The organism is Streptomyces sp. NPDC003393 (assembly GCF_053589015.1).
Window position 1 is genome coordinate 1 of sequence record NZ_JBSFRB010000051.1, and the last position, 54,970, is coordinate 54,970.

At 72.2% G+C, this 54,970-nt stretch carries 49 protein-coding genes and 2 pseudogenes; 28 read left to right on the forward strand and 23 right to left on the reverse strand.

Annotated elements, in window-relative coordinates; translation table 11 throughout:
• Nucleotides 1-186 precede the first annotated feature (186 nt).
• The 4 genes from ACWDUZ_RS33580 (at nt 187) to ACWDUZ_RS33595 (ending at nt 5,420) form a co-directional block, all read left to right on the forward strand.
• Nucleotides 187-681 carry a MarR family winged helix-turn-helix transcriptional regulator gene (locus tag ACWDUZ_RS33580; RefSeq protein WP_451635595.1) on the forward strand — a complete coding sequence of 165 codons (495 nt, stop codon included), beginning with the start codon at nt 187-189 and terminating at the stop codon, nt 679-681.
• Entirely contained in the window at nt 678-3,098 is a 2,421-nt protein-coding gene (locus tag ACWDUZ_RS33585; protein WP_451635596.1) for an MFS transporter, read from the forward strand. The genes ACWDUZ_RS33580 and ACWDUZ_RS33585 overlap by 4 nt, the downstream gene beginning before the upstream one ends.
• Nucleotides 3,099-3,269: 171 nt before the next feature.
• Entirely contained in the window at nt 3,270-4,172 is a 903-nt protein-coding gene (locus tag ACWDUZ_RS33590; protein ID WP_451635641.1) for a serine hydrolase, read from the forward strand.
• A gap of 219 nt (nt 4,173-4,391) precedes the next feature.
• Nucleotides 4,392-5,420: a LacI family DNA-binding transcriptional regulator gene (locus ACWDUZ_RS33595; protein WP_451635597.1), complete on the forward strand. Its 1,029-nt coding sequence runs from the start codon at nt 4,392-4,394 to the stop codon at nt 5,418-5,420.
• Between the two features lie 167 nt (nt 5,421-5,587).
• Here ACWDUZ_RS33595 and ACWDUZ_RS33600 read toward each other — a convergent pair.
• A pseudogene (locus ACWDUZ_RS33600) lies at nt 5,588-5,914 on the reverse strand (cellulose binding domain-containing protein); the annotation flags it as partial.
• Between the two features lie 111 nt (nt 5,915-6,025).
• Nucleotides 6,026-7,159, reverse strand: a complete 1,134-nt coding sequence (locus tag ACWDUZ_RS33605; protein WP_451635598.1) for a lytic polysaccharide monooxygenase — start codon at nt 7,157-7,159, stop codon at nt 6,026-6,028.
• Between the two features lie 186 nt (nt 7,160-7,345).
• Here ACWDUZ_RS33605 and proP point away from each other — a divergent pair, with 186 nt between their 5' ends.
• Both proP and ACWDUZ_RS33615 read left to right on the forward strand, forming a co-directional pair.
• Entirely contained in the window at nt 7,346-8,854 is a 1,509-nt protein-coding gene (gene proP, locus ACWDUZ_RS33610) for a glycine betaine/L-proline transporter ProP (protein ID WP_451635599.1), read from the forward strand.
• Nucleotides 8,855-9,143: 289 nt separating this feature from the next.
• The gene (locus tag ACWDUZ_RS33615; protein ID WP_451635600.1) at nt 9,144-10,595 is read left to right on the forward strand and encodes a WGR domain-containing protein; all 1,452 of its coding nucleotides are present in this window, start codon (nt 9,144-9,146) and stop codon (nt 10,593-10,595) included.
• Nucleotides 10,596-10,608: 13 nt separating this feature from the next.
• On the opposite strand, the gene ACWDUZ_RS33620 is transcribed toward ACWDUZ_RS33615, so the two are convergent.
• Nucleotides 10,609-11,823 carry an MFS transporter gene (locus ACWDUZ_RS33620; RefSeq protein ID WP_451635601.1) on the reverse strand — a complete coding sequence of 405 codons (1,215 nt, stop codon included), beginning with the start codon at nt 11,821-11,823 and terminating at the stop codon, nt 10,609-10,611.
• Nucleotides 11,824-11,892: 69 nt separating this feature from the next.
• Nucleotides 11,893-13,371 carry a glutamate-cysteine ligase family protein gene (locus tag ACWDUZ_RS33625; RefSeq protein ID WP_451635602.1) on the reverse strand — a complete coding sequence of 493 codons (1,479 nt, stop codon included), beginning with the start codon at nt 13,369-13,371 and terminating at the stop codon, nt 11,893-11,895.
• A 199-nt stretch (nt 13,372-13,570) separates the two neighbouring features.
• Between ACWDUZ_RS33625 and ACWDUZ_RS33630 the strand changes: the two genes are divergently transcribed.
• Both ACWDUZ_RS33630 and ACWDUZ_RS33635 read left to right on the forward strand, forming a co-directional pair.
• Entirely contained in the window at nt 13,571-14,425 is an 855-nt protein-coding gene (locus ACWDUZ_RS33630) for a DMT family transporter (protein WP_451635603.1), read from the forward strand.
• A gap of 121 nt (nt 14,426-14,546) precedes the next feature.
• Entirely contained in the window at nt 14,547-15,734 is a 1,188-nt protein-coding gene (locus ACWDUZ_RS33635) for a PP2C family protein-serine/threonine phosphatase (protein WP_451635604.1), read from the forward strand.
• 88 nt (nt 15,735-15,822) lie between these two features.
• Here ACWDUZ_RS33635 and ACWDUZ_RS33640 read toward each other — a convergent pair whose 3' ends face one another.
• Nucleotides 15,823-16,305, reverse strand: coding sequence for an N-acetyltransferase family protein (locus ACWDUZ_RS33640; RefSeq protein ID WP_451635605.1), 483 nt, complete (start codon nt 16,303-16,305; stop codon nt 15,823-15,825).
• A 140-nt stretch (nt 16,306-16,445) separates the two neighbouring features.
• On the opposite strand from ACWDUZ_RS33640, the gene ACWDUZ_RS33645 reads away from it, so the two are divergent.
• The gene (locus ACWDUZ_RS33645; RefSeq protein WP_451635606.1) at nt 16,446-17,420 is read left to right on the forward strand and encodes a phage baseplate protein; all 975 of its coding nucleotides are present in this window, start codon (nt 16,446-16,448) and stop codon (nt 17,418-17,420) included.
• A gap of 161 nt (nt 17,421-17,581) precedes the next feature.
• On the opposite strand, the gene ACWDUZ_RS33650 is transcribed toward ACWDUZ_RS33645, so the two are convergent.
• Nucleotides 17,582-18,466, reverse strand: a complete 885-nt coding sequence (locus ACWDUZ_RS33650; RefSeq protein ID WP_451635607.1) for an endonuclease/exonuclease/phosphatase family protein — start codon at nt 18,464-18,466, stop codon at nt 17,582-17,584.
• A 152-nt stretch (nt 18,467-18,618) separates the two neighbouring features.
• On the opposite strand from ACWDUZ_RS33650, the gene ACWDUZ_RS33655 reads away from it, so the two are divergent.
• The gene (locus tag ACWDUZ_RS33655) at nt 18,619-19,437 is read left to right on the forward strand and encodes an SAM-dependent methyltransferase (protein WP_451635608.1); all 819 of its coding nucleotides are present in this window, start codon (nt 18,619-18,621) and stop codon (nt 19,435-19,437) included.
• Nucleotides 19,438-19,499: 62 nt separating this feature from the next.
• On the opposite strand, the gene ACWDUZ_RS33660 is transcribed toward ACWDUZ_RS33655, so the two are convergent.
• Together ACWDUZ_RS33660 and ACWDUZ_RS33665 are read right to left on the reverse strand one after the other, a co-directional pair.
• Entirely contained in the window at nt 19,500-20,126 is a 627-nt protein-coding gene (locus ACWDUZ_RS33660) for a TetR/AcrR family transcriptional regulator (RefSeq protein ID WP_451635609.1), read from the reverse strand.
• A gap of 188 nt (nt 20,127-20,314) precedes the next feature.
• Nucleotides 20,315-22,252, reverse strand: coding sequence for an AfsR/SARP family transcriptional regulator (locus tag ACWDUZ_RS33665; RefSeq protein ID WP_451635610.1), 1,938 nt, complete (start codon nt 22,250-22,252; stop codon nt 20,315-20,317).
• Between the two features lie 111 nt (nt 22,253-22,363).
• Here ACWDUZ_RS33665 and ACWDUZ_RS33670 point away from each other — a divergent pair, with 111 nt between their 5' ends.
• Nucleotides 22,364-23,284: an alpha/beta fold hydrolase gene (locus tag ACWDUZ_RS33670; protein WP_451635611.1), complete on the forward strand. Its 921-nt coding sequence runs from the start codon at nt 22,364-22,366 to the stop codon at nt 23,282-23,284.
• Between the two features lie 496 nt (nt 23,285-23,780).
• A pseudogene (locus ACWDUZ_RS33675) lies at nt 23,781-24,452 on the forward strand (PP2C family protein-serine/threonine phosphatase); the annotation flags it as partial.
• Nucleotides 24,453-24,513: 61 nt separating this feature from the next.
• On the opposite strand, the gene ACWDUZ_RS33680 reads toward ACWDUZ_RS33675, so the two are convergent.
• Nucleotides 24,514-24,915, reverse strand: coding sequence for a hypothetical protein (locus ACWDUZ_RS33680; RefSeq protein ID WP_451635643.1), 402 nt, complete (start codon nt 24,913-24,915; stop codon nt 24,514-24,516).
• Between the two features lie 308 nt (nt 24,916-25,223).
• Between ACWDUZ_RS33680 and nadE the strand changes: the two genes are divergently transcribed.
• The gene (gene nadE, locus ACWDUZ_RS33685; RefSeq protein ID WP_451635612.1) at nt 25,224-26,054 is read left to right on the forward strand and encodes an ammonia-dependent NAD(+) synthetase; all 831 of its coding nucleotides are present in this window, start codon (nt 25,224-25,226) and stop codon (nt 26,052-26,054) included.
• A gap of 220 nt (nt 26,055-26,274) precedes the next feature.
• Here the strand turns inward: nadE and ACWDUZ_RS33690 are convergent, their stop codons facing one another.
• From ACWDUZ_RS33690 to ACWDUZ_RS33700, 3 genes are all read right to left on the reverse strand, one after another.
• Nucleotides 26,275-26,949 (reverse strand): hypothetical protein, encoded by a 675-nt coding sequence (locus tag ACWDUZ_RS33690; protein WP_451635613.1) that lies wholly within the window; start codon nt 26,947-26,949, stop codon nt 26,275-26,277.
• 791 nt (nt 26,950-27,740) lie between these two features.
• The gene (locus tag ACWDUZ_RS33695; protein WP_451635614.1) at nt 27,741-27,983 is read right to left on the reverse strand and encodes a hypothetical protein; all 243 of its coding nucleotides are present in this window, start codon (nt 27,981-27,983) and stop codon (nt 27,741-27,743) included.
• A 424-nt stretch (nt 27,984-28,407) separates the two neighbouring features.
• The gene (locus ACWDUZ_RS33700) at nt 28,408-29,229 is read right to left on the reverse strand and encodes a hypothetical protein (RefSeq protein WP_451635615.1); all 822 of its coding nucleotides are present in this window, start codon (nt 29,227-29,229) and stop codon (nt 28,408-28,410) included.
• Between the two features lie 18 nt (nt 29,230-29,247).
• Between ACWDUZ_RS33700 and ACWDUZ_RS33705 the strand changes: the two genes are divergently transcribed.
• Both ACWDUZ_RS33705 and ACWDUZ_RS33710 read left to right on the forward strand, forming a co-directional pair.
• On the forward strand, nt 29,248-29,376 hold the full coding sequence (locus tag ACWDUZ_RS33705) for an MYXO-CTERM sorting domain-containing protein (protein ID WP_451635616.1): 129 nt from the start codon (nt 29,248-29,250) through the stop codon (nt 29,374-29,376).
• Between the two features lie 127 nt (nt 29,377-29,503).
• Complete coding sequence (locus ACWDUZ_RS33710; protein WP_451635617.1) at nt 29,504-30,283, forward strand: class F sortase; 780 nt, start codon at nt 29,504-29,506, stop codon at nt 30,281-30,283.
• A gap of 12 nt (nt 30,284-30,295) precedes the next feature.
• Here ACWDUZ_RS33710 and ACWDUZ_RS33715 read toward each other — a convergent pair whose 3' ends face one another.
• Both ACWDUZ_RS33715 and ACWDUZ_RS33720 read right to left on the reverse strand, forming a co-directional pair.
• The gene (locus tag ACWDUZ_RS33715) at nt 30,296-30,715 is read right to left on the reverse strand and encodes a DUF2267 domain-containing protein (RefSeq protein WP_451635618.1); all 420 of its coding nucleotides are present in this window, start codon (nt 30,713-30,715) and stop codon (nt 30,296-30,298) included.
• A gap of 172 nt (nt 30,716-30,887) precedes the next feature.
• Complete coding sequence (locus ACWDUZ_RS33720; protein WP_451635619.1) at nt 30,888-31,631, reverse strand: type 1 glutamine amidotransferase; 744 nt, start codon at nt 31,629-31,631, stop codon at nt 30,888-30,890.
• A 221-nt stretch (nt 31,632-31,852) separates the two neighbouring features.
• On the opposite strand from ACWDUZ_RS33720, the gene ACWDUZ_RS33725 reads away from it, so the two are divergent.
• Complete coding sequence (locus ACWDUZ_RS33725; protein ID WP_451635620.1) at nt 31,853-33,016, forward strand: CapA family protein; 1,164 nt, start codon at nt 31,853-31,855, stop codon at nt 33,014-33,016.
• Between the two features lie 24 nt (nt 33,017-33,040).
• Here the strand turns inward: ACWDUZ_RS33725 and ACWDUZ_RS33730 are convergent, their stop codons facing one another.
• A complete protein-coding gene (locus tag ACWDUZ_RS33730) occupies nt 33,041-33,472 on the reverse strand; it encodes a hypothetical protein (RefSeq protein WP_451635621.1) in 432 nt (143 codons plus the stop codon).
• A 127-nt stretch (nt 33,473-33,599) separates the two neighbouring features.
• Between ACWDUZ_RS33730 and ACWDUZ_RS33735 the strand changes: the two genes are divergently transcribed.
• The gene (locus ACWDUZ_RS33735; RefSeq protein WP_451635622.1) at nt 33,600-34,031 is read left to right on the forward strand and encodes an SRPBCC family protein; all 432 of its coding nucleotides are present in this window, start codon (nt 33,600-33,602) and stop codon (nt 34,029-34,031) included.
• A gap of 37 nt (nt 34,032-34,068) precedes the next feature.
• A complete protein-coding gene (locus ACWDUZ_RS33740) occupies nt 34,069-34,524 on the forward strand; it encodes an archease (protein ID WP_451635623.1) in 456 nt (151 codons plus the stop codon).
• Nucleotides 34,525-34,558: 34 nt separating this feature from the next.
• Here ACWDUZ_RS33740 and ACWDUZ_RS33745 read toward each other — a convergent pair whose 3' ends face one another.
• The 4 genes from ACWDUZ_RS33745 to ACWDUZ_RS33760 form a co-directional block, all read right to left on the reverse strand.
• Nucleotides 34,559-35,971 carry an RtcB family protein gene (locus ACWDUZ_RS33745; RefSeq protein ID WP_451635624.1) on the reverse strand — a complete coding sequence of 471 codons (1,413 nt, stop codon included), beginning with the start codon at nt 35,969-35,971 and terminating at the stop codon, nt 34,559-34,561.
• A gap of 9 nt (nt 35,972-35,980) precedes the next feature.
• A complete protein-coding gene (locus ACWDUZ_RS33750; protein WP_451635642.1) occupies nt 35,981-36,373 on the reverse strand; it encodes a DUF2267 domain-containing protein in 393 nt (130 codons plus the stop codon).
• A gap of 137 nt (nt 36,374-36,510) precedes the next feature.
• Nucleotides 36,511-37,230 carry a PepSY domain-containing protein gene (locus tag ACWDUZ_RS33755; RefSeq protein ID WP_451635625.1) on the reverse strand — a complete coding sequence of 240 codons (720 nt, stop codon included), beginning with the start codon at nt 37,228-37,230 and terminating at the stop codon, nt 36,511-36,513.
• A 118-nt stretch (nt 37,231-37,348) separates the two neighbouring features.
• On the reverse strand, nt 37,349-38,011 hold the full coding sequence (locus ACWDUZ_RS33760) for a response regulator (RefSeq protein WP_451635626.1): 663 nt from the start codon (nt 38,009-38,011) through the stop codon (nt 37,349-37,351).
• A gap of 485 nt (nt 38,012-38,496) precedes the next feature.
• Between ACWDUZ_RS33760 and ACWDUZ_RS33765 the strand changes: the two genes are divergently transcribed.
• Nucleotides 38,497-38,895 (forward strand): hypothetical protein, encoded by a 399-nt coding sequence (locus tag ACWDUZ_RS33765; protein ID WP_451635627.1) that lies wholly within the window; start codon nt 38,497-38,499, stop codon nt 38,893-38,895.
• A 21-nt stretch (nt 38,896-38,916) separates the two neighbouring features.
• Here ACWDUZ_RS33765 and ku read toward each other — a convergent pair whose 3' ends face one another.
• The 3 genes from ku to ACWDUZ_RS33780 all read right to left on the reverse strand — a co-directional run bounded on the left by ku (nt 38,917) and on the right by ACWDUZ_RS33780 (nt 41,397).
• Nucleotides 38,917-40,005, reverse strand: coding sequence for a non-homologous end joining protein Ku (ku, locus tag ACWDUZ_RS33770; protein ID WP_451635628.1), 1,089 nt, complete (start codon nt 40,003-40,005; stop codon nt 38,917-38,919).
• A 123-nt stretch (nt 40,006-40,128) separates the two neighbouring features.
• Nucleotides 40,129-41,073: a hypothetical protein gene (locus tag ACWDUZ_RS33775; RefSeq protein ID WP_451635629.1), complete on the reverse strand. Its 945-nt coding sequence runs from the start codon at nt 41,071-41,073 to the stop codon at nt 40,129-40,131.
• Nucleotides 41,074-41,088: 15 nt separating this feature from the next.
• Nucleotides 41,089-41,397, reverse strand: coding sequence for a hypothetical protein (locus ACWDUZ_RS33780; protein WP_451635630.1), 309 nt, complete (start codon nt 41,395-41,397; stop codon nt 41,089-41,091).
• A 289-nt stretch (nt 41,398-41,686) separates the two neighbouring features.
• On the opposite strand from ACWDUZ_RS33780, the gene ACWDUZ_RS33785 reads away from it, so the two are divergent.
• From ACWDUZ_RS33785 to ACWDUZ_RS33800, 4 genes are all read left to right on the forward strand, one after another.
• Nucleotides 41,687-42,097 (forward strand): hypothetical protein, encoded by a 411-nt coding sequence (locus tag ACWDUZ_RS33785; RefSeq protein WP_451635631.1) that lies wholly within the window; start codon nt 41,687-41,689, stop codon nt 42,095-42,097.
• 140 nt (nt 42,098-42,237) lie between these two features.
• Nucleotides 42,238-44,325 (forward strand): SpoIIE family protein phosphatase, encoded by a 2,088-nt coding sequence (locus ACWDUZ_RS33790; RefSeq protein ID WP_451635632.1) that lies wholly within the window; start codon nt 42,238-42,240, stop codon nt 44,323-44,325.
• A 627-nt stretch (nt 44,326-44,952) separates the two neighbouring features.
• Nucleotides 44,953-45,315, forward strand: coding sequence for a bifunctional 3-phenylpropionate/cinnamic acid dioxygenase ferredoxin subunit (locus tag ACWDUZ_RS33795; protein ID WP_451635633.1), 363 nt, complete (start codon nt 44,953-44,955; stop codon nt 45,313-45,315).
• Complete coding sequence (locus ACWDUZ_RS33800) at nt 45,312-46,475, forward strand: NAD(P)/FAD-dependent oxidoreductase (RefSeq protein ID WP_451635634.1); 1,164 nt, start codon at nt 45,312-45,314, stop codon at nt 46,473-46,475. Before ACWDUZ_RS33795 ends, ACWDUZ_RS33800 begins: the two co-directional genes overlap by 4 nt.
• A 126-nt stretch (nt 46,476-46,601) precedes the next feature.
• On the opposite strand, the gene ACWDUZ_RS33805 is transcribed toward ACWDUZ_RS33800, so the two are convergent.
• Nucleotides 46,602-47,348 (reverse strand): IclR family transcriptional regulator, encoded by a 747-nt coding sequence (locus tag ACWDUZ_RS33805; RefSeq protein WP_451635635.1) that lies wholly within the window; start codon nt 47,346-47,348, stop codon nt 46,602-46,604.
• A 200-nt stretch (nt 47,349-47,548) separates the two neighbouring features.
• Between ACWDUZ_RS33805 and betA the strand changes: the two genes are divergently transcribed.
• The 5 genes from betA (at nt 47,549) to ACWDUZ_RS33830 (ending at nt 54,910) form a co-directional block, all read left to right on the forward strand.
• The gene (gene betA / locus ACWDUZ_RS33810) at nt 47,549-49,219 is read left to right on the forward strand and encodes a choline dehydrogenase (RefSeq protein ID WP_451635636.1); all 1,671 of its coding nucleotides are present in this window, start codon (nt 47,549-47,551) and stop codon (nt 49,217-49,219) included.
• Between the two features lie 160 nt (nt 49,220-49,379).
• Nucleotides 49,380-50,849: an aldehyde dehydrogenase family protein gene (locus tag ACWDUZ_RS33815; protein WP_451635637.1), complete on the forward strand. Its 1,470-nt coding sequence runs from the start codon at nt 49,380-49,382 to the stop codon at nt 50,847-50,849.
• Between the two features lie 20 nt (nt 50,850-50,869).
• A complete protein-coding gene (locus tag ACWDUZ_RS33820; RefSeq protein WP_451635638.1) occupies nt 50,870-51,958 on the forward strand; it encodes a quaternary amine ABC transporter ATP-binding protein in 1,089 nt (362 codons plus the stop codon).
• Nucleotides 51,958-53,931, forward strand: a complete 1,974-nt coding sequence (locus tag ACWDUZ_RS33825; RefSeq protein ID WP_451635639.1) for an ABC transporter permease — start codon at nt 51,958-51,960, stop codon at nt 53,929-53,931. The genes ACWDUZ_RS33820 and ACWDUZ_RS33825 overlap by 1 nt, the downstream gene beginning before the upstream one ends.
• Nucleotides 53,932-53,944: 13 nt before the next feature.
• The gene (locus ACWDUZ_RS33830; protein WP_451635640.1) at nt 53,945-54,910 is read left to right on the forward strand and encodes an ABC transporter substrate-binding protein; all 966 of its coding nucleotides are present in this window, start codon (nt 53,945-53,947) and stop codon (nt 54,908-54,910) included.
• Nucleotides 54,911-54,970: the final 60 nt, after the last annotated feature.

The window sequence follows — 54,970 nt, forward strand, 5'->3', positions numbered from 1 at the left end:
TTTTTCCCTTTTTTTTGTACTCTCTTTCCCTCCCCTTCCCTGTTCCGTTGTGGGCCGGCCCGGACGCGTCTTCCGACGGGCCGGCCCGGACGCGTCTTCCGACGGGCCGGCCCGGACGCGTCTTCCGGGACAGGTTCTTACCAAGATTTTATAGCCTGCCTATATAGGCGGCGTGATACTTGAGATGTGGATCAGTCGGACCGCAAACAAGAACCGCTGGGGACGGCGCGGGCGCTCGCCGAGACGGCCTCCGCCGTGATCAGGGCTGTGACCGACCGGCGGGAGATGAGCTTCACCACGGCCTCCACCCTCGCCCGGCTGGAGCGCGGGGGACCCGCCCGGCTGACGGCCCTGGCGGCGGCCGAGGGAGTCGCCCAGCCGTCGATGACGCAGCTGGTGCAGCGCCTGGAGCGCCGGGGGCTGGTGCGGCGCGTCGACGACCCCGCGGACGGACGGGTGACGCTCGTCGCCGTCACCGACGCCGGGCGGGAGGTGCTCGCCGAGCGCCGACGGCTGCGGGACAGCCGGCTGGCCGATCTGCTGGCGGCCCTTCCCGCCGAGGATCAGGAGGCGCTGGGGGAGGCCGTGCGGACCGCCCTTCCCCTGGTGCTGCGGATGCTCGAAGGCGCCACGGGGCCGTGCCACCCGACCGAGCGGCACGACACGGGGAGCACTTCATGACCGCCGAGGACACCGGACGCCTACCCGGCACCACCGGTCCCGGGCCGCGCACGCGCGGCACCTGGATGGGCGCGGACCACCCCCGCTACAAGTGGGTCGCGCTGACCAACACCACCCTGGGCATGCTGCTCGCCACCATCAACAGCTCCATCGTGCTGATCTCGCTGCCCGGCATCTTCACCGGCATCCGCCTCGATCCGCTCCAGCCGGCCAACGTCAGCTATCTGCTGTGGATGCTGATGGGCTACATGCTCGTCACCGCGGTCCTGGTGGTGGCCCTCGGCCGGCTCGGCGACATGATGGGCCGGGTCCGGATCTACAACGCCGGCTTCCTCATCTTCACCCTCACCTCGGTGGTGCTGTCCCTCGACCCCTTCCACGGCGGCAGCGGCGCGCTCTGGCTGATCGGCTGGCGCATCGTGCAGGCGGTGGGCGGATCGATGCTGATGGCCAACTCCGCCGCCATCCTCACCGACGCCTTCCCCGCGCGGCAGCGGGGGATGGCCCTGGGCGTCAACATGGTGGCGGGCATCGCCGGGTCGTTCCTCGGTCTGGTGCTGGGTGGCGCGCTCGTCACCTGGAACTGGCGCTCGGTCTTCTGGGTCAACGTGCCCATCGGCCTGATCGGCACCGTCTGGGCGTACGCGTCACTGCGCGAGACGGGCGTGCGCCGGCCCGGCCGGATGGACTGGTGGGGCAACATCACCTTCGCCGTCGGACTGACCGCGCTGCTCGCGGGCATCACCTACGGCATCCAGCCCTACGGCGGCCACACCATGGGCTGGACCAACCCATGGGTGCTGGCCGGACTGGCCGGAGGGGCCGCGATGCTCGCCGCCTTCTGCGTGGTCGAGACGAGGGTCGCCGAACCGATGTTCCCGCTGCGGCTGTTCCGGCACGCGGCCTTCGCGGGTGGCAACGCGGCCACCCTGCTCGGCGCGATCGCACGCGGCGGACTCCAGTTCATGCTGATCATCTGGCTCCAGGGCATCTGGCTGCCGCTGCACGGCTACGACTACGCCGACACCCCGCTCTGGGCCGGCATCTACATGCTGCCGCTCACCATCGGGTTCCTGCTCGCCGGACCCATCTCGGGCGCGCTGTCCGACCGGTTCGGCGCGCGGCTCTTCGCCGCCTCCGGGTTCGTCGTGATGACGGTGTCCTTCGCCGGGCTGCTCGTCCTGCCCGGTGACTTCGACTACTGGGTCTTCGCCGCACTGATCTTCCTCAACGGCCTCGGCGGCGGCCTGTTCGCCGCTCCGAACACGTCGATCATCATGTCGAGCGTCCCGGCCGACGCCCGCGGCGCCGCCTCCGGCATGCGCGCCACCTTCCAGAACGCCGGCATGGTGCTGTCCATGGGGGTGTTCTTCTCCCTCATGGTGGCCGGTCTCTCCCGCAGCCTGCCGAGCACGCTCAGCTCGGGCCTGACCGCCCAGGGCGTCCCGGCGGCGGCCGCCCACCAGGTCGCCGGGCTGCCACCGGTCGGCGTGCTGTTCGCCGCCTTCCTCGGCTACAACCCGATCGAGCACCTGCTGGGCCCGACCATCCTCGGCCACCTCTCACCGTCCTCCGCCGCCCACCTCACCGGGCGCGAGTACTTCCCCCATCTGATCTCGCAGCCCTTCCACGACGGCCTGGTCGTGGTGTTCTCCCTGGCGATCGCCATGTCGCTGGCGGCGGCGGGCGCCTCCCTGGTCCGGGGCCGCCACGGCGTGCTCCCCGACTCGGCCTCGCCCGTGTCGCCGTCCACGGCTCCGCCGGCCGGGACGGCGGCCGCGGTCACCTCCCCGGCGCACTCACCCGCTACGTCCGCCGCGGTCCCGTCCCCGGCTCACTCGCCCGCTACGTCCGCCGCCGCGACGCCCCCGCGGCAGGCCGACCCGACGTCCGGACCCTCCTCCGGTCCGCTGCGCGGCCGGGTCCGCGACGGCACCGGCCGACCGCTCGCCCATGCCACCCTCACCCTCGTCGACCAGTGCGGTCACCAGAGGGACCTCGCCCGCTCGGACGAGGACGGCACCTACGGCCTGACGGCACCCGAACCCGGCGCCTACACACTGGTCGTGTCGGCCGAGGGACACCGTCCTCGTGCCGAGCGGGTCGTCGTCGGTGGTGAGCCGGTCTTCTCCGAGATCACGCTGGCAGGGGCCGGCGGCGTGCACGGGACCGTACGCCACGAGCACACCGGCCGGCCCGTGCCCGACGCCCGGGTCACCCTGGTGAGCGCGCACGGCGACGTGGTGGCGACGGCCACCACCGCCCCGGACGGCACGTACACCCTGCGCGGTCTGGCCCCCGGCGCCTACACCGTCGTCGCCAGCGGCTACCCGCCCGTGGCCGTCGAGGTGGCGCTGGGCGGCGGCGGGGCCCACCGAGTCGACCTCCAGGCAGGTCACACGCCGGCTGACGGCTGACAGCCACCGGTCGGCGTTCGGCGGCCGAGGGCCGGCCGGGACTGTGGCTGTTGTCTCAATTCGCGCCGAAAGCCGCTCCGAGTGACGGCGGCCACGTCGCAGGACGGACGTTTTGTCTACGTTCACTCCTCAGTGTTCCTGCGACGACCACGTGATGAGGCCCGCTTGCCCATGTCCTGCCTGCCGTACCCGCTCTCCCCGGCCACTGCGATGACCACGGCCGGGCGGCGCGGCCGGCGCGCCGCCGCGTGCGCCGCCGTGCTCGTGTCCTCCGTGACCGCACTGTTCTCCCTCGGCGCGCTGCACGCACCGCCGGCGGCCGCCGCCACCGGTGCGCCCTCGGGCGAGGTCCACGCCGCGGCGCGGCCCGTGAGTACGGCGCATGTCACCACCGCGGTGCTCGACCTGGACGCCCCGGGCCGGGCGTCCACGGTGTACGGCGACAACGTGCCCTACGACACCGCCAGCATCGTCAAGGTCGACATCCTCGCGGCGCTGCTGCTCCAGGCGCAGGACGCCGGGCGGCACCTCACCGCCGCCGAGCGCGCGCTGGCGGAGCCGATGATCCGGCACAGCGACAATGCTGCGGCGAACGCCCTGTGGCGGCAGATCGGCCGGGCGTCCGGCCTGGAGGCGGCCAACAAGCGCCTCGGTCTGACGGCGACGAAGGGCGGCCCCGGCGCCAAGTGGGGGCTGACCCGGACCACGGCACGCGACCAGATACGCCTCCTGCGAGCCGTGTTCGACGACACGACGCCGACCGTGTCCGCCCCCGCGCTGAACGAGGAGTCCCGGGCCTACATCCGCTCGCTGATGAGCAGTGTCGCCGCCGACCAGGCATGGGGCGTCTCGGCCGCGGCCGACTCCCAGTGGGCGCTGAAGAACGGCTGGCTCCAGCGCAGCACGACAGGACTCTGGGACGTCAACAGCATCGGCCGCGTCACGGCGAACGGACACCACTACCTCGTGGCGGCCCTCTCGGGCGGCAGCGCGAGCATGAGCGACGGCGTCGCCCTGGTGGAGAAGGCCGCGCGCCAGGCCGTGTCCTCGGCCGCCACCCAGCACCGGGCCTGATCGGTACCGACCGCCCCTGACCGGTACCGACCGGCCGTGACCGGTGACCGGCCGGTGTCCCGGTGGGCGGCCTCGCCCCGCCGCGACGCCCGGCTCGCCCTCGTCGCACCGCCCGAGAGCCGGAGCACATCTGGAGCGCGCACCTGCGCCGTCCTCGACGAGCGATCGTCGCCTGCCGGGGGACTAGGATCGGGTGATCACCGAGGGGGGTGCGCGATCGTGGGGAAGCAGCGCTCCGGTACGCCGACGCTCGAGGAAGTGGCCGCGCTCGCCGGAGTGGGGCGGGGCACCGTCTCACGCGTCATCAACAGCGCCGACGGGGTGAAGGACTCCACCCGCCGCGCCGTGGAGCGGGCCATCACCGAACTCGGCTACGTCCCGAACCAGGCGGCCCGCTCCCTGGCGGCGCGTCGCGCCGACGCGGTGGCCCTGGCCCTGGCGATGACGGAGACGGACTGGCGGCAGTTCGGCGAGCCGTTCTTCTCCGAGATCGTCTGCGCGGTCAGCGACGCCCTGGCCGGCACCGACATCCAGTTGCTGCTCACCCTGGTGCGCACGGACGCCGAGCGGCGCCGTTTCGTCGAGTACGCGCGCGGCGGCCGCATCGACGGTGTGCTGCTGATGTCCGTCCGAGGCGGTGAGCCGCTGCCCGACATGCTCGCCGAGTTGCGCCTGCCGACCGTCCTGCTGGGCCGCCGCTCCGGCGACGAGTGCGTCTCCTACGTCGACTCCGACAACGTTGGCGGCGCCCGCGACGCCGTCGGTCACCTGCTGCGCAGCGGCAGGACCCACGTCGCCACCATCACCGGCCCGCTGGACATGTACGTCGCGCAGTGCCGGTTGCGCGGATACGAGGAGGCCATGCGCACGACCGGCCGCACCCACGACGCCTCGTGGATCGTCGAGGGCGACTTCAGCGAGGAGAGCGGGCGCCGGGCGATGACCGAACTGCTGGGGCGCCACCCCGAGGTGGACGCGGTGTTCGCGGCATCGGACACCATGGCGGCCGGAGCCCTCGACGTCCTGCGTGCCGCGGGGCGCCGGGTGCCCGAGGACGTCGCCGTCGTCGGGTTCGACGACTTCCTGCTGGCGCAGCACACCGATCCGCAGCTCACCACCGTGCGCCAGCCGGTCGAGGAGATCGGGCGGGCCATGGTGCGGCTGCTCCTCGAGGCGCTGGAGGACTCCGGCCGTGCCTGGCGCCACGTCGTCCTGCCGACACGGCTGATCCGCAGGGACTCGGCCTGAGACGTCACGGCGAACACGGAACGTAGGGATACGCCCTTCTTCCGGGAGCCGCTCCAAGCACATGTCGGACGCCGGATGTCAGCGCCTCGCGCATCCATGCAGAACACGGTCACCGCGTTGACCAGTTGCTTCGACAGAACTTCGATTCTGCCATCCGCGTTGTAGTCGAGACTGGCGGCGGTCACGGCGGTGCCCGTCCGGTCGACGCGGGCGTTCCAGGCGGAGGTCACCCGCTGGCCGGCGTCGAACGTCCAGCCCAGTGTCCAACCGTCCACCCGGGGGCCGAGGTTGGTCACGGACACCTCTGCCGTGAAGCCGCCGGACCACTGGTTCACCGTCCAGGACACCCGGCACGCCCCGCCCCCGTCGGCTCCCCGGGCGGCACTGAGCGGTCCGTAACCGGCCAGGCAGGCCGGCAGCGCGGGCATCAGTGCCGCGAGCGCCACCGCCCGCAGTCGACGCCTGCCCGGCGGTCGCACCGTGCTCGAGACCATGGATTCTCCTTCCGTGCGGTGGGGAGGTCGCTCAGCGCGGTGAGGACAGGCGGCCGCCGGCCGGCACGCGGAAGCGGCCGGCCGGCGGCGCGCCGAAGCGGCCCGCGGCGCCTACGGCGTGGCGCAGCCGACGGATCCTACCGGCGTGTCGTTGCCGGTGGAGGTGGCGGTGAAGCCGAACGTGACGCTGCCGTCGGCCGGTATGGTCCGGTTGTAGTCGACGTTCCTGACCGTGACCGTGCCGTCCGAGTTCTTGGTCAGCGCACCGTTCCACACGCTCCCGATCGATGTGCCCGCCCCCGGCTTCCAGGTCACGGACCAGCCGTTCAGCGGCGCGGTGCCGTGGTTCATGACCTCGACGGAGCCCTGGAAACCGCCGCCCCAGGAGTTCGTCACGGAGTACATGGCCATGCACGCGCCCGTTCCGGGATCGGTCGGCGTGGGTGTGGGCGTCGGGGTGGGGGTCGGCGTCGGGTCGCCGCCGCCCGAGCCGCGGATGCCGGTGACCTCGCCGTGACCGCCGTCGAAGACGATGTCCGAGCAGGAGAAGAAGTTCTCCTGGCTGTCCGAGCGCACCCACTGGATGAACATCAGCGCGTTGCCGGAGCGGCCGGAGGGCAGTTGCAGGTCCCAGTAGTAGTGCCTGCCGTCGGTCCCCGGCGTGCCCTGCTGCGGGGGATTGGCCACCGTCTGGATCAGCTCCAGGTCGTCCCAGCCCAGCTCGGAGGTGGGGGACCAGCCGGGCTGGGTGACGTAGACCCGGAAGTCGCCGGGGTGGGCCGCCCAGTTGCTGTACTGCACCTGCATCGACGCCCCGGACGTCAGGTGAGTGCGCGGCCAGTCCGACCGGGCGGCGTTGTAGGCGGAGAAGTCGTACGGCGAGCGGTCGCCCGCGCTGCACAGCGTGCCGTCCGGCACATACCCGGCACCGCGGCCCCCGGCGTTGGAGTCCAGCACGGCGAACCAGTTGTACAGGGCGGTGGCTCCGCTCTGGTTCAGCGCGTCCCGGCAGGCCGGGTTGGTGGGGTCGAGCGCGCCGGTGCTGGTCTGGGCGTCGAGGTAGCACAGATAGGTGCGCGAGCCGGGCATCATCGCCACGCCGTGCGCCTGCGCGCTGCCCTGGCCCAGGACGGTCAGGCCGAGTGCGGCGAGCAGGGTGGCCAGCGCCGCGACCAAGGAATACGTCCTGCGTCGGGTCACCGAGGGACTCCCTTCGGGAGAAAAGGGCGGATGTGATCGGAACATGACAAGCAGGGAAAGAGATGGGAGCGCTCCCATCTCGGTAGCGAGAGCCGGGGCCGATGTAAACGCACACGCGTCCGCACCCCTCACCGTCGTGGCGAATGTCGCTCTCGTCCGCTGTGCCGTTTGCTGGTGCCGCGAGTGAGCATGCGGTCCCATGCAGCCGCCCGCCGGAAGGAAGGAGCCATCATGGCGGAGCACGAGGACGGCCTTCGGGTGATCGACGCCGACCCGGACGCCGTCAGGCGCCACCGTGCGCTGTTCCGCGCCGTAGAACGGCGCAGGAACCCCCGGCTGCGTCGCCCGGACATCACCGTCACGGACGAGGCCGCCGTGAAGAGAGCCGTGAAGGCCGCCGCGCTCGGCAACGCCATGGAGTGGTTCGACTTCGGCATCTACGGCTACCTGGCGGTCACCCTCGGGCATGTGTTCTTCCCGTCCGGGAACGACACCGTGCAGCTGCTGTCGTCGTTCGCGACCTTCGCGGTGTCCTTCCTGGTGCGCCCCGTGGGCGGCATGGTGTTCGGCCCGATGGGTGACAAGATCGGCCGCAAGCAGGTCCTGGCCCTCACCATGATCATGATGGCCATCGGCACGTTCGCCATCGGCCTGATCCCGTCGTACGCCACCATCGGCTTCTGGGCCCCGGCCCTGCTCATCCTCTTCCGGCTGGTGCAGGGCTTCTCCACGGGCGGCGAGTACGGAGGGGCGTCCACGTTCATCGCCGAGTACGCGCCCGACCGGCGCCGGGGCTACTTCGGGAGCTTTCTGGAACTCGGCACACTGGCCGGGTACGTCGCCGCGGCCGGCCTGGTGACACTGCTGACCGCCTGGCTGGGCGACGACGGCATGCTGGCGTGGGGCTGGCGGGTGCCGTTCCTGGTGGGCGGCCCCATCGGAGTGGTCGGCCTGTATCTGCGGCTCAAACTGGACGAGACTCCCGCCTTCCAGAAAGTGGAGGACGCCTCGTTCCACCGGGCGTCCGAGGCCGCGTCCACCGTCGAGACCACCGCCAAGGGGGACCTCGCGAAGATCTTCCGCGAGTACTGGCCGACCCTCGTCCTGTGCGTCTGCCTGGTCGGCGCCTACAACGTCGCCGACTACATGTTCCTGTCGTACATGCCGACCTATCTGTCGGACGAGATGGGCTACTCCGAGACCCACGGCCTGCTGATCCTCATCGGCGCCATGGTGGTGCTGATGCTCGTGATCAACCGGGTGGGAGCACTGTCCGACCGAGTCGGCCGCAAACCGGTCCTGATGACCGGCATGCTCGGCTTCTTCGTGCTGTCGATCCCGTCGTTCCTGCTGGTCCAGCAGGGCAGCCTGGCCGCGGTCTCCGCGGGCATGCTGATGCTGGGCCTGTCCCTGGTGTGCCTGCTCGGCACGATGTCCGCGGCGCTGCCGGCCCTGTTCCCCACCCAGGTGCGCTACGGGTCCCTGTCCATCGGGTACAACCTCTCCGCCTCCCTCTTCGGCGGGACGACACCCCTGGTGATCACCGCGCTGATCTCCGTCACGGGAAGCGACCTCATGCCCGCCTACTACACCATGGTCGCCACGCTCGTCGGGGTGATCTCCGTGGCGTGCATGAAGGAGACGGCACGCCGCCCGCTGGACGGCTCCCCGCCCTCGGTGGCCACGCCGCAGGAGGCCGCGCGCCTGGTGGAGAGCCAGGCACCGGTGCCCAGGTTCTGAAGAAGGCGGCGCGCGCCCCGCGCTACGGGGCTCGTCGCCCGCCCGTCCCGCCGGCAGGAGGCGCTTCGCGAACTCGGACCGACGGCGAAGAGCCTGTCCTCCCCCTCGTCCCGGCTTCGACGATGATCCCGTTGAACAGCGGGAAGACAACCCAGCAGGGCGTCAGTCAGTGGCTGGGCCACGATCACCGGAACCTGAGTACCAGCATCAATGTCAGTGGCCCCTCCTATGGTTCGAGTACCGGGATCCGCCGGAGAGACCGCGGATCCGTCATGGGGAGGGGTCTGCCATGTCCACCGGGTCCACCGTGTCGACGACGTATCTGGAGTTGTCGCAGGAAGGCGGCGGCGCGCACAAGTTCTACGAAGTCATGGTCGACGGCCAGGTGGTGACGGTGCGGTACGGGCGGATAGGCGCCGCCGGGCAGACGCAGACCACGACGTTCCCCACGTCGGAGAAGGCCCGGGCGGCCGCGGCGAAGAAGGTCGGCGAGAAGGTCCGCAAGGGATACGCCCCCGCCGTTCCCGGACAGCGTGCCCCGCGCCCGGTGACCCGCCGTCAGGTCGTCTCCGCTGCCTCCACCGCGCGCGCCGTCGCACCGGTGCTGTGGCGGTTCCGCACCGGCTCCGCGGCGTTCGGCATCCACGTCGACGACGAGCACTGCTGGGTCGGCAACCAGTCGGGTGATGTCTACACCCTGGACCACGACGGTGGCGTCCTGGCCCGCTTCAGCCTGCCGGACGGCGTGAAGTGCCTGGTCGCGGACGACTTCTGGATCTACGCGGGCTGTGACGACGGCAAGGTCTACGACCTGTCCTCCAAACTGCCGTTCGCGGCCTACGACATCACCGCCGACGTCGACATCTTCTGGCTGGACATCCACGAGGGCGTCCTGAACGTCTCGGACCGCGACGGCCGGCTCACCGTCATCGACCACGAGGACGAGCATCAGTGGGCCCGCCGCAGCCAGGGCGAGCACGCCTGGATGGTCCGCGCCGACGACCGCGCCGTCTACCACGGCCACCACCGGGGCGTGACGGCCTACGCACCCGACGGCACCGGCGAGCTGTGGCACACCCCCACCCGGGGCGCCGTCCTGTTCGGCTGGCAGGAGGACGACACCCTGTACGCGGGGACCGCGCACCGCGTGGTCCAGCGGCTGTCGAAGTCGACCGGTACGATCCAGGCGACCTACGTCTGTGACGGTGCGGTGTACTCGTGCGCCACCTCACCCGGCGGACGGTTCGTCTTCGCCGGTGACGCGGCGTCCTCCGTCTACTGCTTCGACCGGGACGGCACGCGCCTGTGGAAGCTCGCCACGGGCGGCGGTTCGGCGCTGTCGATGCAGTACCACGACGAGCGTCTGTACCTGGTCACCACGGACGGATCGCTGGTCTGCGTCGACGCGAGCGAGGCAGCCGTCGCCGCCGCCCAGCAGGGCACGGTGCCGGTCGCCCGGGACGTCAAGCTCGCCGCGGCCCTGCCGACCTACACACCGGCGACCGCCGCGACCGCGGTGGCCGCCGTCGCCCGGGTTCCCGCCGGGGCGGTCGTCGTCGAATGCGTCCAGCAGAGCGGCCGGCTGCGCGTGCACGTGGTGTCCGACGGCTACGACTCCTCCTGGAACGTCCAGTTCCCGCGCGCCATCCGCGAACCCGGGGCGCGCTACGTCGTGGACGCCCTGCACCCGGCGGCGGGCGGCTTCTACCGGGTGCGCGGTGACATCCGGCGGCTGCTGTGACGCCACCCGGCGTCTACGACCCGTCGCCCCACCGCGCACCGGCCCAGCAGACACCCACGAACGCGGTGGTGGCGGCGAGGACCGCGTACGCGACCGTGTACGAACTCACGGTGGCGAGGGCCCCGGCCGCGAGCGCTCCGAGCCCCGTCCCCGCGTCGAAACCGATGTTCCAGGCGACGCTGACGGAGGAACGCGCCGACTCACCCGCCGCGGCGAAGGCATGCACCAGGGTCAGGTTCTGCAGACCGCCGTACGCGACCCCCATGACGAGCATGCCCGTCACCACCAGGACCGGACCGGCCGCACCCAGGCCGTGCGCCGTGCCCGCACCGATGACGGCGAGCCCGGCCGCGCCGGCCAGCAGCAGCGGCGCGATGGCCGGGGCCGCCCCCTTGCGGTCCGCGACGTGTCCGAACCTCCACCGGCACAGCGCCGCCGTCGCCGTGAACGCAAGGAGCGCCACGTAGACGGCGGTCGCGTCGGACAGCAGGCTCGGAGTGAAGGTGAGGATGGCGCCACCCGCCGCGGTGATGGCGAGCAGCGCCGCGATGGGCCCGACCAGGACACGGCGGAGCCGTCCGGCGTCCCGCCCCTCGGCCGGTGCCGTACCGGGATCCTCGGTGCCGCGCAGCGCGTGGGCCACCCGCGGCGCCAGCGGGACCGCGAGCAGCGGCACGGCGGCGCCCGCGAACACCAGCCCGAAGCCCACGCGTTCCGCGAGCCAGGGCGCGATCGGCACCAGCAGACACTGCGGGACCGCGACGGCCAGCCCGTAGGCGCCGACCGCCCGGCCGCGGCGTCCGGGCTCGACGAGCGCCGCCACCCCGGTCGCCCCGCACACCGTGAGAATCCCGAACCCGAGCCCCCGCACCGCCGCGAGGGCGACGACCACGCCCACCCGGTCACTGAGGAAGTGCCCGAGGGCGGGCAGTCCCAGCAGACACGCCCCGAGGGCCAGCGTCCAGGCCCATCCCAGACGCCGGAGCACGTGTGCGACCAGCAGCTGGGCGACCACGGTGAAAAGCATCAGCACCGTGTTGACCAGGCCCGCGCCCAGTTCGTCCGCCCCGCCGCGCTGCGTCCACAGGGGCGCGACCGGCAGCAGCAGCGACAGACCGGCGAAGCCCAGCGCCGCCGAGCCGAGCAGTGGCCGCATCCCCGGCGCCCGCCACACGGGTGAACGCACGCATTCCTGGTCGGCGCGGCCGGCGCCTGGTCCGTTCGACATCCCGCAGATGGTATTCGCCCGCGTCGGCCCACGGGACACCGGGATGATCTCGAAGGCGGGGTGCGCCCGTCAGTCGACCGGCCAGGTGTGGACGGGGGCGTTGAGGTGCATGTACTCGACGTACAGCTGCGTCATCCGCCGCAGGGCCTCGTGCCGGCCCGTCCGCGCGGTGGCGTCGATGTGATGGAACATCTCCTTCTGCCACATCGCCCCGTTGCGGCCGGCGATGCACCGCTGCTCGATGATGCCGAGCAGCGGCTCCCGCCACGCCTCGTCCATGCCCGAACGCTCCAGGCCCCGGTGCGCCAGCGGCAGCAGGCGCCGCAGCACGAGTTCGGGCGCCGGCACCTCGCCCATCCCCGGCCAGTACAGCCGCGCCTCGATGCCGTGCCGTGCCGCCGTGCGCAGATTGTCCTCGGCGGCGCGGAAGGACATCCGCGACCACACCGGCCGCTCCTCCTCCACCAGGGCGCGGGTGAGCCCGTAGTAGAAGGCACCGTTGGCGAGGGTGTCCGCGACGGTCGGGCCGGCGGGCAGCACCCGGTTCTCCACCCTCAGGTGCGGTTTGTCGTGGGCGATGGCGTAGACCGGGCGGTTCCAGCGGTAGATGGTGCCGTTGTGGAGGGTCAGTTCGGCCAGTTCGGGGATGTCACCGCGGTCCAGCGTCTGCAGCGGGTCCTCCTCCTCGCACAGGGGCAGCAGCGCCGGGAAGTAGCGCAGGTTCTCCTCGAACAGGTCGAAGACACTGTTGATCCACCGTTCCCCGAACCACACCCGGGGCCGCACCCCCTGCACCTTGATCTCCTGCGGCCGGGTGTCGGTGGCCTGCTCGAACAGCGGGATGCGGGTCTCGTGCCACAGTTCCTTGCCGAACAGGAACGGGGAGTTGGCCGCCAGCGCGACCTGGACCCCGGCGATCGCCTGCGCCGCGTTCCAGTACCCGGCGAACTCCTCCGGGGACACCTGGAGGTGGAACTGGGTGCTGGTGCACGCGGCCTCCGGGGTGATCGTGTCCGCGTAGGTCCGCAGCCGGTCGACGCCGTCCACGTCGATGTGCAGGTCCTCGCCCCGCGCGGCGAAGACCTGGTCGTTGAGCAGCCGATAGCGCGAGTTCTCCGACAGCGCCGCCTCGCCGACGTCCTCCTGGCGCAGCGTGGGCAGGATGCCGATCATGATGAGGTGTGCGCCGACCGAGGCCGCGCGCCGTTCCGCGTGGTTCAGCGCGGCGCGGATCTCGGACTCCCAGGCGTCGGGGCCGCCCGCCGTCAGACGGCGGGGCGGAATGTTGATCTCGAGGTTGAACCTGCCCAGCTCGGTGGACCAGGCGGGGTCCGCGATCGCCTCCAGCACATCGCTGTTGCGCATCGCCGGTTCCGCCACGTCGTCGCCCAGGTTCAGCTCGATCTCCAGTCCCACCTGGGGCCGCTCGGACTCGAACCGTGACGTGCGCAGCATCTGCGCCAGTGCCTCCAGGCACTCCTGCATCTTGATCCGGTACCGGCGGCGGTCCTCGCGGGTGAAGACCAGCGCCGGGACGTCCCGTCCCATCGGCCCTCCCGGTTCCCACTCCTCGGACACCTCTGCACCCAGCGTCCCACCGGCGGACGGCCCGGACCACGCGGGACGGGGAGCGTCGCACGGGGGTGGGCCCGCGCGATGGGGCCGACGGTGGGTCCGGTGGCGCGGTGACAGGTCGCGACGGCCGTGTCGCCCGGGGCCGGCGGGCGGAGCGGCGAAGGATGAGGGCATGGGAATCGTCCTGCCGACGCTGTTCGCACTGCTGGCCGCACTGAGCAACGCGCTCGCCACCGTGCTGCAGCGCAGAGCCGCGCTGACCGTGCCGCAGTCCCAGGGTTTCCGCCCCGGGCTGGTGCTCGACCTGCTGCGCCGGCCCGTCTGGCTCGCCGGGGTGTTCGCGGTGATCGCCGCCGGAGTGTGGCAGGCGGCCGCGCTGGCCACCGGCCCGCTCTCCCTGGTCCAGCCGTTGTTCGTGCTGGAGCTGCCCCTCACGATGATGCTGGCCGCGCTGTGGCAGCGCCGCCGGCCGTCCGGTGCGCTGTTGCTGAGGCTGTGCGCCGTCGTCGCGGGACTGGGGCTGGCGCTGCTGGCCGCCGCGCCCTCCGGGAACCGCACCCATGTGTCCGTCGACCGCTGGCTTCCCGTGCTGGCCGCCTGCGCCGGCAGCGCCGCCGCGCTGACCGTGGTGGGGATGCGCAGACCGCCGGGCAGGGCTCGCGCCGCCTGCATCGGCGCGGCCACGGCGATCTGCTTCGCCCTCACGGCCGGCCTGATGAAGACGGCGGTGCACATCCTCGCCGACGACGGTCTGGCCGGGTTCCTCAGCTCCTGGCAGACGTACGCCTTCGGTGCGAGCGGCGTCTGCGCGATGCTCCTGATGGAGCACGCCATGCAGGGCGGGCCGCTGATCGCCTCCCAGCCCGCCCTCACCCTCGGCGACGCCATGGTGAGTTTCCTGCTCGGTGTGCTGGTCTACGAGGAGCACGTACGGGCCGGCTGGTGGGTGCTGCCGCAGCTGCTGGGCGTCGGGCTGATCGTCGCGGGCGTGTTCGCACTGACCAGGTCCCAGGCCGGGGCGCTGTAGCGGGCGCGGCGGCGTGGGCGCGGCGGCCCGGCCGCGGGGCTCCGCGGCCGGGGAGCCGGCCGGGGTGCGGCTTCCGGCCGGGAGCCGCTTCTGTTAGGGCAGGGGGGAGTGGGGCAGTGGGATGGATGTGAAGTTCGAGGCAGGCCTGGCCGCGATGCGCAAGCTCTGGCACTGGCAGTCGAGCAACGCGCTGCTGCTGATCCCGATCGCCCTGATCGTGGTGATCACGGTGGTCGACCAGCTGGTGCCGGCCGACGTCCATCTGGGCCCTCTGCTGGTCATCGCGCCCGCGATCACCGTCTCGTTCGCCGGTCCCTGGATGACCGGCGTGGTCGGGTTTCTGGCCACGGGCGCCCAGGCGTACATCGGCTGGCACTTCGGTGTGCTGTTCCAGCGCAACGTCCTGGTGCAGATCCTCGCGCTGGCGGTGCTGTCGGCTCTGACCGTCTTCTACTGCGTGATGCGCGAGCGCCGGCGGCGCCAGCTGGAGCGGGTGCGTGCCGTCGCCGAGGCGGCGCAGCATGTCCTGCTGTGGCCGCTGCCGGAGCGGATCGGCCCGTTGACGATCGCCTGTCTGTACCTGGCCGCCGAGGACGAGGCGCAGATCGGCGGTGATCTGTACGCCGCGACCGCCACCGGTTCCGGGGTACGGGTCATGATCGGCGACGTACGCGGCAAGGGCCTGTCCGCCATCGGGGAGGCCGCGCTCATCGTCGGCGCCTTCAGGGAGGCCGCGCACCAGCACCCGACCCTGCCCGGCCTGGCGGTCGCCCTGGAGCAGAGCGTGGCCCGCAACCTGCCCCATCTGGCGCCCGCGGAGCACCCGGGGGAGCGGTTCGCCACCGTACTGCTGGCGGAGATCTCGGACGACGACACCACCACGCGTGTCCTCAGCTGCGGCCATCCTCCGCCGCTCCTGCTGAGCTCCACCGGCGCCGACACCGTTCCGGTGCACCCCGCGGCACCGCTCGGGATGCAGTCGCTGCACCCCACGGAGTACACCTTGGACGTGTTCTCCTTCGAGCCCGGGGACACGCTGCTGCTCTACACCGACGGCGTCGTCGAAGCCCGCAACGCGGTCGGCGAGTTCTTCCCGCTCGCGGAGCGGGCCGCCCCGTGGGGCGGCGGCAGTCCCGAGGAGTTGCTGCACCGCATCCGCCGCGACCTTCTCGCCCATGTCGGCGGGCACCTCGACGACGACGCCGCGCTCATCGCGCTGTCCCGGGTCCCGGAGGGCGTGCGGGAGCCCCGGCACCGGCTGGGCGTCCACGTGCCCCTCTTCGGGGGCGCGGGAACATCCCTGCCGTGAGCCGTCGCCCCCGCTGAGCCGTCGGCTGCCCGGGCCGTCCCCCCGGCTCCGAGCGGCGTCCGCTCCGAGCAGCGCCCGCTCCGAGCCGTCAGTCGAGTGCGTCGAGGAGCCACGTCGCCTCCAGGGTGCCCTGCTGCCACTGCCACCGGAGCCGGCCGGCCGGGAGGTGCCGCAGGAGCCGCCTGGCCCGGCCGTTCCCGGCCTCCACCGAGAAGCCGATCACGGCGATCCCGAGGCTTCGGGCGCAGGCCGGCGCAGCGTCGAGCAGCCGGGTGCCGATGCCCCGGCCCTGCCGCGCGTCCTCGACGAGCAGCGCCAGTTCGGCCTGCGGTACGCCGGGGACGCGCCGGACGAGTTCCAGGCATCCGACGGTTCGATGCCGCTCGGCGGCCACCAGGACCGCGCCGCCCCCGTGGAGCACGGTGTCCCGCAGCTCCCGCAGGAGGTCGTCGCGCCGGACGCCTCCGTGCAGACGGTCGCGCATGCTCTCGGCCGAGCACCGCCGGACCATCCGGCTCAGCCCGTCGAGGTCGCCGGGCCCGGCGGCACGCACACACACGGCAGGAGGCATGGGGGCACCTCTCCTTATGACCGACGTCATAGCGCCAGGCTGCGCTATGACAGTCGTCATAGTCAAGCGGTGTGCGCCGGACCCACCGGGCCTCGCCGGTAGGGTCATGGAGATCCGTTTCCTGCCCCCAGAGGAGCGCCATGGAGCTCAACTCCCGTACGTCCCCCAGCCGTCGGGCACTGCTGCGCACCGGCGTCGGTGCCGGGATCGCCGCGCTCGGCCTCGGATACGGCGCCCGGAGCGCGTCCGCCTCCGTGGGCACGACCCCGCGGTTCGACCTGTCGCAGCCGTCCTACGACCTGTTCCGCGACAAAGTGCTGCACAGCAAGCGCGTCCAGCAGAGTTTCGCCTTCGACTCGGTCAACAAGCGGCTGTTCGTCGCGGCCAAGCGGGCCGGCAGTGCCGAGTCCGCCGGGGACCTGTGCATCAGCCACCTGGACTTCCACGGCAACTACATCTCGTACATGCACCTGAACGGCTTCGGGCACGGCGTCGCGTTCGGGGTCCAGGCGAGCGGCGGCACCAGCTACCTCTGGATCGAGTGCGAGGCGAACGGGAACGGCTACGGCACCAAGCTCACCTGCGTGAAGTACAGCGCCGGCACCACGCTCGACGCCTCCTCCACCGCCATCGGCAAGTTCCAGCCGATATCCGGCGCCACGGAGTACACCTGCTCCGTCGACCCGGTCTACAACCGCATGATCGTCCGCTACCACAAGGACGGCGCCAAGCACATCGCCGTCTACGACACCTCCGACGCCTTCCGGGGAGACTTCAGCAACCCGGTGGCCCGGTTCACTCCGCCGGCGATCTCCGGGACGGCGCAGGGCTACACGCTCTACGGCTCCTTCATGTACTACCTGACGGGAAACGCCTACTCGTCCTCCAACCCCTCGCCCGGCAACACCTACTTGACGAGCATCAACGTCAACACCGGAGCCGTGGCACAGGGGCCCACGCTCACCAAGGCGGGCTCCACGCTGGTCTTCCGGGAGCCCGAGGGCCTCGCCGTCTACCGCACCGACGCCGGAGAGTCCCGGCTCTTCCTCGGCTTCGCCTCCGGTGAGGAGGGCGACCGCCGCTCGAGCATCTTCTACAAGAACGCGCTCGTCTGACCCGTACCAGAACCGCCCCGGCCCGGCGTGAACACGCCGGGCCGGGGCGGCCGTTCAGGACGCGGTGCGCTCGGCGTCGCGCATCCGGCGGACGCCGCCGTCGCGACCGGCCGGCCGTGGCAGGCGGCCACGGCCCGCCACGGCGATGACGCGAGCCCGGGTCAGCGGCCGCGGCGGTGGAGCAGGAGGTCGGCGACCACCGGACGGTGGTCGGACGCCGCGGTCTCGGCGACGTGCGCACCGGTGACGGTGACATCGGGGGAGACCGTCACGAGGTCGATGCGCTTGACCGGGTCGATCGCCGGATAGGTCCTGCCGCCCTGCGAGGCGGCGTCGACCAACGGGCCCCAGAGCCTGGAGAGTTCGGGCGCGGCGGGCTCGGCGTTGAAGTCACCCACGAGGACCTTGGGCCCGCGGTCCTCGGCGAGGATGCCCAGCATGTCGTCCACCTGGGCCCGCCGGACCGACGGGTCGGAGCGGTAGTCCAGATGGGTCGCGTAGACGTGCACGAACGTGCCCCGGACCTGGACCGTCACCTCGGCGAAGCCGGGCGCGGGGGCCGGTACCGGGTCGGGAACCTGAGTGGACAGCCGGGTGATCTCGTGGTTCTCGGCGGCGATCACCGGATACCGGCTCAGGACCGCCACTCCGTACCGGCGCCGCTGCTCGCCCTCCGAGGTGGGTGGGAGGTCGTAGATCGGGGCGAAGTAGGCTCGCATGTGGAGTCGTTCGGCCAACTCCTCCGCCTCGTCGGTGAAGTCGCTGCGAGCGCCCCAGTGCACGTCGACCTCCTCGAGGCCGATCACGTCCGCGTGGAGACTCCGGATCGCGCCGGCGGTGCGGTCGAGGTCGAAGACACCGTCCTCGCCGGCTCCGGCATGGATGTTGTAGTTGGCCACCCGCAACGGCACGGGCGGGGCGGCGGACGCCGCGCCGCCCGGCTCGGCCGCCGAGGCGGCGGAGGACGGGACCCCGCCGAGGGCGGCGGCGGTCAGGGCGGCGGCGATCAGGGTGCGACCAGTGAACCGTCGGATTGTGCGATGCACACGAACCTCCCGATCAGAACTGCGTTGACAATACCCGTGCGTGAGTGTGACAACAGGGACGGGAATGATGAAGTGGTGTACGCCGCCGGGTCGTTGGAACGATAGGTTGTGCGATGAATGATCCACGCAACGACTCACGACGGACGGTGGCCATGACCGACCCCGCGACCACGCCCGGACCCGCGGCGCATCAGAAGATCGACACTTCGGTGCCGCACTCGGCCCGGATCTGGAACTACTGGCTGGGCGGGAAGGACAACTACCCCGTCGACGAGGCGGCCGGCGACGAGTACACCGCCGTCTTCCCCGGCATCGTCACCATCGCCCGCAGCAGTCGCGCCTTCCTGCGCCGCAACATCACCTATCTGGTCGCCGAGGCCGGCATCCGCCAGTTCCTCGACATAGGCACCGGCCTGCCGACGGCCGACAACACCCATGAGGTCGCCCAGCGCATCGCCCCCGAGACCCGGATCGTCTACGTCGACAACGACCCGATGGTCCTGGCGCACGCCCGGGCCCTGCTCTACTCCACGCCGGAGGGCGCGACCTCCTACGTCGACGCCGACGTGCTGGACCCGGACCGCATCCTCGCGGCCGCCGCCCAGACGCTGGACTTCACCCGTCCCACCGCTCTCATCCTGAGCAACATCCTGGGTCATGTCGCCGACTACGACCGGGCGCGCTCCATCGTCACCCGCCTGATGGACGCCCTGCCGCCCGGCAGCTACCTTTCCGTCAACGACGGTTCACGAGGCGTCGACCCGGTCTTCGAACGGGCCCAGGACGCCTACAACGAGAGCGGCGCCGTCCCGTACAACCTGCGTACCGTCGACCAGATCACCGCCTACTTCGACGGCCTGGAACTCGTGGACCCCGGTGTCGTCTCGGTCCCGTTCTGGCGCCCGGACCCCACCGGCCCCACCCCGGCGCCCATCGGCGAACACGGCGGTCTCGCCCGCAAGTCCGCCTGAGAGCACCGGAGCCGACGACCTGTCCGGCGGGCGACGCGTCTCGCCCGCCGGGCCTGGTGAGGTCAGTCGCGCCGACCGTCGGCGGCGGGCTCGGAGACGGCCTCGACCAGCAGCGGCAGATAGGCGACCGCCAGTTCCTCCGGGGCGAGCCGGTCCGGTTCGACCAGGCTCTGGGCCAGCGAGCCCTCGTGGACGGCCGTCGTGAGGCGGGCCAGGGAGTCCAGGTCGACGGTGGGCCTGCGACCGAGGCGGTCGAAGAGCAGGCCGAGGAGGCGGACGATCTCCTCCCGCAGGCGCCGGTCGTGGTCGGCCAGGCTGCGGGCCGTGGCCGGGTGCCTGATGGCATGCAGGGTGAACTCGGTCGACAGCAGGTACCACCGGCGCTCGGCCTCGTCGAGCGCGCTCATGCGGCGGAGCACCGCCCGTACCGGGTCCTCGGCGGCGTCCAGTTCGTCGACCGCGGCGGTCAGCCGGTCGACGACGCGCTGCGCGTGCAGGTCGAACAGGGCGAAGAACAGCTCCTCCTTGGTGCGGAAGTTGGAGTAGAACGCGCCGCGCGTGAGACCCGCCCGCTCGCAGATCACCTCGATCGAGGAGCCGTAGAAACCACGCTCGGCGAACGTCTGCTGCGCCGCCGCCAGCAACCGGGCGGTGGTCTGCGGACGGCGCTTGGTGGGTCCCTTCGGCACGGCGCTCCTTCCCGTCCCCTGGACTTCCCCCGAGTGACCGGCCTCCCTGGTGACCGCCTCACGATACAGCACTGCATGGGATACAGGCCCGTATCCGTTGCTCGCGGACGAACCCGTCCGGCCGTGTCGGCGGCCGGGCTCCGCCCGGGGTGGGCGCGGCGCGGCTCACGGTGTGCGCATCGGGGCGCTCACCCCGCTTCGGTGTATGCCCGGGCCTCTGCCAGGTAGCGTGCCACGGGGCCGAGGGTCAGCATTCCGCTGGTGGCGCCGGCGTCTTCGGCGCGGGCGTCGTGCAGGGCCGTGGCGGCGCGTGCGGCGATGTCGCGTTCGCCGAGGCGTACGGCGGCGTGGGCGGTCAGACACCACATGGCCTCCTGCATGTGGTCTCGCGGGGGTTCGGGTACGGAGGCGAGGGCGGTGCGGGCCGCCGCCCTTCGGCGGTGCGCGAGGAGGACCAGGGGGCGCGTCCAGGGCCGGTAGGGGCCCCAGTCGAGGTGTGGGTCGGTGGGCGCGGGCCGGTCGTGCAGCAGGCGCAGTCCCAGGAGGGCGAGCGGGAACAGACCGCGGCGCACTCCCGGCATTCCGGCCGCCTTGAGGGCGTCCTCGCATGCCCGGTAGCGTGCGGCCGCCGTAGCGGCGGTGGGTCCGCCGGGTTCGGTGCTGCGGGCGGCCATGGCGCGGGCCCTGAACCAACCGGTGAGGACGGGGACGAGTGGTGCCTCGGTGGTGGCGGCGAGCTGGTCGGCCGCGTCGGCGTGCGTGGTCGCGGCGTCGAGGTCGCCGAGGGCCGAGGCGGATTGCAGGCGGATGAGCCGGCCGAGTACGGCGTACAGCGGCAGGTCGTGCCGGCCGGCCAGATCGAGGATCTCGGCGCCGGTCCTGTCCCGGGCGGCCGCGAGCCCGGGGCGGCTGAACGACTGCAGGAACACCCCGTTGAGGGCGAAGGCCAGCAGGGCCGGATCGGCCAGGTGCCGGGCCAGCTCCTCGGCCTGACGTGCCGCCTGCCGCGCGTGTTCCAGTTCGGTGCCGGTCAGGTCGGCGCTGCGGCTTTCGACCGCGATCGTGGCCAGAAGGCGGGCGCGGAGGTCGGCGGGGCCGTCCGGGCCGAGCCCGGTGAGGGTGCGCTCGGCGGCCGCGACGACGGCGCGGGACTGTTCGGGGTCGTCGGCCCGGCTCCAGACGGCCGGCACGTCGTAGGCGCCGATGATCCGCGCGGTGAGGCAGAGATCGCCTGTGCGTTCCGCGGCCTGGATGGCGGCCAGCCGGTCGCGCCGTGAGTGGACGAGGGCTTCCCCGCCCGCCGGCGCGAGGGTGCGGGCCAGGTCCACGGTGGTGCGCGGGCCGAACCGCATGCCGGAGACGGGCCACGCGGCCGGTGCCTCGTCGGGGGACGCGGAGGTGTTGAGGATGTGCGCCTCCAGGCGTTGAAGGCCGGTGCCGGGGTCCAGTCCGAGCTGGTCGGCGAGCATCGCGCGGGCGCGGCGCAGGGTGGCCAGCGCATCGGCTCGGCGGCCCGCGCGGTGCAGCGCGCGGGCGAGCAGTTCCCAGGCCGGCTCCCGCCAGGGGTGTTCGGCGGCATGGGCCCCCAGTTCGGCGGCGAGGGCGGCCCCTTCGCCCAGGTCGAGGAGGATGCGGGCGCGCAGTTCCACTCCCTCCAGTCTCAGCTCCTCCAGCCGGGTCCGTTCGCGCCGCGCCCATGCGGCGTCGGTCACGTCGGCGTAGGCGGGTCCGCGCCAGGCGGCGAGTGCCGCGCCGAGGTCGGCCACCGCGTCGGGGGCGCGGCGGGCCCGGCCCAGGGTGTCCTGGAAGTGGTGGACGTCCACGTCCGCGCGCGGCAGGCACAGCGCGTAGCCGGGGCCTTCGGTGACGATGACGCGCGGCGGTGTGCGGGGCGGTCGGTCGGGTTCGAGGGCACGGCGCAGCGCGGCGACGAACGTACGCAGAGCGCCGACCGCGCGGGCGGGCGGATCGGGCCAGAGATCCTCGACGAGGGTGTCGGTGGTGACCATCCGTCCCTCGGCGGCGACGAGCCGGGCGAGTACCTCGCGATGGCGGGGGCCGCCCAGGTCCACCCGGCTGCCGTCGTCGTCAAGGGCCCGTACCGCGCCGAGCACGTCGATGCGCATGTCCTCATTCTCCGTGCCGGGGAGGGCCGCGCCCCACCGTACTGATCGGCTGCTGATCGCCGTGGCCCACTGTGGGCCGGTCAGCGTTCCACGACCGAAGGACGGCTTCCCATGACGTTCACCATCCCCGGCTTCGACCACTTCCGCGTACCCGTCGCGGACGGGGTGGAACTGGCCGTCGCCGCGGGCGGCAGCGGGACCCCCGTCGTGCTGCTGCACGGCTTTCCGCAGACCCACCTGATGTGGCGGCACGTCGCCGAGCGCCTCGCCGCCGAGCACACCGTCATCTGCCCCGACCTGCGGGGCTACGGCGCCAGCGACAAGCCGGCCGCCACCGGCCCCGAGGTGTACGCCAAGCGCACCATGGCCGCCGACATCGTGGCCCTGGCGGCGGCGCTCGGTCACGAGCGGTTCGCGCTCGTCGGCCACGACCGGGGCGCCCTGGTCGCCTTCCGGGCGGGGCTGGACCACCCGGGGACCATCACGCACCTGGGGATCCTCGACATCGTGCCGACGCTGGACATGTGGAACGTCCTGCGGGGCACCTCGGCGGCGGTCGGCTACCACCTCTTCCTGATGGCGCAGCCGCCGGGCCTGCCGGAGGCGATGATCGCAGGCAGCGCGGACGCGTTCTTCGGCTCGTTCCTCGCCACCTGGGCCGACGACCCGGCCGCCATGCCCGAGGAGGTGCGCGCCGCATACCTGCGCGCGAGCGCCGCGGCGGTGACGTCGATCGTCGCGGACTACCGCGCCTCGGCGACCATCGACGTCCTGCACGACCAGTCGGACCTGGACGCCGGGTCGCAGCTGGCCATGCCCGTGACGGTGGTCCAGCAGGACTGGGGGGCACAGCTGGGCTACGACGCGGCCGGGGTGTGGAAGGCGTGGGCGCCGGACCTGGACCACCGCCTGACCCGCGCGGGGCATTTCATGGCCGAGGAGGCACCCGACGAGATCACGGCGGCGATCGGTGACCTGCTGGCCCGTCAGTACCGCCGCACCGGCCTCGAGGCCGGGAAACCCCGGTCCTGACCGCGCAGGATCTCGTGGACGCCGCAGAGCGGCGGCCTGCGGGCGTGCCCGGCCACCCGTGTCACGCGTCCGGCTGGCAGACCACGGCCGAAGTCCGCAACTGTGGTAGGAGGGGGAGGCCCTACGACGGCGGGAGCGGCATGTGACGGGGCCTGACGATCGCCGTGTCCGGCGAGCCATGGGGAAGCGCGGCGTCGTGCTGCTGCCCCTTCTGCTGCTCCTCGGCGGCGTCGTTCTCGACCTGGCGACACCGCGCGGGGTCAGCGCCGCGGCGTGCTTCTCGGCCGCTCCCGTGGTCGCCGCCCCGCTGCTGTCGCTGTCCGGGACAGCGTTCGTCGGGCTGGCCGCCTGCCTCGCCGACCTGATCGTGATCACACACTTCGGTGACATGCGGGATCGGGGCGCGGTCAGCGAACTGGTCACGGTCTTCGTGATGGCCGTCATCGGCGTGTTCCTCAACCGTCTGCTCCACCACCGGGAGACACGGCTCCAGTCGATGCGGAGCGTCGCCGTCGCGGTACAGCGCGCCGTGCTGCCGCAGCCCCCGCCGCTGATCGGAACGCTGCGCGTCGCCGCCCGCTACGAGGCCGCCCAGGCCGACGCGCAGCTCGGCGGCGACCTGTACGCCGTGCAGGACACCCCGTACGGGGTGCGCTGCCTGATCGGCGACGTACGCGGCAAGGGGCTGGACGCGGTCGAGGCGGTCACCGTCGTCCTGGGCGCCTTCCGTGAGGCGGCCCAGCACGAGCCCACGCTGACCGGGCTCGCTGAGAGAATCGACCGGGCGCTGCTGAGGGAATCCGCGCTGCGGGACGGCATCGACCAGGCCGAGGACTTCACCACCGCCGTACTGGCCGAGATCCCCCGGGCGGGTGACCGTATACGCCTCGTCAACCGTGGGCACCCGGCACCGCTGCTCCTCGGCGGGGGCGAGGTGCGCCCCCTGGAGCCCGCCCGGCCCTCGCTGCCGCTTGGTCTGGGCGTGTTGGCAGAGGATCCCGCCTGTGCCGACACCGTGGCCTTTCCGCCGGGAGCCGGCCTGCTGCTGTACACCGACGGGCTGACCGAGGCCCGGGATCCGGGCGGTACCTTCTACGACCCCGTCGACCGGCTCTCCGGGCAGGACGCCCGGAGCCCGGACGCACTCCTCGCCGTCGTCGTCGCCGATGTCCGCCGGCACACCCGGGGCCGGGTCGCCGACGACATGGCTCTGCTCGCCCTCACCCGGCTCATGCGGACAGACCATGCTCCGCGGCCCACTGGATCTGGCCGAGGACCCACTGGCGGCGGGCGTCCTGGTCATGGCCCTCCGCGGCCCACTGGATCTGGTCGAGGACCCACTGGCGGCGGGCGTCCTGGTCATGGCCCTCCGCGGCCCACTGGATCTGGTCGAGGACCCACTGGCGGCGGGCGTCCTGGTCATGACCTTCCACGGCCCACTGGATCTGGCCGAGGACCCACTGGCGACGGGCGTCCTCGTCCTGACGGTCCGCGACCCTGACGACGCCGGTGTGTCCACTGCCGGTGGGCGTCGCGGCGGAGGCGCTGCCCCCGGTGGCGACCAGTCCCGTCACGGCGACTGCCGCGGAGAGGACGGCGACTGCGGCCCGGCGTGCGATCTGGTGTGTCATGGTCGTTCCTCCTTGGCGGTGCCACGATCTCGGCCGTCCGACGATGCAGGGGATGAATCGTGGTGGTTGTCCCGTTTCGGACACTGGAGACACTACTCCGCATTGGTTGAACGTTGGACTACTCGCTGTGTGAGCTCCGCCATGCCGGGCGGCGACCCGGGAGCGGGCCGGCGCCCCGCGGCAAGGGGGACGTCGCGATCGGCGCTCCACGGCCGTCCTCTAGAGTGCTGTCGTCCCCCGCACGGGTCCGCGGCCCCGGCCCGGCGGCGCGTGCAGACCGAGCCCAGGGGCCCGACCGAGGAGCAAGCGTGACCGACCTGGCGACCACGTCCCTTCAGCAGGAGATCGCCCGGGAACTCCAGGTGAGCGCATCCTTCGACGCGCCGGAGGAGATCGAGCGCCGGGTGGCGTTCCTCGCCGGGCAGCTGACCTCCACCGGACTGCGCTCGTTGGTGCTGGGCATCAGCGGGGGAGTGGACTCCCTGACCGCGGGCCGGCTGTGCCAGCTCGCGGTCGAACGGGTCCGCGCCACCGGGCGGGAAGCGGAGTTCTTCGCGATGCGACTGCCCTACGGCGCCCAGGCCGACGAGAAGGACGCTCAGCTGGCGCTGGAGTTCATCCGGCCCGACCGGATTCTGACCGTCGATGTGAAGGCCGCGAGCGATGCCGCGCTGCAGGCGGCGCTGGCCGGCGGAACCGAGTTCCGCGACGCGCACCACCAGGACTTCGTGCACGGCAACATCAAGGCCCGGCAGCGCATGATCGCCCAGTACGCGGTCGCGGGCGCGCACGAGGGACTGGTCGTGGGCACCGACCATGCCGCCGAGGCGGTCTCCGGCTTCTTCACCAAGTTCGGCGACGGCGCCGCCGACGTGGTTCCGCTCACCGGTCTGACCAAGCGGCGGGTACGGGCCGTGGCGCAGGCCCTGGGCGCCCCGTCCGCACTGGTCCTGAAGACCCCCACCGCGGACCTGGAGACCTTGAACCCGGGCCGGCCCGACGAGGACGCGCTCGGCGTCACCTACGACGACATCGACGACTTCCTGGAGGGCAAGCCCGTCGGTGAGGCGGCCTTCGAGGCCATCGCCCGCCGCTACCGGCTCACCGAGCACAAGCGCCGGCCGCCGGTGGCTCCCTGACCCACGCACCGGCGAACCGGTCCTTCAGGGCCGGGCACCCGGTGTGTCGCCGGTCGGGGCCGCCCCGGCTCTCGACCTGCCGCGACACCGGCTCACGATGCCCTGCGACACCCGCACGCGAGCGTGCCGGCCGGCGCGCCGCTGACGGACGGCACCGGCATCGGCACGGGCCGTCCATCAGCACGGTGGTGACACATGTCCCTGGACGACGACGCCGGGTTCAGGCCGGTTGCTGTTCCTCGCTCCGCTCGGGTGCCGCCGCGGGCTCGCTCGGCTCGACCTTCGTGTAGAAGACGGAGGTGCCCTGCTTGGTGCGCTGAGCCTGGTTCCTGGCCACGAGCCCCTCGAGCGTGGTGCGCACGACGGTCGTCCTGATCGTGCGCTCCGGGTGCTGCCGGCCCAACTCGGCGGTGACCTCGGCCGCGGAACGCGGTTCGTTCTGCGCGGCCAGGTGGGCGCGGACGATCTCGACAAGAGTGGGCCGCGCCGCAGCGGAGCCCGCCGACGTGTCGTCGGCCTTGCCCTTGGCCTTGTCGGTCTTGCCGGTAGCGGCCTTCTTGGCGGACGCCTTGCGCGCCGGCGCGGCGGACTTCTTCTCCGACGTCCGCTTGCCGCGCGCCGGGCCGGTGGCCGTGGCCGTCTTCTTGCGCGGGGCGGGCACGGCCACAGCGGCCGGTTCGGCGACCGGTGTCCGGGGCGCCGCGGCCGGCCCCAGCGCCTGCTGGACGTTCACCAGGACGGCGTGGTCCTGCTGAAGGGCGGTCAACTGTTCCTGCAGGGCGGCGATCTCCTCGCTGACGCGTTCCTGTTCCTTCAGGTTGCGCTCGAGGTCACCGGCGACCTGGGCGGCGTACTGTGATGTCAGGCCGGAGGCCGCCGTGTCGATCTGCGACATGTTCCTCATAACCCCTTCCGGGTCCGGCGGCTTGCGTGCAGAAGCCCGCGACGTGTGCGGTGACAAACGCGTGTGCGTGTTCGCCAGGTGCCGCACCAGCGACGGCGGTTACTGCTGCAAGCCGAACCGTTTTCCAGCGATAGTACGGAAGATGGACACATGACGGTGTCGGAAGTGCCGCCTCGGGTCAACTCCCTTGCCGACGGTCCTCGGCACCGGGCCTCCCCGTGCGGCTGTCGTGGCACCCCGCGACGCCCTCAGCCGCGCGGCGCACAGCCGCGGCCGCCGACCCGTCGGCGGGCGTGGCCGGACCCCGCGCGGCGGGTCCGTGGAGGCGCACTGACGACATGGGCGACCCAGGTCAGTCGGATGCGGTGGCACGGCGGTTCCCCAGGCACCCGCGAGCGCGGCGGCGGCCCGGCGGTTCGCGGCGGACGCACTCGCCGACGTCCTCTCCGACCTGGTCCACGCGTCGCGTCATGGTGTGCGCACCGACGACCGGCAGAAGACGGTGTGGTCCGAACCCCGGGCCGACGGACCGTCATCACCGTCACCCGAATGGGCCACCCAGATGCCGCCCTGCGCGAGCGAAGCAACCGTGACGCTCGTCGATGTGCCGAGCTCCCTGTACGCGGCCTCCCGACAGCACCGGCACACGCTGCTGCGCGAACTCACCCGCGCGGCGTCCGCCGGCGACGACGCGTCGCCGCCGACGAGGGCAACCGCGTCGTCGCGGCCAACAGGCCGGGGCGGGCAGACTGACGACCTCGTCGGGCGTCCGCTGACCACCCTCATCCCCGGACACCTGAGGCGGCGTCACTCACCGCCTTCAGCTCCCTGCTGCCGACGGGGACATGTCGGCGATGGAACGGCTCAGGCTCCTCGTTGACACCGGTGCCGAGCTGAGCAGCACCCTGGAGCCGGCCGAGGCGCCGGCGCGCGTCGACCAGCGGGTCACGCGCCGACTGGCCGACTGGTTCGTGGTGGACACGTTCACCGAGTACGGCCAGGTGGACCGGGTCTGTGTCGTGCACCGCGATCCCCGGGAGGGCGACCCGCGCCGTACGAGGGCAGGCTTCCGCCGCACTCCGAGGCCTCTTGGGGCCGGCTGGCCGACCACACACCGGCGAGCACCACGACGGCAACCCGAAGGCGTGAACCTGCGTCAGGCCCGAACCGGCGGAGGGTCGTCGCCGACGTGCCGGGTGCGAACTCTGCCTCCCCGTCGCCCACATGGCGGGGCATCACTGATCCTCGGTCCGGCCGACAGCCGCCCGGACCAGCCCAGATCGTCCGCGGCCGGACGGGACGGGTGCGGGTGGCACGGCCGGTCGGCGCGAGCCGTGTCACCGGTTCCGCGTCGGCACCCGAGGCCCCTCGCCGGCATGAAGGGAGGGATCGTCAGTAGTCCGAATGCGACGCTCCGATGGTGCGTCCCGGACATTGCGCTGAAGGTGATCACGTGGCACCTGCGATCCCGACCGAGTGGGCGTCGTGCCGACTCTCGCAGACGCGACGGAAGGAATACCCATGCGCATTACCCGTACTTTGTTCGTCTCCGCGGCGATCGCCACGGCCGTAGCGGTCTCCGCTCCAGGCGCAGGCGCCGTGGGACTGACCGCGCTCGGCCATTCCGCCGGCCACACCGCCGTCAGCACCACTTCCTACGGTGACGACCACGACGACGCCGGTCGCGGTGACGACGGTGGTCGTGGCGACGAGGGTGGCCGCGGCGGTGACGACGGCGGCTACGGTGGTGACGACGGCGGCCGCGGTGGTGACGACGGCGGCCGCGGTGGTCGTGGTGACAAGCCGCACGGTGGCGTGCACGCCGGTGGTGGGGCCCTGGCGCTGAAGGGCACCGACCACGGTGGTGGCCGCGGTGACAACGGCGGCCGTGATGACGAGGGTGGCCGCGGCGGCGACGAGGGTGGCCGCGGCGGTGACGACGGCGGCTACGGTGACGACGGCGGCTACGGTGACGACGGCGGCCGCGGTGGTGACGACGGCGGCCGCGGTGGTCGTGGTGACAAGCCGCACGGTGGCGTGCACGCCGGTGGTGGGGCCCTGGCGCTGAAGGGCACCGACCACGGTGGTGGCCGCGGTGACGACGGCGGCCGTGATGACGAGGGTGGCCGCGGCGGCGACGAGGGTGGCCGCGGCGGTGACGACGGCGGTCGTGGTGGCTACGGCCGTGGTGACGACGGCGGCTACGGTGACGACGGCGGCTGTGATGATGACTGCGGCGGTCGCGGTGACCGGCCGCGCGGTGGCGTCCACGCCGGTGGGGGCGGCCTCGTGCAGTCCTCGGACGGCTCGAACACCGCACTGGAACTGGGTGCGGGGGCCGCGCTGGTGCTCGGCGGCCTCGGAACGGGCGTGCTCATGCTGCGCCGTCGCCGGACATCTGGCGCCTCCGTGGCCTGAGCGATTCCTGAGCGTCACCCTGCTGCCGCGGCCTGCGCCACGTCCCGCGAGGAACGCGCAGGCCGCGGAAGCGGCGCTCCTCCCGCCGCGCACGATCGGCTTCACATCTTGAGGAAAGGCACCGTCCATGGCCTCTCAGCATCCGTCCCGGACGGAGCAGTACGGGACCGGGCCTGCCCCACGGCGCCGCCGGCTCCGCCTGCTGTTGCCCGCGGCAGCGGTCGGGCTGGGCATGATGCTCATCCACCACTCCTTGGTCAGCCCGGTCAGCCAGGCCAGGCACCTGCCCCGGCCCGCGGCCGTGACCTCGCACGCGGCCCCGTCGGCGCCCCCCTCCCCGCTTCCCGCGACGACCACGGTTCCCACGCAGTCGGCACCGTCCACGTCCCTCCACCCCTCCACGCCGACCACGCCCGCCGCCGGCGCCCTCGACGAAGGACTGCCCCGATCGGCACCGGTCCGCATCGCCATCCCGAAGATCGGCGTCGACGCGCCCTTCATCAAGCTGTCCCTCGACGCCTCCAAGCATCTGAAACCGCCACCCCCCAACGACACCAACCTGGTCGGATGGTTCCAGGGCGGCGCGTCACCGGGTGAGCGTGGGGCCGCCGTCGTCGTGGGCCACGTGGACACCAAGACCGGTCCCGCCGTCTTCGTCGGCCTGGGGTCGCTGAAGGCGGGCGATTCCGTGAGCATCACGCGCGCCGACGGCGTCGTCGCACGCTTCGAGGTCGACCGTGCGGAGACCTTCAGCAAGGCCAAATTCCCCGACGACCTGGTCTACACCGACACGCCGACGCCGGAACTGCGCCTGATCACCTGTACCGGCCCTTACGACCGCGGCAAACAGGACTACGAGGACAATCTGGTCGTCTTCGCCCACCTCGACTCGATCAAAACGACCTGACGGCGCGAGACCCTATTCCTCCGTGGCGCGGCCGACGGGCAGGAGCTCCCGGATGTCCGCCGGCAGCGCCCCGCTCACCTTCTCGGTCAGCTCCGGAGCGAGCGCGGCGTCCAGCACCTCCAGTACGGCGGCGGCCTCGCGCACGGCCGCGTCCTCGTCCGTACCCGCCCGCCCGGCGATCCTTCCCGCGAACACGGTGAGGTCGAACCGCTCACCGGAGGCGTGCGTGCCCCTGCCGGCGGCCGACTGCGTCACCTCCCGCATGGGGGCGGCCAGTTCGTGCGGAAGCTGGGCGGCCACGTGGTCCGCGAGCCCGGACGGCAGCCGTTCGGCGAGCGTGCTCAGCACTGCCAACGTCGCCCGCTCGGCCGATCCCCGGTCCGGCAGCTGAGCGAGCGCCTGCACCTTTCCGATCATCTGGTCGTGCCGCATGAGGCGCGTCTCCTTCCCCAGCGTGTGGTGGCTGGGATCCGGCTGGGATGCCCGTGTCCCGGCACCGGGCGAGTACCCGGTGCGCCGCCCCTACACCGGACCCGGCGGGCGGCGACCGACCGGACCCCCGGCCGTCGCCGGCCGCACGACCGGCCGGGCGCCGTGCGGCTCCTCACACCGGCGCCACGTCCCGCGGCGCACCACGACCGCGGCCGCGCGCCAGCGCCGCGAACCGCAGCGCCACCTCCCGCCACACCGGTACGGCGGCCGGGTCCGCACGCACCGCGACGCGGTGCAGCTCCGCCCGGTCCAGCCCGTGACGCTCCAGCCGGGCCGCGGGCCAACGCGCGATGCGCTCCGGATCCGCCTCGGGGTGGAACTGGACACCCCATGCCGCCCCGCCGACCCGGAACGCCTGGTACGGGCACCGCTCGCTGCGGGCCAGCCATCGTGCCCCCTCGGGAAGCCGTACGATCGCGTCCACGTGGCGCTCGATCGCCGTCGGCCGTCCCGGCAGTCCGCCGAACAGCGGGTCGTCCGCCGCCTCCGGCCGCAGCGTCAGCTCCGTGCTCCCGAACTCGGGTTCGCCGTGCTCACCCGCCACCTTCCCGCCCGCCACCTGCGCGAGCATCTGCCCGCCGAGACAGATCCCGAAGAGCGGCACGCCCCGCTCGATCGCCTGCGCCATCAGTGCCCGAGCCCCTGCCAGCCACGGCGCCCGGTCGTCGTCGTCCGGCAGAAAGCCGCCGCCCAGCACGATCAGCGCGCCGTGTTCCAGCCTCCCGGGGAGGGGCTGCCCGGCGTCCGCCCGCACCACCTCCATACCGACACCGCCCTCGGCCAGCCAGTTCGCCCACCGACCGGGCCCACCGGACGCACTGTTCTGCACCACCAACGCCGTGGCCGCATTCCGCATGGCCCGATTCCACCCCTCTCCCGCACCGTCGGCCGGCCTCCGCGGCCCCCGTGATCCTGCCCCCCTGACGGGCCCGGTCATACCGGGTACCCGCCCCCCGAAACGGGCACTCGCCGTGCGAACCCGTCCGAACCCCGTTCGAAATCGTCTGAATCCCGTCTGAATTCCTTACCGATATCCGTCCGGAGCCGTTCGCGTCCTCGGCCCCCAAGGAGGCGATCATGGTGGAAACGGCGCATGCGGTGGCCGCGCGGCGGGGCGTGGTCACGCTGTTCCTCTGCGGTGACGTGATGCTGGGCCGCGGGGTCGACCAGATCCTCGAGCACCCCGGCGATCCGGTCCTGCGCGAGGACTGGATACGGGACGCGCGGGCCTATGTCGAACTGGCGGAGGCGGCCTGCGGTCCGATCCCGGCGCCGGTCCCGCCCGACTGGCCGTGGGGCGAGGCACTGCCGATGCTCCACGAGGCCGCGCCGGACGTGCGGATCGTGAACCTGGAGACGGCCGTGACATGCAGTGACGCCTTCGCCCCGGGCAAGGCGGTCCACTACCGGATGAACCCGGCCAACCTGTCCGCCCTGACGGTGGCCCGGCCCGACGTCTGCGTACTGGCCAACAACCACGTGCTGGACTTCGGCCGCGCCGGGCTCCTGGAGACACTCGACGCCCTGCGCTCCGCCGGACTGCGGTCGGCGGGCGCGGGCCGCAACGCCGAGGAGGCGTACGCGCCCGCCGCGTGCCCGGTCGCGGACGGCGCCCGCCTGCTGGTGTTCGCCCTGGGCACGATGTCCAGCGGCATACCGCCGAGCTGGGCGGCCACGGCCGACCGGGCGGGCGTCGCCTACCTGGCGGAGCCGACGGAGCAGGCCGCCACCGCGGTGGCCGGAAGAGTCCGGGAGCTCAGGCGGCCCGGCGACATCGCGGTGGTCTCCGTGCACTGGGGGTCGAACTGGGGCCACCACATCCCACGCGAGCAGATCCGCTTCGCGCACACCCTGGTCGACCGCGGGGTGGACGTCGTCCACGGGCACTCCTCGCACCACCCGCGCGCCGTCGAGGTCCACCGCGACCGGCTGATCCTGTACGGGTGCGGCGACTTCATCGACGACTACGAGGGCATCACCGGCTACGAGGAGTACCGCGACGACCTCCGGCTGGCCTACCTCGTCTCGCTGGAGGCGGAGACGGGCCGGCTTCGGGACCTGCGCATGACGACGCTGCGTGCCCGCCGGATGCGGCTGGAGCCCGCCGCCGAGGAGGACCGGACCTGGATGGCGGCCACCCTCACCCGGACAAGCCTCGGCACGGCGGTCGCCACCGATCCCGACGGCGCGCTCCACGCGGTACCGAACACGCCGGGCACCGGCGGTCCGGCGGGACGGTGAGGACGGCGCCTCGGGCCGCCCCGGTCACCTGCCGGGCGCCGCGGGTTCCGGCGGCACGGGCAGCGGTTGCCGCCACGACGTGGACTCATCGAGCCTCGGGGCGGCCTCGCGCACCGCACGTGCCACCGCCTCGGCCTGCGAGGCGGTGCGTGCGGCGACCACGAGGAGACACAGCGGGGCAACGGGCCGGAGTTCCACGCACACCAGGGGCCTGCCGGGCCGTACGGCGACGAAGTCCGTCCCGGCCTGATGAGCGCGCGTGCCGACGCAGACCAGGCCGGGCACGCAGATCCCGCGCCGGCGGCTTCCGCGCAGCGTGCGCCACCAGTCGGTCTCGACCGTCACACGGCGCACCGCCGCCAGCGGCACGCGCACATCGCCCTGGCGGGCCACCGCCTTCTCCCACAGCGCCGGCCGGACGACCAGATCGTCACCCTCGACGCACATCCGTGCCATGCTCCACACCTCGCCTCCGTCCCCGTCTCCAGGGTCGCTCCGGACTGCCGCCGTCGCCGCCGGCGGCACCGAGCGCACACTGGAAGGGGAAAGCCGTACGCACACGAGTCGGACGTGGAGGTCGGCCATGAGCACACTCGAAGAACACGTCGACGTCGGAGTTCCGATCGACGACGCCTGGGAGGGCCTGCACCGGGTCGAGAACTATCCGCGCTTCGTGGCCGGGGTCCGCGAAGCCCGCACGGAGGGGGGAGGCCGGGCGCACCTCGACATCGAGACCGGTGGCCGGTCCCGGGGGATCGAGGCCGAACTGTCCGACCTGGCGACGGAACGCGTGATGGAGTGGCGTACCACCGGCGCTCCCGACCTCATGGGCTCCTTCACCCTCCAGCCCCTCGACGACGGCCACACCCGCATCCAGGCCCGGGTGGAGTACGACCCCGACACCGTCAGGGAGACCCTGGGCGGACCGAAGGGCTTCGCCCAGGCCACCGCGATCGAACGCACCGTCCGCAGCGATCTGCAGCACTTCAAGGAGTGCGTGGAACAGGAGCGGTGAGCGCGATGAGCCGCCGCCGAACGGGCACCCGTCGAGCATGGTCGGCGACACGGGTGACGACAGGGAAGCGCGGCGGCAGGGCGAGAGCGGTCACCGGGCCGTGCCGCACACGGCCGATGTGCGCCTCGAAGCATGGGCCACGAGCCGGGAGCGCTGCCTGACGGAGGCGGCGCTGGCGATGGTGGACTGCTTCGCCGATGTGTCCGGGGTGCGGCCCGCGGAGGTGGAGCACGTACGGCTGGCCGAGGGCAGCGACGAAGATCTGCTCGCGGCGCTGCTGGACGAAGTGATCTATCGCATGGAGGTGCGGGGCCGGATACCGGTCGACGTGGCGGCCGCCGAGGCCGGTGACGGCCTCGACGTCCATCTGGCGATGGCCCCGCTCGAGGACGTGGAGATCATCGGTGCCGTGCCGAAGGGCGTCTCGTGGCACGGCATGCACATCGGCCCCGACCCCTACGGCTGGTCCTGCGCGGTGACGGTCGACGCCTGAAGCCGCGGCACCCGGGCCGGGAACCGAGGGGACGTCAGCCCTTCACCACGCCCAGCGGCACCAGCCGTGCCACCGTGCGGCACAGCCCGGCCGCCTGGCTCACCGCGACCACCACGTCGACGTCCTTGTACGCCTCGGGCGTCTCCTCCGCCAGACCGCGCAGCGAGCGCGGCCGCACGGCGATGCCCTCGTGCTCCAGACGGTCCCGCAGCTGCCTGCCGCTGATGGTGCGGGCTGCCTGATGGCGACTCAGCGTCCGGCCCGCGCCATGGCAGGTGGAGGCGAACGCGTCCCCGCCGGGCACGCCCGCCAGCACGTACGAGGCGGTGCCCATGGTGCCGGGGATCAGCACCGGCTGTCCCGCCTCGCGCAGGTCCTCGGGCAGGTCGGGGTGGCCGGGCGGGAAGGCGCGGGTGGCGCCCTTGCGGTGGACGCACAGCCGACGCGCCGCCCCGTCGACCGTGTGGCTCTCGATCTTGGCGAGGTTGTGCGACACGTCGTACACGAGCGACAGCGAGGTGCCCGCGTTCCGCCGGAAGATGGCGCGGGCCGCGTCGGACAGCAACTGCCGGTTCGCCCGGCCGTAGTTCGCGGCCGCGGCCATCGCCCCGAGATACGCCTGCCCCTCGGGCGACTCCACGGGGGTGCAGGCCAGTTGCCGGTCGGGCACGGCGATGCCGTACCGGGCCATGGCCCGGTCCATCGCCTTGACGTGATCGGTGCAGACCTGGTGGCCGAGGCCGCGAGAGCCGCAGTGGATCATCACGCACACCTGGTCGCGGGCGATCCCGAAGGCCGCTGCCGCCTCCTCGTCGTACACCTCGGCGACCCGCTGCACCTCCAGGAAGTGGTTCGCCGAGCCCAGGCTGCCCACCTGTCCGAGGCCGCGCTCCCGCGCCCGCTCGCCGACCTGCGCCACATCGGCGTCGGCGACCGCACCACGGTCCTCGCACCGGATGAGGTCGCGCTCCTCGCCGTGGCCCTGTTCCACCGCGTACCGAGAGCCGCCGCGCAGGATCCGCTCCATCTGCCCGGGGCCGGTCAGCCGCCACACACCACCGGGCCCGGCGCCCCGGGGGATCGCCCGGTCCAGGGCGTCCATCACCGCGGGCAGCGACCGCTCGAACTCCCTGCGTCCGCAGCCGGCGGTCAGCAGCCGCACTCCGCAGGAGATGTCGAAACCGACCCCGCCCGGGGAGACCACACCGCCCTCGTCCACCGCGGTCGCCGCCACCCCGCCGATGGGGAAGCCGTAGCCCCAGTGGATGTCGGGCATCGCGTACGAGGCGCCGACGATCCCCGGCAGGGTGGCCACGTTCACCACCTGCCGCAGCGACTGCTCGGCGTCGGCCAGCAGCTCGCGGGAGGCGAAGATCACCCCAGGCACCCGCATGTCCCCGTGCCGCTCGATGCGGAAGCGGTGGGGACGCTCCTCGACCAGTTCCATCGTGCCCGCTCAGTCCGTGTGGTCCGCCTTGCCGAACAGGGGGGCGTAGCCGGACGGGAGGCGGCTGATGACCTGGTTGAGCTCGCCTCCGGAGACGACGTCGGCGACGGTCGTCAGGACGGCGCTCGCGTCCCACTGGGCGGTCCGCGGGCGCGCGCCCGTACGCTCGGCCACCCGGTGGTAGAACTCCTCGATCCCGAAGGTCTCCGCGCGCTCGCGCTTGGCGTCGGTCAGCGTCCGTCCGAGCGGCATCGGCAGCTCGGAGGCGAGGTCGTCCACCTCATCGGGGCCGATCCTCTTCGCCAGCACACCGAGCACGTCCTCGGTGATCTTCTGGGCCTCGTCCTGGCTGTAGAACTCGCCGCGCTCGCGCACCCGGGCGAGGAACTCGTCGCACTTCATCGCCACCTCGCTTCCCCGCGCCGCAGCCGGCGCGGCACCCTCGGTCGAGACCTCTGCCGATCCTGCCGACGAGTACCCCGATCGGTGCCGTACACCGAAGGCGTGCGGGAGGACCGAGGGCGCGCGAGACGGCGGACTCAGTCGCGGTCGACGTGTTCGCGCACGATCTTGCCGTTGGTCGCGTCGACGTCGTAGGTCGTCTTGTCCCACTTGTCGGTCGTGACCACGTCGACGGACCAGACGAGGCGGTCGTCGTCCTCGTCGAGGCTGATGCCGGTGACGGCGCCCTTGGTCTTCTCCGTTGCCGTCTTGACGGCCTGGGCCGGTGACTGGGTGACCTTGCGCAACCGGTCGGCGACCTCGCGCTTGTCGTCGGCGTCCTGGTCCGGTTCCGTCCGGCTGCGGAAGACGTCTCCGGTGACCGCGTCGATGTCGATCCGGTGCACCGTCCCGTCGGCGGCGGCGACCTCGGCCTCCCACTGGGGGGCGCCCGGGGAGGGGGCCGGGCTCGGGCTGCCGGTACCGGGGCTGGGTGTGCCGGGGCTGGCCGTCTCCGGCGAGGCGGTCGCGCCGCCGGGCGCGGTCTTCAGGTCCAGATCGACGAGCTTGCCCCCGGACACCTCCTTCTCCGCGGTGGTGGCGGCTTTCTCCCAGTCGACGCGCGTCTTGGCGATGAGGTCCCTGCGGTGTTCCTGGTCCTTGTTCAACGACGGGCTGGGGGAGGCCGGCGCCGTGGCGGTGGGGGACATGGCGGTGGGGCTCGTCGGGGCGGCCTCGGCGACGCTCGAACGCGTCGCGTCACTGCCGCAGGCGGCCATCAGCAGGACGGAACTGCCCATGGCACAGGTCAGGGCCATGGTACGGAGAGGCGGAAGACGTCGCGCAGTGGTCATGCACCTCTCGGTAACCAGGGCACGGGTTCCTGACACCGGACAGGGGACGAAACCACCGGAATGGCCGGGCACGGGGCGCCGCTCAACGGCGGGTGTGGACCAGACCTGTCTCGTAGGCGACCGCCACCGCCTGCGCCCGGCTGCTGAGGTCCAGCTTCGCCATCATCCGGTTCAGATGCGTCTTCACCGTGGCGATGGTCACCGTGAGCCGGTCGGCGATCTCCGGATTGGACAACCCCTGCCCGACCAGGCTGAGCACGTCCCGTTCGCGGTTGGTCAGGGACGTCAGGGGTCCGTCGCCGGCCACGTCGGGCGACGGGGAGCGCAGATAGGTGTCGATGAGCCGCCGGACGACCGTCGGCGCGAAGAGCAGCTCGCCGTCGGCGATGGCGCGGATCGCGGTGAACAGCCGCTCCGGTGGCGTCTCCTTGAGCAGGAAGCCGCTGGCGCCCACCCGCAGCGCGGCGTACACCAGCTCGTCGAGGTCGAACGTGGTCAGCATGATGATGCGCGGCTTCGGCTCGTCCGAGGCGGCGAGGATCCGCTCGGTCGCCGCGACCCCGTCCAGGCCGGGCAGCCGGATGTCCATCAGGATCACGTCCGGCCGCCGCCCGGCGGCCAGTTCGACCGCTTCCTCACCGGTCGCCGCCTCCCCGCACACCTCCAGGTCGGCTGTGGCGCGCAGGAGGGCTGACAGGCCGCTCCTCACGAGTACTTGGTCGTCGACGACGAGCACGCGTGTCATCTTGTGCAGTCCCCCGAACTTGGTCCCCTTCACCGGCCCGCAGGGGCACCGCGTCCGGGTGGTCGTCCGGTCCGCGCGGTACGGGCGGGCGACGTGAACGCCGCCTCGAACCCCGCCGCGGGCCTGGGCCCGGCGCGGAAATCGCCCCCGTAAAGCCTCACGCGTTCATACATGCCGATCAACCCGTGCCCGGTTCCCCATGAGTTTTGTCCGATTCCTGTCGGCGTCCGCCGGCCCCGGTGGCCGGGGGAGGCGCGGTGGGTCCGAGGTCAACTCCCGTCAACCCAGGGGTCGATGCCTCTCATCCCGTGGGTTGAATCCGGTCGCACCGCCCCGGCCGACCCGACGGCGAAGACCAACCCGCTGCCCGACGCGGGCGCCGCTGCGGGATCCGTAGTTTCTCCACCGCAACCGGCTCCCGCAGCCGTGCAACCCACCGTTCGGCCCGGCTCCGACGGGGGACCGGACCGGAAAGGAAGGACGTCATGAACATACGCAAGAGCCTGGTCATCGGGTCGGCGACCGTGGCCCTCGGCGGCGGTCTCGCCCTGGCGGCACCGGCGGCGCAGGCCACGCCGGCAGCGCCTGACGGCACCGCCGCCACCGCGGCCCAGCAGTGCAAGCGGCACACGATCACCGTCCCGTCGGACCGGGGCGCCGTCGCGTACTGGGAGTGTCACCGGACGTACCACGGCCGCAAGCAGGCCAGCACCCAGATCTGGGTGTACGACAAGAAGGCCGACGGCAAGTGCGTCCACGGCACCGTCAAGATCGGCAGCTGGCGTCACACCTACAAGGCCTGCCCCAAGGGCCACAACGTGAGCGGGGCCCGCTCGGGGTGGCACAACGGCGCCGACGCCCAGGTCGTCATGTCCATCCGCTGATCGGCACCGCCCGTCCGGAGGTCAGGCGGCGGACTTCGCGGTCCTCTTCCGCCGGCCTCCGGCACGGGCGAGCGCGTCGATGAGCTCCTCGCGGCTCATCTTCGAGCGGCCGGCGACCTTCTGATCGGTGGCCCGCTCGTACAGCTCCGCCTTGCTCAGCCGCCGCAGCTCGCTCCTCTCGCTCCTCGCACCACCGGCACTCCGGCCGGTCCTGGCCGAAGCCTCACGCCCGGACCTCTCGGCGGCCTTGGCGCCCTTCCGCGCCTTCGCAGCCGCAGCCGTCCTCTCCGACTCCCGCTTCCGAGGCCGCTCGGCACCCTCCCCGCGGGCGCCGCGAGCCTGCTCCACGCTGCCCTGGAGGACCTTCATCAGGTCGATCACGTCCGTGGCCGAAGGCGCCGCCTCGGCCGCCACGATCTCCTGGCCCTCCGCCTTCGCCCGCATCATCTCCCGTACCTTCTCCTGGTACGTGTCGTGGTACCGCGCCGGATCCCACGGTCCGCTGAGGGCCTCGACCAGCTGGACCGCCATGTCGAACTCCTTGCCCTTGTCGACGTGGCCGGAGGGCACCTCGGGCAGTTCCTTTCCCGGGTCGCGGACCTCGTCGGCCCAGTGCAGGGTCTGGAGTACCAGGACGTCGTCCTCGGCGCGCAGCGCGGTCAGGTACTGCTTGTTGCGCATCACGAACGTGGCGATGCCGGCCTTGCCCGCCTCGGCCAGGGCCGCGAGCAGCAGTCGGTAGACCTTGAGGTACTCCTTGCCGCGGGGCCCGACGTAGTAGGTGCGGTGGAAGTAGACCGGTTCGATGTCCGAGAGGTCGACGAAGTCGGTGATCTCGATGGTCCGGGAGCGGCCCGGGGCGATCTCGTCCAGTTCGGCGGGCTCGACGACGACGTACTCACCCTCGGCCAGGTCGTAGCCCTTGACGATGTCCTGCGGGGACACCTCCTCGCCGGTGCGTTCGTTGACCCGCCGGTTGCGGATCCGGTCCGTGGTGCCGCGCTGCAACTGGTGGAAGTGGACGGTGTGGTCCTCGGTCGCGGTGAACAGGCCCACCGGGACGCTGACCAGCCCGAACGTGATCACGCCGGTCCACATCGCGCGTGCCATGACCACCCGCTCCCGTCCTGTCCGTGCGCCGCCGTGACCGGCGCGCCGCTCCTGTCCACCACGCTGACACCTCCCCGCCGGGAGCGCGCGTCGAGCGTCGGCCGGTGGTGCGCCGCCCACCGGCTACCTGACGCGTGCCGCCAGACGGTCCACTTCCTTCGCGGCCTTCCGGGCCTCGTCCCCGGCGTGGGCGAGGGCCTCGGAGATCTGCTCGTGCCGCTCCTCGGCGTCCCGCTGGTCCTGCTCGGCCCGGCTGAGGTCCTCGCGGGCCCGGTGCAGCCGCTCCTCGGCGGCGGACACCCGCTGCCCGGACCGATCGCGGCGCTCCCGCGCCCGCCGTACCGCCGCGTCGGCGTCAGCCTGCTCGGCCCGCAGGGCGGCAAGGCGCCGTTCCGCCTCCTCGGCCGCCTTCCGGGCAGCCGCGAGCCGGGCCTGCCGCTCACGGCGCCGTGCGGCGAGTTCGTCCTTCGGCGTCGTCCGCCCGGGGGAAGCCGCCGTCCGCGCCGGTCCGGGCGCCGACCGGGGCCGCTTCGGGGCGGCCGCTGCCGCCTCCGCCCCGTCGGCGGGGAACACCGACGGCGGGGTCAGCGCGCTGTGCAGACGGCCGCCGGCCCACTGCTCGGCCGCCGCGGCATCGCTGACCACCGCGAGCAGGGTGGATTCGACGTCCTGCCGCACGGCGTCGGACAGTTGGTGACCGCTGTCCTGGGCGAGCTGTGCGGCCTGCCGGGACAGGCCGGAGACGACCTGGCGGCGCTGTGCGGACAGCTCCTTGAGTCCTGCGGCGTCCAGGGTGCGGTAGGCCTCGCGCAGCGCCTGCCCGAGCTCGAGGAACTGCCGGCTCTCCGCCGGCCGGGACCGCAGCAGCAGGTTCGCGGCCCAGGCCGCCAGGGTGGGACGGCGTGCGTCGTGGACCCGGCGGGCGTCCTCGGCCCGGCCGTCCGCCTTGAGGGCGGCGGCCCACTCCTCGCGGCGGGCGACGAAGTCGGCCGGCGGCGTGGTGTGGAGCTCGTCGAGGACCGCCTCCACGTCCTGCGGTCCGTCCCGCCGCCCACCCTTGTGGCGCATGATGCCGCTCGCCGGTCACACGCTGTCGCAGACGCGTTCCGCCCGTGCGACGGCGGTACTGCGCGCGACGTCGGCGTCCGCCAGCGCCTGGCGCTGGGAGGCGTCCGGGTGGCCCCCCGCGGTGACGAGATCCTGGAGTTCCTTCTTGAGCTGGTCGTAGTCGCGCGCGGCCTGCCCGGCCGCCGCCATGGCCCTGTCGCAGTCCTCGGCAGTGGTCGCACGGGTGGCGGGCGCGGCGGCGGCTGTGGCCGAGGTGGCCGCGGCGGTCAGGGTGAGGACCAGGGCAACACCGGTTGTCGTGGCGAGCCTGCGTACCGACGTCATGGGGTGGCCTCCCGTCCGGCGTATACGTCCGGTCCGGCGTCCGGACGCCGCCTGACCACCATGGGCCGGGAGCACCACCGCTGCCACTCGCGCCGTGTCAGCGGAACGCCCGCGCTCTGGCACCGCGCGGTTTCGGGCCGTTGTTCACGCCTACGGGTGAATCGGTGAATGGATGTCCGGTCCGATCCCGGTCGGTGCGGTGTCCTGGGGAACGGACGCCAGGAGGCGTGCGCACGCCCCCCGGGGGAACGGGGCGCGACGGGACACCGACCGAGGGGGAGCGGGGGGCATGCGTGTCTTCGTTCTGTGGGTGTGGCTGCTGACCGCGAGCGTGGGCGGCTATCTCGCCACGGTGTGGATCCGGCACGGCGGCCTGCGGCAGCGCACGCCCGGGGTGACGCGGCTGCCGTTGTGGCTCGTCGTGGGGCATGTCGCGCTCGCCGTGGCCGGACTGGCCGCCTGGACGGTCTATCTCGTGGGAGGGCTCCAGGGCTCGGGGTGGGCGGCCTGCGCGGTCGTCCTGCTCGTGGCCGCGTTCGGCTTCATGATGCTGCTGCGCTGGATGCCCAGCCCCGGACGGCACTCCCACGGCGCGGTCGCCGCCGAACGGCACTTTCCGCTCACGGCCGTCGTCGCCCACGGCATGGGCGCCGGAGCCACCGTGCTCCTGGCGGTGCTCGTGGTGCTGGGCCGGATGTGAGACCGAGTCCCGCTGCACACCTCTCGCCCGCGTTGCGTGCGGCCCCCTCCGGTTCGTGCGACGGCCGATTCGGGAGAGCATGGAGGGGCGGCCTCTCAGCAGTCGCAGCCATCGGCTGCTGTCGCGGAGGGAGCTTGAGGATGACCTCACAGGAATCGTTCCGGGGCGACGAGGAGGCCCATCGGGCGGGAGCCTCGCCGCCGGGAGGGCTGCTCGATCTGCTCAGCGTGTCCGCGGTGGTGCTGGACGACCAGGGCCGGATCGTCTTCTGGAGCCCGCAGGCCGACGACGTGTTCGGCTACACCGCCGAGGAGGCGCTGGGCCAGTACGCGGCCCGCCTCCTGGTCCATGACGAACACCGTGACCTGGTGATCAAGCTGTTCGCCGAGGTGATGGGCACCGGGGCCAGCTGGGCCGGCGCGTTCCCCGTCCGGCACAAGGACGGCAGCAGCCGCCTGGTGGAGTTCCGCAACATGCGGTTGCTGGACGACCACGGAGACGTCTACGCCCTGGGCATCGCCGCGGACCGGGCCATGCTGGAGCGGGTCGAGACCGAACTGGCGCTGTCGGAGCGGCTGGTGTCCCAGTCGCCCATCGGTGTCTCGCTCCTGGACACCGAGTTGCGCTACATCCTGGTCAACCCCGCGCTGGAACGCATCAACGGCATCCCCGCCGCCGACCACATCGGCCGCCGCCCGCGCGACGTCCACCCCCTGACAGGCATCGACACCATCGAGTCGGCACTGCGTCAGGTGCTGGTCACCGGCACCCCGCTGATCGACCAGTACATCGTCGGCCGTACGCCGGCCGACCCGGACCACGACCACGCCTGGTCGGTCTCCTACTACCGGCTCGAGGGGTCGGGCGGACAGGTGATCGGCGTGGCGAACTCGGTGATCGACGTCACCGAACGTCACCGGGCCGCGACCGAGGCGGACCGGGCACGGCGCAGGCTGGCGCTGATCGCCGACGCCGCCGCCCGGGTCGGCACCACCCTGGAGGTGGAGCAGACCGCCCATGAACTGGCGAAGGTGGCCGTGCCCGTACTGGCCGACGTGGCGGCGGTCGACGTCCTCGACGCTGTCCTGGCCTTCCGCCGCACCGCAGGCGCGCACGAGGGACCGGAGCTGTTCCGCGCGCTCGCCGTGGTCTCCGACCGCCCCACCGAGGCCACCGCGGCCGCGGACAAGGTCGGCGACCTGGCCGCCTACGGCCCGGACCGTCTCATCACCCGGTGCGTGCACACCGGTCAGCCGGTCATCGTGGCCCACACCGGCGAGGAGGAACTGCAGCGCATCGCCCGCGACCCGGACGCGGCGAGGGCCTTCGCCCGGGCGGGCGTGCACTCCTATCTCGCCGTGCCGCTGATCGCCCACAACGAGGTGCTCGGCGCGTTCGACCTGCTGCGCATCGACAACCCGCTGCCCTTCGACGAGGACGACGCGATCCTCGCGGGGGAGCTCGCCGCCCGTGCCGCGGTGGCCATCGACAACGCCCGCTGGCACCAGAGCGTGCGCAACTCCGCGGAGACCCTTCAGCGCAGTCTGCTTCCGGGCCGCCATCCCCCGCTCGTCGGTCTGGACGTCGCCTCCCACTACCAGCCCGCCCAGGCATCCTGCGAGATCGGGGGCGACTGGTACGACGTCGTGCCGCTCGACGGGGACAAGACCGCCCTGGTCGTGGGCGACGTGATGGGCAACGGTATCGACGCCGCCGCGGCCATGGGCCGGCTGCGCACCGCGACCTGCGCCTACGCCGACCTCGACCTGGCCCCCGACGCGGTCCTCCAGCACCTGGACAAGATCACCAGAGGGCTGGAGCACTACATCGCCACCTGCCTCTACGCCGCCCACGACCCTCACCAGGGCCGTTGCCGGATCGCCAACGCCGGACATCTGCCGCCCGTCCTGATACGCCCGGGGCAGCGCCCCGAACTCCTCGATCTGCCCACCGGCGCACCCCTCGGCGTCGGCGGCGTCCCCTTCCGCACGTCCGCCTTCGACTTCCACCCCGGCGACCGGCTCGTCCTGTACACGGACGGCCTGGTGGAGTCCCGGCACCACCCGATCGACGAACGCCTGAACACCCTGCTGCGGGTCCTCGAGGGCGAGCCGCGTCCGCTGAAGGACACCTGCCAGTGGCTCCTGGACAGCCTCCGTGAGCCCGAGGACCACGACGACGTCGCCCTCCTCATCGCGCAGGCCGGGCCGATCGCTCCGGCACCTTGAGCGCCCGTCGGCACTCGATGATGCTGTGTTGCGGAACATGAGATACGTACCGCTATGAGCAACATCATGTCGTCGTGACGGGCGACCGCCGACGCGGATCCGTACCGTCGAGGAGGGGTCATGACGCACCAGGTTCGCGCCGTCGTCGCTCGGGGCGGACCCGTCGGCCTGGAGGAGAAGGCGTTCCAGCGGATGCCCGGCGGCGACGGCTTGCGTTCGGTGGCGGTGCTGTGAGTGCCGTCCGCATCGTCCGGTCACCTCGGGACCGTTCGTGCCGACGGCGGCGCTGGCATGCGGACCGGCCCCACGCGTTCGAGAGTGGCTCGACCGGGGCTTCTGGCCGACGCCCCCACCCTGGACGCACGCCCCCTTCCGGTCCCACGGGCCGCGAGACGGGTGTGCATCCGCGCTCTTCGCACACGTTTCCCAGCGCGGCGCAAGTCCTGTGGGGCGCAACGGGAATCGGCGGGTCGAGGGGTCTTGTGAACGCCTTGACAAGGGTTCTGGCCGAGCTCAGACTGACGTTGCGTCAAACGCAATAAGTTCCGCTATACGCACCGTCAACGGAGCCGAAGGGCGGCTGAAGGCGCCGCCCACAGGCGCACGAGCCATCACAACCGAGGTGTCATGATGATTCCCGCGTGCCGTCTCACGGATCTCCCGCGAGGAGAGGCCTTCCGGCTCGACATCGTTCCGCCGGTCTCGGTGTTCCACACCGACGACGGCGAGGTCCTCGCCGTCGACGACACCTGCACCCACTCGGACGCCTCGCTCGCGGACGGCTGGCTGGAGGGCTGCCAGGTCGAATGTCCGCTCCACGCCTCGACGTTCGACCTGAGGACCGGAGCCGTCGACGCCCCGCCGGCCAGGCTCCCGGTCCGCACCCACGAGGTCGTCGTGGAGGACGGCATGATCTACGTGCGGCTGTCGACGGACGCCCCCAACCTGCCGCCCTGCGTCGCCGACCGGCTCGCCGGAGGCCGCGCGTGAGGACGGTGGCCGTGGTGGGGGCCTCGCTGGCGGGACTGTCGGCGGCCCGCTCACTGCGGTCACAGGGCTACGACGGAAGGCTGGTCGTCATCGGCGACGAACTCCATCGCCCCTATGACCGGCCGCCGCTGTCCAAGGAGTTTCTGGCCGGCGCCCTCGGCGAGGCGGATCTCGCGCTGGAGACGGACGGCGAGGATCTGGGGGCGGAGTGGCTGCTGGGCGCCCGTGCCGCCGGACTGGACCGAGCCGACCGGGCGATCCGGCTCGCCGACGGCCGCCGCGTCCGGGCGGACGGCGTCGTCATCGCCACCGGCGCCGCCGCGCGCACCCTGCCCGGCACCGACGGCCTGGCCGGGGTGCACGTGTTGCGCACGCTGGACGACGCCCGGGGTCTGCGGGACGCCCTGGCCCTGGGCGGACGGCTGGTCGTCATCGGCGGCGGGTTCATCGGCGCCGAGGTCGCCTCCACCGCACACGGCCTCGGGCTCGACGTGACGGTCGTCGAGGCGGCCCCGGCACCGCTCGCCGGACCGCTCGGGCCGGCCATGGGCGGCATCGTCTCCGCCCTCCACGCCGATCACGGCGTACGACTGCTGTGCGGGGCGGGCGTCAAGGGGCTCGGCGGCGAACGCCGGGTCGAGACCGTGCTGTTGGAGGACGGTCGCGGCATCCCCGCGGACATCGTCGTCGTCGGAGTGGGTGCCCGCCCGGACGTCGAGTGGCTCCGGGGATCCGGCATCGCCCTCGACAACGGGGTCACCTGCGGCGCCGACGGCCGCACCGGTGTGGACGGGGTGGTGGCGGTCGGTGACTGCGCCGCCTGGTACGACCCCCGTGCGGGCGGCCACCACCGCGTCGAACACTGGACGGGTGCGCTGGAGCGGCCCGCCACGGCCGTGGCCGCGCTGCTGTCGCCGGGGGCGGCGCGTCCCGGTGTGCCCCGGCCGCCGTACTTCTGGTCGGACCAGTACGGCGTGAAGATCCAGTTCGCCGGACACGCGGCCGGCGCCGACACCGTGACGGTCGTGGAAGGCACCACGGACGAGCGCAGTTTCCTCGCCGTCTACCGGCGCGACGGTCATCCGGTCGCCGTACTCGGCATGAACCGGCCGAGGCTGTTCACCCGCTGGCGCAAACACCTGTGGAACACGGCATCCTGACACCGTCTCCGTGCGCGACACGGTGGCACGTGATGTCCAGGACCTGGTGGCACCGCCCTGCGGCCGGGTGCTGGGCGCGGCGCCCGGGCGCCCGCCGGTCGTGGTCCGCCGGTCGTGGCTCGGCGGTCAGCCCAGGTAGCCCATCCGGTGGCTGATCTCGTCAGCGCCCTTGACCAGCACCGGAGCGAGCTTGTGCAGGCGCTCCTCGGTGAAGCGGTAGGACGGCCCGGAGGCACTGAGCGCCGCGACGACCTCGCCGTCCCGGTCGCGGATCGGCGCGGCGATGGCGTGCAGACCGAGCTCGAACTCCTCCGTGGTCCAGGCGTAGCCGCGCTCCCGGGCCTCGGCGAGGTTCTTCTCCAGCCTGGTCTTGGCGGTGATGGTGTGCGGGGTGACCTTCTTCAGGCCCGCCTCGGCCAGCAGCGCGGCGCGCTCCTTCGCCGGCAGGTGGGCCAGCAGGATCTTGCCGCTGGAGGTGGCGTGCAGCGGGGTGAGCTGGCCGACCCAGTTGTGCGCGGTGACGGCCGCCGGTCCGCGCACCTGGTACAGGTTGATCGCAAAGTGCTCCTGGAGCACCGCGATGTTGACCGTCTCACCGATCTCCTCGGCGAGGCGCTCGCAGACCGGACGGCCCTGCTGGGTGATGTCGATGCGCCCCGTGACCGCGCCGGCCAGACGCACGATGCCGAACCCGAGCCGGTACTTGCCCCGCTCGACGGTCTGCTCCACCAGGCCCCGCGCCTCCAGGGCGCCGAGCAGGCGGAACGCGGTCGACTTGTGGACGTCGATCTCGCCGGCCACCTCACTGACGCCCGCCTCGCCACGCTGGGCCAGGATCTCCAGCACGCTGATGGCGCGGTCGACCGACTGCACTCCGCCGGTCTGTGAGGTCGACGTTTCAGACTCTGTGCTGTGGTTGCCCATAGCGAAACTATACGCTTAGTAAACAACACCGTCGCAAGGGACGCAGCGGAAGCGCGGCCTCACAGGTTGCGTTGAACGCAACCTGGTGCACATAGCGCTACCCCACTAGCATGCCCCGCGTATCTACGGCGCGAGCGAGACGGGGCACCATGGCTACCCTGCACTACGACTTCGTGATCGTCGGCGGCGGATCGGCCGGCAGCGCACTGGCGAACAGGCTCTCGGCGGATCCGGCGAACCGGGTGCTGGTCCTGGAGGCCGGCCGGTCCGACTACCCGTGGGACGTCTTCATCCACATGCCCGCGGCGCTGACCCACCCGATCGGCAACCGGTTCTACGACTGGCGGTACGAGTCCGAGCCGGAGCCCCACATGGACGGCCGCCGCATCTACCACGCGCGCGGCAAGGTGCTGGGCGGCTCCAGCAGCATCAACGGCATGATCTTCCAGCGCGGCAACCCCATGGACTACGAGCGCTGGGCCGCCGACCCGGGGATGGAGACCTGGGACTACGCGCACTGCCTGCCGTACTTCCGCCGGATGGAGAACTGTCTGGCGGCCGACCCGGACGACGAGTTCCGCGGCCACGACGGCCCGCTCGTCCTCGAACGCGGTCCGGCGACCAACCCGCTCTTCACCGCCTTCCTGGAGGCCGTCCAGCAGGCCGGCCACGTCCGCACCGACGACGTCAACGGCTACCGCCAGGAGGGCTTCGCCCCCTTCGACCGCAACGTCCACCGCGGGCGGCGCCTGTCGGCCGCCAAGGCCTACCTCAAGCCCGCGATGAGGCGGCCGAACCTCACGGTCCGCACCCGAGCGTTCGTCACCCGGGTGCTCTTCGAGGGCAAGCGGGCCGTCGGCGTCGAGTACCGGCGCGGCAGGGGCGCGCCCCGGCAGGTCCGTGCCGCGGAGGTCATCCTCTGCGGCGGCGCGATCAACTCCCCGCAGCTGCTCCAGCTCTCCGGCGTCGGTGACGCCGACGCACTGCGCGCCCTCGGCATCGACGTCGTCCACAACCTCCCCGGCGTCGGCGAGAACCTCCAGGACCATCTGGAGGTCTACGTCCAGTACGCCTGCAAGCAGCCGGTCTCCATGCAGCCCTACCTGGCGAAGTGGCGTGCCCCGTTCATCGGGCTGCAATGGCTCTTCCGCACCGGTCCCGCCGCCACCAACCACTTCGAGGCGGGCGGCTTCGCCCGCAGCAACGAGGACGTGGACTACCCCAATCTGATGTTCCACTTCCTGCCGGTCGCGGTCCGCTACGACGGATCCTCGCCGGCCGGCGGCCACGGCTACCAGGTGCACGTGGGACCCATGTACTCCGACGCCGTCGGATCGGTGAAGATCAGGAGCAGTGACCCCCGGGTCAAGCCCGTACTGCGCTTCAACTACCTCTCCACCGAACAGGACCGCCGCGAATGGGTCGAGGCCGTCCGGGTCGCCCGCCGGCTCCTCGACCAGCCCGCGCTCGCCCCCTACAACGGTGGGGAGATCTCGCCCGGCCCGTCCGTGCGGAGCGACGAGGAGATCCTCGCCTGGGTCGCCAAGGAGGGCGAGACCGCCCTGCACCCCTCCTGCACCTGCAAGATGGGCACCGACGACATGTCCGTCGTCGACCCGGCGAGCATGCGCGTGCACGGACTGGACGGACTGCGCGTGGTGGACGCCTCCGTGATGCCGTACGTCACCAACGGCAACATCTACGCACCCGTGATGATGGTCGCGGAGAAGGCCGCCGACCTGATCCTCGGCAGGCGGCCGTCGGAGCCGGCGAAGGTGGCGTACTACCGGCACCGCGATGCCGGGACGCAGACGGGCTAGGGCCTGTCGTTCGGATCGGGCCACACCCATGTCCCGGGCCCGGCCGTGTGCGGCATCATGACCCGAACCCTTGACGTGGGAGGGCGAGTTCGCAAGGGTGTTCCACCACAAGCAATCAGATGCACGATGCGCAACGCAAAGCGGCTGAAGGGCTTGGTCTGTGGCAGACCTGTACGTGGACGGGACATGGCGGGAGCCGGTGTCCGGAGGCTTCCGGGAGATCCGCTGTCCCGCCGACGGCACCCTCGCCGCGACGGTGTCGGAAGGGACACGCCCCGACACCGAAGCGGCGATCGCCGCCGCCCGCCGCGCCTTCGACGAGGGACCCTGGCCGCGCGCCCCCGAGCGGGAGCGCGGCCGACTGCTTCTGCGCACCGCCGACATCATCGAGCGCGACGCCAAGGAGTTCGCCCGCGCCGAATCGGTGGACACCGGCAAGCGCCTCGTCGAGAGCGAGTACGACATCGCCGACGTCGTCTCCTGCCTCCGCCACTACGGCGGCATCGGCGGCATCGACGCCGGCCGGGTCGTCGACACCGGACGCGAGGACGCCGTCAGCCGCGTCGTGTACGAGCCGATCGGGGTGTGCGGGCTGATCACCCCCTGGAACTACCCGCTGTTACAAGCCTCCTGGAAGGTCGCGCCCGCACTCCTCGCGGGCAACACGGTCGTCCTCAAGCCCAGCGAACTCACCCCCTCCACATCCATCCTGCTCATGAAGGCGCTTCAGGAGGCCGGGCTCCCCGCCGGCGCGGCGAACCTGGTGCTGGGCACCGGCCTCGAGGCGGGCGCACCACTGTGCGACAGCCCCGCCGTGGACATGATTTCCTTCACCGGAGGTCTGGAAACCGGCAGGCGCGTCATGGCGGCGGCGGCCGCGACGGTGAAGAAGGTCGCGCTGGAGCTCGGCGGCAAGAACCCCAACGTGGTCTTCGCCGACGCCGACTTCGACACGGCCGTCGACTTCGCCCTCACGGCCGTCTTCCTGCACTCCGGACAGGTGTGCTCGGCCGGTGCCCGGCTGATCGTCGAGGACCGCCTGCACGACCCCTTCGTCGACGAGGTGGTCCGCCGCGCCCGGCGGATCCGCCTCGGCGGCCCCTTCGACCCCGCGGCGCAGACCGGACCGCTGATCTCCGCCGCGCACCGGGAGAAGGTCGAGGCGTACGTCGCGGCGGGCCTGGCCGAGGGGGCCGTACTGCGCTGCGGCGGCGAACGTCCGGCCGACGCCGCCCTCGCCGCCGGGTACTACTACCCGCCCACCGTGCTCGACGAGTGCCGGCAGGACATGCGGGTCGTGCACGAGGAGTCCTTCGGCCCGGTGCTCACCGTGGAACGCTTCCGAAACGAGGACGACGCCGTACGCATCGCCAACGACACCGAGTTCGGACTCGCCGGAGCCGTATGGACGCAGGACGCCGGAAAGGCCCAGCGAGTGGCCCGGCGGTTGCGCCACGGAACGGTCTGGATCAACGACTACCACCCCTATGTGCCGCAAGCCGAATGGGGTGGTTTCGGGCGTTCGGGCGTGGGCCGGGAGCTGGGGCCCACCGGCCTGGACGAGTACCGGGAGCCCAAGCACATCTGGCAGAACATCCAACCACGGCCGCAGCGCTGGTTCAGCGGCTGAACGCCGAAAAGAGGTCGAACGTGACCCCCACACAGACCGAGGCGCCGCAGCGGCGCGGCAGACCCCACGACCCGGACGCCACTCCGGTCGTCTCCGTGCGCCGGCTGTGGAAGGTGTTCGGGCCGAAGGCCGATCGGGTGCCGGACTCCGCCGAACTGTGCGGGCTCTCCCGCCGCGAGCTCATGGAGCGCACCGGCTGCACCGCCGCCGTACGCGACGTCGGCTTCGACGTCTCGCCGGGCGAGGTCTTCGTGGTCATGGGCCTGTCGGGCTCCGGCAAGTCCACCCTGGTGCGCTGCCTGACCCGGCTGATCGAACCCACCTCGGGTGAAATCGTCTTCGAGGGTGAGGACATCCGCGGCGCCGACGAACGGCGCCTGCGTGAACTGCGGCGGCGCAAGTTCTCCATGGTCTTCCAGCACTTCGGGCTGCTGCCGCACCGCCGCGTGGTGGACAACGTGGCCTTCGGCCTGGAGATCCGCGGCACGGGCAGGGCCGAACGCACCGCACGGGCCCAGGAGGTCGTCGAACTCGTCGGCCTGGCCGGCTACGAGAACGCCTACCCCGACCAGCTGTCCGGCGGCATGCAGCAGCGCGTCGGCCTGGCCCGCGCCCTGGCCGGCGATCCGGACGTGCTCTTCTTCGACGAGCCGTTCTCCGCGCTGGACCCGCTCATCCGCCGCGACATGCAGAACGAGGTCATCCGGCTGCACCACGAGGTCGGCAAGACGATGGTGTTCATCACCCACGACCTCTCCGAGGCGCTCAAGCTGGGCGACCGCATCCTGATCATGCGCGACGGCAGGACGGTCCAGTGCGGCCGGGGCGACGAACTGGTCGGCGCGCCCGCCGACGACTACGTCCGCGACTTCGTCAAGGACGTACCGCGCGGCGATGTGCTCACCCTGCGCTGGATCATGCGGCCCGCCGGGCCGGACGACGCCCTGGACGGCCCTGAACTGGGCCCGGACGTGGTGGTGCGCGAGGCCACCCGGGCGGTGCTGGCCGCCGACCGGCCGGTCAGAGTCGTCGAGCACGGCAAGCTGCTCGGCATCGTCGGCGACGAGGAGATCCTCGCGGTGGTGGCGGGGCGGGAGGGCGGCGCCTGATGGCTGTCGCCCTGGACAAGTCCGCACCCCCGGCCGGCGCGCGCAGAGCCGGTCGTCGCACGGTGGTGGCCGCGATCCTGGTCGTCTGGCTGGTGCTGTTCGCGGTGTTCCGCGGCCGGCAGACGCTTGCCCTGGCAGCCGCGGACCTCACCGGACTGCACCGCTGGTTCAACGACGTCAACGACACGATCGGAGCGAACCGGAACTCCAACCCGCTCTTCCTGTACTTCTTCAACGAGATCCGCCTGGTCATCGACCACCTGGTGACCTTCGTGCAGCACCTGATCTCCCAGCCCACGGGTGCCCGCCCCGTGCCGCGGATCGGCTGGCTCGGCGTGGTCGGCCTCGCGGGCTATGTCTCGTGGGCCGTGGCCAACTGGCGGGTCGCGCTGCTGGCCGTCGCCGGGTTCACCTTCTTCGGGCTGCAGGGGCTGTGGCAGGAGAGCATGGACACCCTGTCCCTGACCGTCTCCGCGGTCCTCGTGGCGCTGCTGTTCGCGCTGCCGCTGGGCGTGTGGATGGGGCTGTCCGACCGGTGCGAACGGATCCTGACGCCGCTGCTGGACTTCATGCAGACGATGCCGACCTTCGTCTACCTGGCCCCGCTGACCCTGTTCTTCCTCATCGGCCCGGCCTCCGCCACGATCGCCACCCTGATCTACGCGGCGCCGCCGGCGATCCGCATCACCGCGCACGCCATCCGCTCCGTACCGCGGAGCACGGTCGAGGCGGCGGACTCGCTCGGCGCGACCCGGCGGCAGACGCTGCTGAAGGTGCTGCTGCCGATGTCCCGGCGGACGGTCGTGATGGGCGTCAACCAGACCATCATGGCCGCCCTGGCGATGGTGACCATCGCGGCCCTGATCGACGCCCCCGGGCTCGGCAAGACCGTCGTCCAGGCCCTGCAGTCGCTCGACGTGGGCACGGCCTTCAACGCGGGCCTCGCCATCGTCGTCATGGCGATCGTCCTGGACCGGGTGACGACCGCGGCCGGCGAACGCGAGGAGGCGGCCCGCCGCTCCGGCAGCCGCTTCCTCGCCCGGCGCCGTCCCCTGCTGGCTGTGGGCGCCGTGAGCACCGCGATCCTGGTGTACGTGTCGCACACCTACGTGTGGGCGGCCGAGTTCCCCGGTGACGGAGGGACCGGAAGATCCGTCGCGAGCGCGGCGGACACCGCGACCGCATGGGCACAGGACCATCTGTCCGGCATCACGAACACCGTCCGCGACATCATCACCAACGGCCTGCTCAACCCCTTCCAGTCGCTGCTCACCGACTCCCCGTGGTGGTTGGTCGGCGCGGCCCTGGTGACGCTCGGCGCGGTGCTCGGCGGCCGGTTCGCCGCCCTCACCGCGGCGGTCTGCGTGGGTCTGCTGGTGGGCACGGGCGTGTGGTCGGACAGCATGACGACGCTGGCCTCGACCGCCGTGGCGACGGTGCTGGTGATGGTGCTCGGCGTCGTCTTCGGCGTGTGGATGGGACGCAGCGTGCCGGTGGACCGGGTGCTGCGGCCCACCCTGGACGCGGCGCAGGTGATGCCGCCGTTCGTCTACCTCGTGCCGTTCCTGGCGCTGTTCGGGGCGACGCGCTTCACGGCCATCGTGGCCGCCGTCGTCTACGCGGCGCCGGTGGCCGTGAAGATCATCGCGGACGGGGTGCGGGCCGTGCCCGAGACCACCGTCGAGGCGGCCGCCTCCGCCGGGTGCACCACCTGGCAGATCATCACCAAGGTGCAACTGCCGATGTCACGTCGGGCGCTGACCCTCGCGACCAACCAGGGCCTGATCTACGTGCTGTCGATGGTGGTGGTGGGCGGCCTGGTGGGGGCCGGCGCCCTCGGCTACGACGTCGTGGCCGGATTCTCGCAGGGAGAGCTGTACGGCAAGGGGCTGGCGGCGGGACTGGCCATCGTCCTGCTCGGAGTCATGTTCGACCGGATCACTCAGGCGGCGGCGCGACGCGCCGGCGCGTAAGGAGCAGGACACCATGGCAAGACACTGGCGAGCCGGCGCGGCCGGCCTGGCCGTCCTCGGCCTCACCCTCACGGCGTGCGGAGGTGCGAAGGTCGGTGACAGTTCCTCCGCGGGCTCCAAGAACTCGGGCGGCGCCTGCGGCACCTTCAAGCTGGCCGTCAACCCCTGGGTCGGCTACGAGGCGGACGCGGCGGTCGTCGCGTACGTCGCGCAGCACGACCTCGGGTGCACGGTGGACAAGAAGGACCTGAAGGAGGAGATCGCCTGGCAGGGCTTCGGGACCGGCGAGGTGGACGCGATCCTGGAGAACTGGGGCCACGACGACCTGAAGAAGAAGTACATCACCGAGCAGAAGACCGCCGTGGAGGCCGGCTCCACCGGCAACAAGGGCGTCATCGGCTGGTACGTGCCGCCGTGGCTGGCCAAGGCCCATCCGGACATCACCGACTGGAAGAACCTCAACAAGTACGCCTCCCGCTTCAAGACCTCGGAGTCGGGCGGCAAGGGCCAACTGCTGGACGGCGACCCGTCCTTCGTCACCAACGACGCGGCGCTGGTGAAGAATCTGAAGCTGGACTTCAAGGTGGTGTACGCGGGCAGCGAGACCGCGCTCATCCAGGCCTACCGGACGGCCGAGAAGAACAAGCGGTGGGTGATCGGCTATTTCTACGAGCCGCAGTGGTTCCTGTCCGAGGTCCCGCTGGTCAAGGTCGACCTGCCCACGTACACGACCGGATGCGACGCCGACGCGGCGAAGATCGCCTGTGACTATCCCGTGTACGACCTGGACAAGATCGTCAGCTCGAAGTTCGCCCGGTCCGGCAGCCCCGCCTACAAGCTGGTGAAGAACTTCCACTGGACGAACGACGACCAGAACACCGTGGCCAAGTACATCGCGCAGGACAAGATGTCGCCCGAGGCGGCCGCGAAGAAATGGGTCGAGGCCAACCGCGACAAGGTGGAGGCCTGGCTGGCCTGACCCGCCTCCGGGACCGGCCGGCGACGCCCGGCGGGCGGTGCGCAGAAGCGCGCACCGCCC

What these genes read in the sequence shown, in the direction of transcription:
- ACWDUZ_RS33745 (WP_451635624.1), bottom strand. Translation starts at nt 35,971, where the DNA reads ATGGAACTGGTCGAGGAGCGTCCCCACCGCTTCCGCATCGAGCGGCAC.
- ACWDUZ_RS33670 (WP_451635611.1), top strand. Translation starts at nt 22,364, where the DNA reads ATGACGTTCACCATCCCCGGCTTCGACCACTTCCGCGTACCCGTCGCG.
- ACWDUZ_RS33680 (WP_451635643.1), bottom strand. Translation starts at nt 24,915, where the DNA reads ATGACACACCAGATCGCACGCCGGGCCGCAGTCGCCGTCCTCTCCGCG.
- ACWDUZ_RS33590 (WP_451635641.1), top strand. Translation starts at nt 3,270, where the DNA reads ATGTCCTGCCTGCCGTACCCGCTCTCCCCGGCCACTGCGATGACCACG.
- ACWDUZ_RS33720 (WP_451635619.1), bottom strand. Translation starts at nt 31,631, where the DNA reads ATGCGGAATGCGGCCACGGCGTTGGTGGTGCAGAACAGTGCGTCCGGT.
- ACWDUZ_RS33780 (WP_451635630.1), bottom strand. Translation starts at nt 41,397, where the DNA reads ATGACGTCGGTACGCAGGCTCGCCACGACAACCGGTGTTGCCCTGGTC.
- ACWDUZ_RS33630 (WP_451635603.1), top strand. Translation starts at nt 13,571, where the DNA reads ATGGGAATCGTCCTGCCGACGCTGTTCGCACTGCTGGCCGCACTGAGC.
- proP (WP_451635599.1), top strand. Translation starts at nt 7,346, where the DNA reads ATGGCGGAGCACGAGGACGGCCTTCGGGTGATCGACGCCGACCCGGAC.
- ACWDUZ_RS33790 (WP_451635632.1), top strand. Translation starts at nt 42,238, where the DNA reads ATGACCTCACAGGAATCGTTCCGGGGCGACGAGGAGGCCCATCGGGCG.
- ACWDUZ_RS33785 (WP_451635631.1), top strand. Translation starts at nt 41,687, where the DNA reads ATGCGTGTCTTCGTTCTGTGGGTGTGGCTGCTGACCGCGAGCGTGGGC.
- ACWDUZ_RS33775 (WP_451635629.1), bottom strand. Translation starts at nt 41,073, where the DNA reads ATGCGCCACAAGGGTGGGCGGCGGGACGGACCGCAGGACGTGGAGGCG.
- ACWDUZ_RS33830 (WP_451635640.1), top strand. Translation starts at nt 53,945, where the DNA reads ATGGCAAGACACTGGCGAGCCGGCGCGGCCGGCCTGGCCGTCCTCGGC.
- ku (WP_451635628.1), bottom strand. Translation starts at nt 40,005, where the DNA reads ATGGCACGCGCGATGTGGACCGGCGTGATCACGTTCGGGCTGGTCAGC.
- ACWDUZ_RS33715 (WP_451635618.1), bottom strand. Translation starts at nt 30,715, where the DNA reads ATGCGGCACGACCAGATGATCGGAAAGGTGCAGGCGCTCGCTCAGCTG.
- ACWDUZ_RS33620 (WP_451635601.1), bottom strand. Translation starts at nt 11,823, where the DNA reads ATGTCGAACGGACCAGGCGCCGGCCGCGCCGACCAGGAATGCGTGCGT.
- ACWDUZ_RS33665 (WP_451635610.1), bottom strand. Translation starts at nt 22,252, where the DNA reads ATGCGCATCGACGTGCTCGGCGCGGTACGGGCCCTTGACGACGACGGC.
- ACWDUZ_RS33795 (WP_451635633.1), top strand. Translation starts at nt 44,953, where the DNA reads ATGATGATTCCCGCGTGCCGTCTCACGGATCTCCCGCGAGGAGAGGCC.
- ACWDUZ_RS33725 (WP_451635620.1), top strand. Translation starts at nt 31,853, where the DNA reads ATGGTGGAAACGGCGCATGCGGTGGCCGCGCGGCGGGGCGTGGTCACG.
- ACWDUZ_RS33750 (WP_451635642.1), bottom strand. Translation starts at nt 36,373, where the DNA reads ATGAAGTGCGACGAGTTCCTCGCCCGGGTGCGCGAGCGCGGCGAGTTC.
- ACWDUZ_RS33585 (WP_451635596.1), top strand. Translation starts at nt 678, where the DNA reads ATGACCGCCGAGGACACCGGACGCCTACCCGGCACCACCGGTCCCGGG.
- ACWDUZ_RS33710 (WP_451635617.1), top strand. Translation starts at nt 29,504, where the DNA reads ATGGCCTCTCAGCATCCGTCCCGGACGGAGCAGTACGGGACCGGGCCT.
- ACWDUZ_RS33825 (WP_451635639.1), top strand. Translation starts at nt 51,958, where the DNA reads ATGGCTGTCGCCCTGGACAAGTCCGCACCCCCGGCCGGCGCGCGCAGA.
- ACWDUZ_RS33690 (WP_451635613.1), bottom strand. Translation starts at nt 26,949, where the DNA reads ATGTCGCAGATCGACACGGCGGCCTCCGGCCTGACATCACAGTACGCC.
- ACWDUZ_RS33735 (WP_451635622.1), top strand. Translation starts at nt 33,600, where the DNA reads ATGAGCACACTCGAAGAACACGTCGACGTCGGAGTTCCGATCGACGAC.
- ACWDUZ_RS33755 (WP_451635625.1), bottom strand. Translation starts at nt 37,230, where the DNA reads ATGGCCCTGACCTGTGCCATGGGCAGTTCCGTCCTGCTGATGGCCGCC.
- ACWDUZ_RS33730 (WP_451635621.1), bottom strand. Translation starts at nt 33,472, where the DNA reads ATGGCACGGATGTGCGTCGAGGGTGACGATCTGGTCGTCCGGCCGGCG.
- ACWDUZ_RS33615 (WP_451635600.1), top strand. Translation starts at nt 9,144, where the DNA reads ATGTCCACCGGGTCCACCGTGTCGACGACGTATCTGGAGTTGTCGCAG.
- betA (WP_451635636.1), top strand. Translation starts at nt 47,549, where the DNA reads ATGGCTACCCTGCACTACGACTTCGTGATCGTCGGCGGCGGATCGGCC.
- ACWDUZ_RS33645 (WP_451635606.1), top strand. Translation starts at nt 16,446, where the DNA reads ATGGAGCTCAACTCCCGTACGTCCCCCAGCCGTCGGGCACTGCTGCGC.
- ACWDUZ_RS33635 (WP_451635604.1), top strand. Translation starts at nt 14,547, where the DNA reads ATGGATGTGAAGTTCGAGGCAGGCCTGGCCGCGATGCGCAAGCTCTGG.
- ACWDUZ_RS33765 (WP_451635627.1), top strand. Translation starts at nt 38,497, where the DNA reads ATGAACATACGCAAGAGCCTGGTCATCGGGTCGGCGACCGTGGCCCTC.
- ACWDUZ_RS33640 (WP_451635605.1), bottom strand. Translation starts at nt 16,305, where the DNA reads ATGCCTCCTGCCGTGTGTGTGCGTGCCGCCGGGCCCGGCGACCTCGAC.
- ACWDUZ_RS33655 (WP_451635608.1), top strand. Translation starts at nt 18,619, where the DNA reads ATGACCGACCCCGCGACCACGCCCGGACCCGCGGCGCATCAGAAGATC.
- ACWDUZ_RS33760 (WP_451635626.1), bottom strand. Translation starts at nt 38,011, where the DNA reads ATGACACGCGTGCTCGTCGTCGACGACCAAGTACTCGTGAGGAGCGGC.
- ACWDUZ_RS33625 (WP_451635602.1), bottom strand. Translation starts at nt 13,371, where the DNA reads ATGGGACGGGACGTCCCGGCGCTGGTCTTCACCCGCGAGGACCGCCGC.
- ACWDUZ_RS33740 (WP_451635623.1), top strand. Translation starts at nt 34,069, where the DNA reads ATGGTCGGCGACACGGGTGACGACAGGGAAGCGCGGCGGCAGGGCGAG.
- ACWDUZ_RS33605 (WP_451635598.1), bottom strand. Translation starts at nt 7,159, where the DNA reads ATGTTCCGATCACATCCGCCCTTTTCTCCCGAAGGGAGTCCCTCGGTG.